The organism is Lentzea miocenica (genome assembly GCF_033949945.1).
Lineage (GTDB): Bacteria > Actinomycetota > Actinomycetes > Mycobacteriales > Pseudonocardiaceae > Lentzea > Lentzea miocenica.
In genome coordinates, this window is record NZ_JAXAVW010000041.1 from 1 (window position 1) to 57,026 (window position 57,026).

Genomic DNA, 57,026 nt, shown 5'->3' on the forward strand with positions numbered 1-57,026 from the left:
GCGATTGTTCCTCATCCAGGGCGACGGCAGCGAGGTCCTTCAGGATGTTCTCGTAGACGTCGACGGTCTCCTTGTCATCGAAGAACAAGCAGCACTTGAGACTCTCGATGTAGACGAGCGGCGGGAACTTCGGAAACTTCATCAAGCGGAAGTCGCCGGACGTGCCCGCATGCATGCCGATCGATCTGGGGACGATCCGGATGGTGATGTACTTCCGCACCGACAGCCGCAGCAGGTGGGCCAACTGCTCTCGCCACACCTCCTCACCGCCGACGGGAAGCCACAGCGCCTGTTCGTGCACGTAGAAGGTGAACGTCCGGGTGTACTCGAGAATCTCCGCGCGGGCGATCCGGGCGGCCGCAACCGTGGGGACGTCCTCGGCCTCAATGGGCGCTGCCTCGGTGACCGCGTTGACGTACTCAGGTATCTGGAGCAATCCGGGGACGAGGATCATCGACCAGCAGGTGATCTCGTTGGCGGCCTTCTCGTGCTCGATCAGCGTGCGAACCTGGTCGGGCAGGCCGTCCTCGGGCATCTGCAGGTAGACGTTCCCCGACTCGTGGAACAGCGCCATCAGGCGTTCGCGTTCCTCGAGTGGGACGCGGCAGTAGGCGAGGAGCGTGGCGACTTCCAGTTCGGTCACGCCGCCTTTGCCGGCCAGCAGGTCGGACATCTTGGCTTCCTGCCAGCCGAGCAGCTTGGCGAGCTGGCGCTGGGTCAGGCCGGTGCGCTCGATGGCTTTGCGGACGCCGTTGCCGAACTCGCGGCCCACCACACTGGACGATCTCTTGGGCATGCGGGGAAAGTAGGCCGCCCGGCCCCGCCGGCTCCATCGTTTCGCCTCAAATCTGCCTGAAGGTGGGAGTCTTGGAGAATCTCCAAGTCGTAGGCTGGTGGCGTGCTTTCTGACGAGGAATTCGAACTGCGGGCGCGGCTGCTTTCCGCGGCCGACCTCCACGGTCACACGAACATCGTCGTGAACCCGGACGCCGAGGGTGCCGGGTACGTGTTCTCGGTGGGGGCGTGGCGGCGGTTCGGGGTGGCCGAGGCGGTGGTGATCGGGCTGCCGCAGGGCATGGGCGAGAACCTGATCAACATGTACGTGCGGCGGGCCAGTGGCGGCGAGCGGTTCGTGATGGGGAAGCTCTACGACGACTTCTTCGAGGGTGTGCCGGTCACGTTCGAGCGGGTGTACAAGGGGTTCTACCCGGAGTTCTTCGGTAGTGCGTACCTGCTCTACGACGGGTCGGAGTTCGCGGCGGTGCAGATCATCGTGCCCACGCCGCAGGGGCAGTGGCCGTGGCAGCCCGACGCGCCGCAAGGGTTCCACGAGCACCAGCTGGTCCTGACGGAAAGCGGTCTGCCGGAGAGCTGGACGCCGGGGGTCACCGGGCCGTGAACGTCCACATCGGACCACTGCGACCGCGGCACGCCGGTGAGGTCATGACGATCCAGCGTGCCGCGTACCTCCAGGAGGCCCGCCGGTACGGGGCGTGGGATCTGCCGCCGCTCGTCGAGACGCTGGAGGAGATCAGGAACCACCTCGCGCAGGGCACGCCCGCGTTCGGGGCGTTCGACGGGGCTCGGCTCGTGGGGTCGGTGCGCAGCCGTGTGGACGGCGAACGCATGGAGGTCGCGCGGCTCGCGGTCGCGCCCGACGTGCAGGGCGGCGGAGTGGGCAGGCGTCTCCTCGAGGCGATCAGCACGCGGACCCCGGAGGAGGTAAGAGTCGTGTGGCTCTTCACCGGGGCCGGGAGTGACGAGAACCTGGGCTTCTACGAGAGCGCCGGGTTCGTCCGGGTCGGTGAGCACCTCGACGCGGTCGGTATCAGGTGCGTCACTCTGGAGCAGAAGGTCATCTGACGTTCAGGGACCGGTCACGGGCGCCTGGCAAGGTGCTGAAGCGGTCCACCCACGACCAACCACCGGTGCGGACGTCGATCACACGTCGGCTGATCCGTCCGGCACCCGTCGGCCCCGGCGCATCCTGCGTCGGGGCCGACGCTGTTGTGACGCCTTGGGGCGGGGAGACCAAAACGTTGTCCGGAGGTCGTTGTCCGGTGTTCGAGCCCCGACACCGGACAACGATCAACCTGTAGAAATGCGGTGCGGTCAGCCAGTCCGGGGGGATCAGGGTGACCGTGCTCGGGGGAGGAGCGCCCCGCCACGCAGGAGGCAGAGGGGGATGCGTGGCGGGGCGCTTCAAGACGGCGTCGACGACGACTAGTTCGCGTTGAGGAACTGCTGGGCCAGGGCCTCACCCTGGGACGTGGCCTTGCCGTGGTCCTCGATCGGGGACACCTTCGAGTTCTTGAAGTAGAGGTAGTGCACCGGGCCGTCGGTCCCGCCGTTCTCCGGGTTCGGATTGATGCCCAGGTTCACCGCGGCGGCGTAGGACGCCTCACCGATGATGGCCTTCGGGCCCGTGTCGCCGACCACGGCGTACTCGACCTTGTTGTTGTAGATGATGGCGACGACGCCACCGCCCTGGATGCCGAACTTGCGGTAGTCCCACGTGCCGCTCGCTGACGGCACGACGACGTACGGGAGCTTGTCCGCGACCAGCGGCTTGCCCTTCGAGTCGTGGAAGGCGGTGTCGGGTTGGAACCACGGGTCGGTGTTCTCGTTGCACTTCGACGTGCGCTGGCCGTCGCAGTCGATGTCCAGGTCGGCCTTGTACCAAACGGCGCCGTTCTTGCCGCAGACCGGGATGTTCGCGGCCGTCTCGGAGTCGGACCGGTACTTGCCGCTGGAGATCTGCTGGCACGACGTCAGCTTGGCGAGCAGTTGCGAGGCGCTGGGGCCGGCAGCCTGGGCGGCGGGGGATGCCAGGACGGAAGCCACGACCACGGACACCGCGAAAAGCCCTGGGGCGAGCTTGCGCATTGCCACCTCTTTCGACAGGGAAGTTTCCTGACTGAAAGCGGCGGTGGCATCACTCTGCGCAACCGGAGTTGCAGGTGTCAAGGGCCTAAGGCTTACGTCCCAACAGTCCTATCAGGCGCGTTTGGTCGTCCGCGTCCTTTGCGACCGGTACCGGTGAGTCGAACAACGGACTTTCGCTCCACTCCTCGATGTTTCGTTCGACGTAAGCCAAAACAGTCGAGGCGAGCTCAGGATCAATTCGTTCCTCGGCGCCGATCGAACGCGCCAGATCCCACGCGTGCACGGCCAGGTCCGTGGTCATCTGCCAGCAGTACTCCTCGGCGTCGAGCGTTCCGGACGACACGCTCACGGACTTCGTCAACGCGTCCGGCTCCAGCCACGCCTCGCGCGCCGCCGCGGCCGCGACCACCCACGACACCAGCGGGTCGCCGCCCAGGTTGTCGTGGTCGAAGCGGTCACCGACCTGGGCGACCGTGCAGCCGGCCAGCAGTTCCGGGGCCCAGAGCTGCTCGTAGACCAGGTGGCCGACCAGATCTCTGACGGACCACTCCCGGCAGGGGGTGCCGAGCACCCACTGGTCGGGCGCGATCTCCCGGACCCGCCGGTCGAACTCGGTCATCGCCACTCCGTGCGCCTGGATCAAGTCCATCCCAGCAGTGCATCAAACCTCACTCAAAAGCGCACCCCGGGATGAGAGTTGGACCACTTGGACGCAACCCGAATTTCCAACCGTACGAGCGTTCGGCGTAATGTGCACCGATCCGCCGTGACATCGTTGACACGAGAGGACGATGGCCTTGAGCGCCCCTAGCGCCAGCATCTCCGAGCAGGACAAAGGCTTCTTCGGGCACCCCCGGGGCCTGTCCACGCTCTTCTTCACCGAACTGTGGGAACGGTTCTCCTTCTACGGCATGAAGGCCATCCTCGGCCTCTACCTGTGGACAGCAGCTGCCGAGGGCGGTCTCGGCGTCGACAAGACGCTCGCGTTGTCCGTCGTGGCCATCTACGGCACCGCGGTCTACATGTCCGGTGTCGCGGGCGGCTGGCTCGCCGACCGGGTCTTCGGCGGCCAGCGGGCCGTGTTCTACGGCGGTGTGCTGATCATGCTCGGCCACATCTCGCTGGCCCTGCCGATCGGCCTCGCGGGCGTGTACCTCGGCCTGGTCCTCATCGTGCTCGGCACGGGCCTGCTCAAGCCGAACATCTCCACGGTCGTCGGCGGGCTCTACGAGCAGCACGACAACCGTCGCGACGCCGGCTTCACGATCTTCTACATGGCGATCAACATCGGCGGTTTCGTCTCGCCGCTGATCACCGGCGCGCTCGCGGACGGCATCGGCTTCCACGCCGGCTTCTCCGTCGCGGCGGTCGGCATGGCGCTCGGCCTGATCCAGTACCGCATCGGCCGCAAGAACCTGCGCGGTTCCGCCGCCGTGGCGCCGAACCCGTTGCCCTCGCAGGAGAAGGGCCGCGTCTACGGCCTCATCGGACTGATCGCGGTCGCGATCGTCGGCCTCGGCGTGGTGTCGTACTTCCTCGGTGGCGTCGAGGGCGTGATCCTGATGATCAGCATCATGTCCATCGTGCTGCCGGTCGGCTACTTCACCGTGATGCTGCGCAGCAAGAAGACGCTGCCGGAGGAGCGCCCGCGGGTCGTCGCGTACATCCCGCTGTTCATCGCGGCCGCCATGTTCTGGCTGATCTTCGAGCAGAGCGCCTCCGTCATCGCGGAGTTCGCCGACTCGCACGTCGACAACCACGTGTTCGGCTGGGAGTTCCCGGTCGCCTGGTTCCAGTCGATCAACCCGATCATGATCATCCTGCTGGCGCCGGTCTTCGCGCTGCTGTGGGTGAAGCTCGCGAACCGCGCGCCGTCCACGCCGCGCAAGTTCGCCGGTGCGCTGGTGCTCGTCGGTCTGTCGTTCGTGCTCATGTACTTCGCGAGCAACTCGGCGGCCGACGGCAAGGTGACGCCGCTCTGGCTGGTGCTGATGTTCCTGATCATGACCGCCGGTGAGCTCATGCTGTCGCCGGTCGGCCTGTCCGTCACGACCAAGCTGGCGCCCAGGGCGTTCGCGTCGCAGACGATGGGCCTGTGGTTCCTGGCGAGCTCGGCCGGTACCGGTGTGGCCGCGCAGCTCGTGAAGTTCTACACGACGAGCCCCTCGGCGTACTTCCTCACGCTCGGTGGCGCGGCCGTGGTCCTCGGCGGCGGTCTCGCGCTGGCGGCCCCGGCGATCCGGAAGCTGATGTCCGGGGTCGAGTAGGTCCTTGGACAAGGTGAGAGGGAGGCCCGTCGCGGCGGCGGTGCGGCGGGTCTCCCTCTCACTTACAAGGATGCACTACGCAGATGTGTCATTGGGGCACGAACATTGCTCCAGGCGGGTGAAGTCGAGCACGTGCTGCGACGAATTTCGCCCCATGTCAGGTCGACTTCACCGCCAGTGACCGTTCGGTTTCGTTCGCCCGCACCGGAAGTCGCAACGCGCCGCGGATCAGCTTCGACTTCCTGCGCGCCACGGGCCCGTCCGGCGCGAGGTTCGGGAAGCGCTTGAACAGCTCGTGCAACGCGACCGCGCCCTCGATGCGGCTCAGGCCCGCGCCGATGCAGTAGTGGATGCCCGCCGAGAACGCGAGGTGCTCACGCGCGTTGGACCGCGTCGGGTCGAACTTGAGCGGGTCGGCGAAAACACGCGGATCCCGGTTCGCCGCCGCCAGCATGAGCATCACCGGCATTCCCTTCGGGAGGGACACTCCGGCCAGCTCCAGGCGTTCCTTCGGCCAGCGGATCGTGTACTGCACAGGCGGGTCGAGCCGCAGCACCTCTTCCACGAACCCCTCGGCGTACTCGGGGCTCTGCGCGAGCGGCGCGACGGTGTGCGGGTTCTCGAACGCCTTCAGCACGCCGTTGCTGATCAGGTTGACCGTCGTCTCGAACCCGGCGAACAGCAACAACCCCGTGGTGGCAACGAGATCCTCGCGGCTGAGGTCGTCGTGCCGCGTCACGAGGTGGCTGACGATGTCGTCCTTCGGGTTGCGGCGGCGCTCGTCGATCAGCACGTCGATGAAGTCGTTGTACTCGATGATGGTGGCGTGCAGGTTCTTCAGCTGCTTGTGCGACCACACGCCGTCGAGCGTCTCGGCGAGCGAACTGCCCCAGCGGGCGAAGATCTCCTTGTGGTCGTCGGGCACGCCGAGCAGGTCCGCGATCACCTGGATCGGCACCTGTGAGGCGAACTCGCTGACGACGTCGAACCGGTCGTCGAGCCGGTCGAGGTAGTTCGTGACGATCCGCTTGATGGACTCGGTGCGGTCCTTCAAAGCGCGCGGCGTGAAGAACGGCTGGACGAGCTTGCGCAGCCGGGTGTGGGTGGGCGGGTTCATCATCAGGAACGAGTCCTGCACCGGGTTGACGATCTTCTCGCCATCCTTGACCAGCGTGATCGGCACCATCGACGCCTCGTCGAACGTGGCGGTGATGAACCTGTTGTCGCGCAGCACCGAGTCGCAGATCTCGCGGGACGGCGTGACGTACGCGCCCATGCGGCTGCGGACCATGTCGCCCTTCGCGCGCACCTTCTCGTACATCGGGTACGGATCGCGGTCCGGCGGCGAGGCCATGACACCCGCGTACGGGTCACCCAGGAGCGCGTAGCCGCGGACGAGTGTGCGCAGCGCGAAGAACTGTGTGGCGGTCTTCAGCGTGGACGGCATGTGTCCACATTGCGTGCTACGTGAAGAAGCTTCAAGAGCTGCGGCGGTGGCGGCGCACGGTTTCTTCGACCAGATCGAGCACCGGCTCCATGTCGTCCGCCGGGAGACCCATGGCGAGGTGCGACACGAGGCCTTCGAGGACGAGTTCCAGGAAGTTGGTCAGGACGGTGACGTCGACGTCGTCACGGAGGTTGCCGGCCTCGCGCTGGCGGATGAGCCGTTGCCTGGTGGCCGCGGTGAGCTGTTCGCTGCGCTCGGCCCACCGGGCACGGAAGTCCGGGTCGGTGCGGAGCCTGCGGGAGACCTCCAGGCGGGTGCCCAGCCAGTCCGCCGCGTGCGCTTCGTCCCGTTTCTCCGGTTCTTCCAGGAGGTCGCGCATGACCTGGACGAGGCCCTGTTCGGCCACCACGTCGGCCATCCGGAGCGCGTCGTCCTCCGCCAGTGCGAGGAAGAGCGATTCCTTGTCGCGGAAGTGGTGGAAGATCGCACCGCGGGAGAGCCCCGTCGCCTCTTCGAGACGGCGTACCGTGGCACCCTCGTAGCCGTGACGCGCGAAACAGGAACGCGCGCCGTCGAGGATCTGACGGCGGCGGGCGTCTAGGTGGTCCTGACTGACCCTGGGCACCGGTAGATGGTCGCAGGGCGAGGGTGGGAAATCCAATCCGTACGTACGGATTGGACACGTCCATCGGTGTGATCTTTCCTGGCGATCCCTTTCGTGTGGATCATCGGCCGGGCCTGCGCGAACGCGCGCGGCGGCACCAATATCCTCCACCGCCATGGACACGCAGGAGATCATCAAGCTGTCGACGCTCGCCGAGCGCCTGGGGTGGCAGCGGCGTGAGTCCACAGGCGTCCACGTGGTCGATCTGCTGCTCAGCCGCACGGTCTCGGATCTCATCGCCGCTCTGGCCGAGAACCGGGACAGGTAACGGACAGTGTCACGGGTTGGTGGTAAGCGCTTTCCAGCAGTTCCGGGAAGGGGTTGACTCCAGATGTCACGTGGTGGTGTGATCTGCGCGACAGTTAGGAAAGTTTCTATCCAATAACTGAATCCGCCGCCGCATGGAGTGATCCCCCTACCCGTCTTGTGGGAGGCACAACAGTGGCACCGAGCAGAGGCCGGGCGTTACGCGCGCTCGGCACAATGGGTGTTGCGTTCGCGACAACCATCGCAGTGATGTCGGTACCGGAGTCGGCCCTCGCGGCGCCGATCCGGTACGAAGCGGAGAACGCGACGATCTCGCAGGGCGTCGTGGAGTCGAACCACGCCGGGTTCTCCGGTGCCGGGTTCGTCAACGTCGACAACGTCGCGGGGAGCTCGGTCGAGTTCACCGTGACCGCGGCGCGGGCGGGCCAGGCGAAGCTGGTCGTCCGCTACGCCAACGGAACCGCGGACAACCGCCCGGTCGACGTGAGCGTCAACGGCGGCCTCGCGGTCGACGAGCGCGCCTTCGCGGGCACGGGTGCGTGGACGACGTGGGTGTCGGCCGAGAACACCGTGAACCTGAACGCGGGCGAGAACAAGATCCGGCTCACGTCCACGGGTGCCACCGGCGGGCCGAACCTCGACTACCTGGAGGTCGAGGAGATCAACGCCGTTCCCGCTCTCGAGCAGGAAGCGGAGAACGCCACGATCTCGCAGGGCGTCGTGGAGTCCAACCACGCGGGTTTCTCCGGCACGGGCTTCGTCAACTACAACAACGTGGTCGGCTCGTCCGTCGAGTACACGATCACGGCTGATCAGGGTGGCGAGCACGAACTGACCTTCCGCTACGCCAACGGGACGACGGCCGACCGGCCCGTCAGCGTGACCGTGGACGGCGCCGGCGCGCAGACCGTGTCGTTCCCCGGCACCGGCGCGTGGACGACGTGGCAGACGCGCACCGCCAAGGTGACGCTGAAGGTCGGTGCCAACAAGATCAAGGCGACCGCGACCACCGCGAACGGCGGCCCGAACGCCGACAAGCTGACCGCGGTTCTGGTGGGTCCGCCGGATACCGAGGCGCCAACGCCGCCGAAGAACCTGCAGTTCGTGTCGTCGACGCACAACTCGGTGACGCTCAAGTGGGAAGCGGCCACGGACAACGTCGGTGTCACCGGCTACGACATCTACCAGCACGGCCAGCTCGTCACGAGCGTCGGCAACGTGCTGGAGGGCACCGCGACCGGTCTGCAGGCCGACCGCGAGTACGACTGGACGGTGTTCGCGAAGGACCGTGCGGGCAACGTTTCCCAGGCCTCGAACAACGTTCCCGGCCGCACCCAGCCCGCGCCGCCGGACGGTCAGGCCCCGACGACGCCGGGCAACCTGCGTTCCACCGGCGCCACGACGACCAGTGTGTCCATCGCCTGGAACGCCTCTACCGACAACGTGGGCGTCACCGGGTACGAGATCCACTTCGACGGCGCGTTGAAGCAGACCGCGGACGGCAACGCCACCTCGGCGACCGTCGCCGGTCTGACCAACGGCCAGGAGTACCGGGCTCGTGTGCGGGCCAAGGACGCGGCGGGCAACCTCTCGGCGTTCTCCAACGAGATCGTGGTCAAGCCCGGCCAGGGTGGTGGCACCGGTGTGCCGAACCCCGGGACGGTGACGACGATCGCCAGCGGGGTCGACGTGGCGTGGGGCCTCGCGTTCCTGCCCGACGGGTCGGCGCTGGTGACCGAGCGCGAGTCGTTCAACATCCTGCGGGTGACCGAGGGCGGCACCAAGACGGTGCTGGGCAAGGTTCCCGGCGCTCAGGGCACCGGTGGTGAGGGCGGCGCGCTCGGCATCGAGGTGTCCCCGAACTGGGCCTCCGACCGGTTCATCTACGTCTATCACACGTATTCCGGCGGAAACAGGCTGGTGCGGGCGCAGTTCGACGGCGCGCAGCTGTCCAACTGGACGACGTTGCTCGACGGCGTGCCGAAGAACCGCTTCCACAACGGCGGCCGGCTGCGCTTCAGCCCGGACGGGCGTTACCTGTTCATCTCCACCGGTGACGCGCAGAACGGCAGCAACGCGCAGAACATGAACAACAACGCGGGCAAGATCCTGCGGGTCAACCCCGACGGCTCCATCCCGGCCGACAACCCGTTCTCGGGCAAGGCGATCTGGAGCTACGGCCACCGCAACGTGCAGGGTCTCGACTTCGACTCGCAGGGCCGTCTGTGGGCCTCGGAGTTCGGCAACTCGTCGCAGGACGAGGTCAACCTGATCACCAAGGGCGGCAACTACGGCTGGCCCGGCTGTGAAGGCACCTCCGGTTCCTGCTCGGGCACGATCCCGCCGAAGAAGACCTGGTCGACGTCCTCGGCGTCGCCGTCGGGCCTGACGATCATCAACGACCACGTGTTCGTGGCCACGACCGTCGGCTCGCGCATCTACCGGATGCGGATCGACTCCTCGTCCAACCTGGTGGAGCAGCAGATCTACTTCCAGGGCACCTACGGCCGGCTTCGCACGGTCGAGGTGGACCGGGACGGCGACATCTGGCTGACCACGTCGGCGGACAAGGACGGCAGCGCGGGCAACGACCGCATCCTGCACATCGACATCGTCTACGAAGGCGGTGGCGGCGGCGGGTTCGCGTTGAGCTCGTCGGCGTTCGCGGACAACGCGATGATCCCGGCCAAGTACACGTGCGCCGGTGACGGCTCACCCGGCCAGGACCCGTCGCCGCCGTTCGCGTGGGGTGCTTCCTCCGGTGCTCAGGCCTACGCCATCGTGTTCGCCGACCGGGTGAACAACGGCAACAAGCTGCACTGGGCGATCTGGGACATTCCTTCGAGTGCCAGTTCGCTGCCGGAGAATCTCGGTGCCGGTTTCAACGTGCCCGGCCAGGGTGCGGCGAAGCAGAAGGCGATGGGCTCCGGTGCGAATTCGCAGAAGTTCTTCGGGCCGTGTCCCGGTGGCTCCACCAACCCGTACACGTTCACGTTGTACGCGTTGAACACCGCCACGGTTCCCGGAATCACTTCCTCGTCCACGATGGCGCAGATCGAGACGGCCATCAAGAACGCGTCCACCGCCAACACCGTGTTGCGCGGGCGTTCGAACGCTTCCACCTGATCGTGAACTGAACGGGCGGGGCCTCCTTTCGGGGAGGCCCCGCCTTTCGCTTTACTTCTTGGGCAGGGTGATGGCCCAGCTGTCGAGAACCCCGGCGTCACCTTCCGAGCGGTCGCGGACGAGGAGCTGCCACGTGCCGTTCTTGGTCTCGCTGGACAGGTCGACGGTGTAGACGGGCTGGAATTTCGTGCCCGTGCCGTTCGCCTTCAGCAGGTACGTCCGGCCGCTCGGCCCGGCGAGCTCGATCCGCACGTCGCTCTGCGCGGAGTGGTTGATCTTCACCTCGATCCTCGCGGCCTTGGGGGCGTTGCCTTTGCAGCCCGCGTACCGGATCGCCGTGCCGACGTACTCGCCGGCGTCGGGGATCTCGACGTCGTTGTCGTTGGACTTGCGGCCACAACCGGGCATGGGCGCCGGCGGCTCGATGCCGTGGTCGGTGAAGAGGAGTTTGTTGGGGGAGTTGGGTCCTGGGTTGGTCACCTTGTCACGTGTCGCCGCGTTGACCAGAGCGTCGCGGACCTGCTGCGGGGTGGCCGCGGGGTTCTTCGCGAGGTACAGCGCGGCCGTGCCGGCGACGTGCGGTGAGGCCATCGACGTGCCGCCGGCGACCAGCGTCGCGGTGTCGGAGTCCTTCCAGCTGCTGAGGATTCCCAGTCCGGGCGCGAAGACGTCGACACACGTGCCGTAGTTCGAGAAGTACGCCCGGCTGTCGTCGCGTGCCGTCGCGCCGACCGTGATCGCGGCCGGCACACGGGCGGGCGAGTCCGCGCAGGCGTCGTCGTTGGAGTTGCCGGCGGCGATGGCGTAGGTGAGGCCGGAGGCGATCGACCTCTCGACCGCCGCGTCGAGCACGGCGTCCGCGTCGCCGCCCAGCGACATGTTGACCACGGCGGGTTTGACGGCGTTCCTGGTGACCCAGTCGATGCCTGCGACGACCTGCTCGGTGGTGCCGGAACCCTTGCAGTTGAGGACGCGCACGCCGTGCAGCGTCACCTTCTTGGCCACGCCGTGGTCCTTGCCGCCGACCGTGCCCGACACGTGCGTGCCGTGGCCGTGGCAGTCGTCCGGGTTGGTGTCGTTGTCGATGGCGTCGAAGCCTTCTTTGACGCGGCCCTCGAACTGTTGGTGCGTCGCGCGGACGCCGGTGTCGACGACGTATGCGTGCACGTTCGCCGCGTCCGTCGAGTAGTAGTAGGTCTGGTCGTACGGCAGCGTGCGCTGGTCGATCCGGTCCAGCCCCCACGCCTGTGGGTTGTTCTGCGCGTCGCTGACGCGGTGCGTCCGGTTGCGCTGGACGAGTTCGACGCCGGGGTCCTTCGCGAGATCCGCGGCCTTTCGCGCGGTCATCGTGGCGCTGAACCCGTTCAGTGCCGCTGAATACGTGTGACGAACACTCACCTCGTATTGGTCGACGACATTCGCGCTCAGGATGTGCTCCCTGAGGACCACGACGAACGTGTCCTCGTCGGCCTGCGCAGGTGTGCCGATGAATGTCAACGCCATCGCCGCGGTTAGTCCGAGCCGAAATTTCCGCATTGTTCTCCCTTGTGAACACGTGTCGAACGGATCGCGCGGCGGATACGCGAACGCATTGCGCACAGTAGTGCACCTGTGGTCGCATGGGATGGTGGGAAACCTCCGCCGCCCATTACCTGGAGGTTCTTTCGTGCGTAAATCAGCAATGGTCGCGCTCTCGTTCGCCGCGGCATTCGCACTCACGGCACCGGCTCTCGCCGCTCCGGCCCCGCTGGCACTGACCAGCACGGCGTACAAGAACAACGGCGCCATCCCGGACAAGTTCTCGTGCGCCCAGGACCACAAGCCCGGCAACGACATCTCCCCGCCCCTGGCCTGGACCGGCGGTGACGTCAAGGCCGAGTCCTACGCGCTGGTGTTCGTCGACACCGGCTCCGGCAGCGGGCACAAGATCCACTGGGTCGCCTGGGACATCCCGGCCGCGGCCACCGGCCTGCCAGAGGGGCTGAAGAAGGGCTACGACGTCGTCGAGCCCGAGTTGAAGGGCGCCCACCAACGCGCGATGGGTGACAAATCGGTCAACGAGATGTTCTTCGGACCGTGCCCGCGCTCCAAGCACAAGTACGAGTTCACGTTGTTCGCGGTGAAGGTGAAGAACCTGCCGGGACTCAACAAGAACTCGAAGCCCGCCGACGTCGAGGCGGCGGCGAAGAAGGCGGCCGTGGGCCAGGCGAAGCTCACCGGCTTCTCCACCGCAAAGCCTTAGAAGCTGCCAATTCACCGGCAAAACTGGTTGATCACCGTACACTCCGGACCGTCGTCCGGACGAGCGATCTGGGGTCGCGGTGAGCGGTAGCAAGGTGTTGGTGGCGGGGGCGAGCATCGCGGGGCCCGCGCTGGCCCACTGGTTGCACCGGCGGGGTGCCGAGGTGACCGTGGTCGAGCGGGCCCCTGGCTTGCGTCCCGGCGGTCAGGCGGTGGACGCGCGCGGGGTGGCCAAGGAGGTCATCAAGCGGATGGGGCTGGACGCGACCGTGCGCGCGGCCCGCACCGACACCGCCGGCGCGTACACCGTGGACGTCGACGGGAACGTGCTGGAGACCTACAGCGCCGAGGACGACGGCGGCGACGGGTACATCGCGGACATCGAGATCCTGCGAGGAGACCTGTCCCAGGTGCTCTACGACGACACCCGCGACGGTGCCGAGTACCTCTTCGGCGACCGGATCGCCGGGCTCACCCAGGACGCGGACGGGGTCGACGTCACCTTCGCGAGCGGCGGCCGGCGGCGGTTCGACCTGGTGGTCGGGGCCGACGGGCTGCACTCGTCGTTGCGCGGGACGGTCTTCGGGCCGCGCGAGCGGTACCTCCGCCACCTCGGGCTCGTGCTGGCCTTCTGCACCGTGCCCAACGAGTTCGGCGTGGACGGCTGGATGATCGACCACCAGGACCAGGTGTCCGGCCGCTCCGCCGGTCTGCGGCCGCTCAAGGACGCCTCGCGGGCCATGGCGATGTTCTCCTTCCCCGCGGCCGGCTTCGACGTCGACTTCCGCGACGTCGAGGGGCAGAAGCGCCTGTTGCGGGAGCAGATGGCCGGCCTGGGCTGGTTGACCCCGCGCATCCTCGAGCACGTGGACGACGCCCCGGACTTCTACCTCGACCAGGTCGCCCAGGTGGTGATGGACCGCTGGTCGGACGGACGGGTGGGGCTGATCGGCGACGCGGCGTTCAGCTCGTCGCCGATGTCCGGTGGCGGCACCGGGCTGGCCCTCGTCGGCGCCTACCTGCTGGCAGGGGAACTGGCCGCCGCCGACTGGGACCACGAGGCCGCGTTCACCGCCTACGAGGCGCGGATGCGCCCGTTCGTCGAGGCCAACCAGGAGATCGGCCGCCTGCACGTGGCCGGCCGCGTCCCGCGGCCCGACGCGGAGCCGAGCCCGGAGCCCGACGTGGACGCGCTCATGGCGGTGGTCGAGCGCGCGATCAACGGGGTCGAACTGCCCGGCTACGCCGGAGTGCCGGACTCTCGGGCCACCGCGTAGTCAACTGGTGAGAAATGTGCCCGTGTGCACGCGTGCGCACGGGCACATCACTTGATTCGTAAGGATTTGAGGGCTGCAACTGTCAGACCCCGCGTGTAGCGTCGAACGCGCCAGACGATCACGGGGAGTGTGGCAGCGTGACTGCGTTGCGTAATCAACCGGCGCCGGCGAGGTTCGCCGACCGCGCCGAGGCCGAGGCTTACGTGGCCTCGGTCTGTTTCAAACACGGCCCACCGAGGCTGTTCGGCGTGGAGCTCGAATGGACCGTGCACCACGCCGAAGACCCGGGTGAGACGCTAGACAGGAACCGGTTGGCCGCGGCTCTCGGAGAGCACGCGCCGCCCACGCTGGTTCCGGACAGCCCCCAGCGGCCGCTTCCCAGCGGCACCCCGCTGACCGTCGAACCGGGCGGGCAGGTCGAGATCTCCACTCCTCCCTGCACCAGCCTCCCGGACCTCTTCCAGACGGTCTCCCAGGACATCTCTTATCTGACCGCCATGCTGGCGGACCACGGTCTCGTGCTCGGCGATCGGGGCGCTGACCAGCATCGCAGCCCCACGCGCCTGCTGCAGGTGCCCCGGTACGCCGCGATGGAGCACGCGTTCAGCCCGCTCGGCGCCGACGGCATCTCGATGATGTGCAACACCGCCGGTCTGCAGGTGTGCCTCGACTTCGGTGAGGAGAAGCACCTCAGGGACAGATGGGCTGCCGTGCACCAACTCGGGCCGGTGCTCATCGCGTTGTTCGCGAACTCACCGAGCATCGGCGGTATGCACGAAGACTGGGCGTCGGCGCGCATGCGGACGCTCTACGGCACGGATCCCGTGCGCACCAGGCCAAGTGCTGTGTGCGCCGATCCGGCACAGGCTTATGCGCGCAGAGTCGTCGACACTCCGGTGATCGTCATGCGCGGGCCGAGTCCCAGTTGGATTCCGCCACGCAGACTGACGTTTGCCGACTGGATAGACGGGGCACTCGACCGCAGCCCCACCAGCGACGACCTCGACTACCACATGACGACCATGTTCCCGCCGGTGCGGCCGCGCGGGTACATCGAGATCAGATACCTCGACACACCCGCGCCCGGCGGGTGGATCGCGCCGAGTGCGCTGCTCGTCGCGCTGTTCAGCGACCCGTCCGTTGTGGACGGTGTGCTGGCGGCGACGGAACGGGCGGCCGGGCGATGGCTCATCGCCGCACGGCACGGGATGGCGGACGAACGCATTGCCAGAGCGGCGAAGGACGTCGTGGCTCTCGGCATCGAGTCGTTGCACCGCACCGGTCTCTCGTACGACCAGATCAGCGCTATCAGCCGAGAGCTTGAGGGGAAGCTGTGACAGAAGAACTCCGCGAGCACGTGGCGGAGGAACTGTTGCGTTCGCGCGCGCGTTCCACCGCCTTGACCGACGCCGTCGACGAGCACGACCTCGTCCGGCAGCACTCGAAGCTGATGTCGCCGCTGGTCTGGGACCTGGCGCACATCGGCAACCAGGAGGAGCTCTGGCTCGTTCGCGACGTCGGCGGACGCGAACCGGTCCGCAGCGACATCGACGAGTACTACGACGCGTTCAAGTTCTCCAGGAGCGTGCGGCCCGAGTTGCCGCTGCTCAACCCGCGTGAGGCCCGTCAGTACGTCGGTGACGTGCGCGGCAAGGTGTTCGACGTGCTGGAGAAGGTCCCGCTGGAGGGCCGCAGGCTCGTCGAGAACGCCTTCGCGTTCGGCATGATCGTGCAGCACGAGCAGCAGCACGACGAGACGATGCTCGCCACGCACCAGCTGCGCACCGGCGAACCGGTCCTGCACGCACCGCCACCGCCCACCGGAAACCTCGTTCCCGCAACGGAAGCGTTCATTCCGGGCGGACCGTTCGAAATGGGCACGTCGGACGAGCCGTGGGCGCTCGACAACGAACGTCCCGCGCACGCCGTCCACGTCGACTCGTTCTTCATCGACACCACCCCCGTCACGAACGCCGAGTACGCCGAGTTCGTGCTGGCCGGCGGCTACGACGACCGTCGTTTGTGGACCGAAGAGGGCTGGCGGCACCGGACGACGGCCAAGCTCTCCGGTCCGCGCTTCTGGCATCGCGAGGGCAACTCGTTCAGCCGCACGGCGTTCGGCGTGACTGAGCCGATCGTGCCGGACGAACCCGTTGTGCACGTGTGCTTCCACGAGGCCCAGGCGTACGCGACGTGGGCGGGCAAGCGGCTGCCGACCGAGCAGGAGTGGGAGAAGGCCGCCCGCTACGACGCCGAGACCGCGACGACCAGGCGTTATCCGTGGGGCGACGAGGAACCCGCCGAGATCCACGCGAACCTCGGTCAGCGGCACCTGCGCCCGGCGCCGGTCGGCGCGTATCCCAAGGGGGTCTCGGCCGCGGGCGTGCACCAGCTGATCGGTGACGTCTGGGAGTGGACCTCGTCGGACTTCCAGCCCTATCCGGGTTTCGAGGTCTTCCCGTACGCCGAGTACTCGCAGGTCTTCTTCGGGCCGGACTACAAGGTCCTGCGCGGTGGCTCGTTCGGCACCGACAAGTCCGCGATCCGGTCGACGTTCCGCAACTGGGACTACCCGATCAGAAGGCAGATCTTCGCCGGCTTCCGCTGCGCCAGGGACGCCTAGCCCGATGTGCCGCCACCTGGCTTACCTGGGCACCGCCATGCCCTTGGCGGGCCTGCTCTACGACGCACCGCACTCCCTGGAGCGCCAGGCATACGTGCCGCAGGACATGCGGGCCGGGGGAACCGTGAACGTCGACGGCTACGGCGTCGGCTGGTTCCCCGGCCCGGTGCGGTACCGGCGCGCCGGGACGTTGTGGAGCGACGCGAACCTGCGTCAGCTGGCGGCGGCCGAGTCGACGGCCTTCCTCGCCGCGGTCCGGTCGGCGACGGCCGGGATGCCCGTCGGCGACGCGGCCTGCGCGCCGTTCACCGACGGCACCTGGCTGTTCAGCCACAACGGGCGGGTCGACGGCTGGCCGCACACCGTGGCGGGGCTCGCGAAGACGCTGGACGTGACCGATCTGCTGACCATGGACGCGCCGACGGACTCGGCGCTGCTGTGGACGGTGCTGAGGCGTCGCCTGGAGACCGGGAAGAACCCGGCTCAGGCGCTTGTTGAACTCGTGCGGGAGGTAGCGGACGCGGCGCCCAAGTCGCGGCTGAACTTCTTGCTGACCAACGGAAAAGTGCTCGTGGGGACCACGTGGACACACGCCCTGTGGGTGCTGCAGAAAGGACAGAGCGTGACGCTCGCGTCCGAGAAGCTCGACGACGACCCCGGCTGGCGGGAGATCCCCGACCGGCACGTGGTCACCGCTGATCCATCCACTGTGGAGGTTCGACCGATATGACCGAGCCGGTGCTGGACGTTCATCTCAAACCGGAGGACGCCGCACACGCGCTACGTGCCGACGTGCGAGCCGGACTGACCGCGGACCCGAAGTGGGTCTCGCCGAAGTGGTTCTACGACGCGGTGGGCAGCGAGCTGTTCGAGGACATCACGCGGCTGCCCGAGTACTACCCGACGCGCGCCGAACGCGAGGTCCTCGCCGAGCGGGCCGGTGAGATCGCGGCGACGACCGGCGCGCACTCGCTGGTGGAGCTGGGTTCCGGGTCGTCGGAGAAGACGCGGTTGCTGCTCAGCGCGCTTCGCGAGCACGGCACTTTGCAGGAGTTCGTGCCGCAGGACGTGTCCGTGTCGGCGTTGACCGAGGCGGCGCACGCGATCATCGCGGACTACCCGGGCCTGCGGGTGCACGGTGTGGTCGGCGACTTCACCCAGCACCTGTCGTTGCTGCCCGGCGAGTCGCCGCGGGTGGTGGCGTTTCTGGGCGGCACGATCGGCAACCTCATCCCGGAGGAGCGGGAGAAGTTCCTCCGCACCGTCCGGGACGTGCTGGATCCGGGGGAGTGGCTGCTGCTCGGCACCGACCTCGTGAAGGACGAACAGACGCTGGTGCGCGCGTACGACGACGCGCAGGGCGTCACGGCGGAGTTCAACCGAAATGTGTTGAACGTCCTGAACCGCGAGGTCGGCGGGGACTTCGACGTCGAGGCGTTCGAGCACGTCGCGTTGTGGAACGCCGAGCAGGAGTGGATCGAGATGCGCCTGCGGGCCAGGCGGGCCATGCGGGTGACGATCGCGGAACTCGGCCTGACCGTCGACTTCCGCGAGGGCGAGGAGCTGCGCACCGAGGTGTCGGCCAAGTTCCGCGAGGAAGGTGTGCGCAAAGAGCTGGAAGACGGCGGGTTCGCGTTGCACCGGTGGTGGACCGATTCCGAGGGCCGGTTCGCGGTCTCGCTCGCCCAAGCGGTGTAACCGGGCGAACACCCTCCGATAGGCGGGTACTGGTGGTCCGCTGACAGTGGTGGGCTGCGTCGATGACTCCTGCATCAACGCGTGCCGTGCGCGTGGCGCTTGTCAGTGCGCTCGCGCTCGGCACGGTCATCACCGGCCTGGGCACTGCTTCTGCCCAGGCCGAAGCCACCTCAACCGTCAGACCCGCCGCGTGGGGGCCGTGCGCGGCCGACGTGCTCGCGGAGATCCCCGCCGCGCAGCGCGACAAGGTCAGCTGTGCCGTTCAGCAGGTGCCCGTCGACCACTCGCGGCCGCGCGGTGACTCGACGGGCGTCATCATGATGAAGCGCCCGGCGCTGGACCCGGCGAAGAAGATCGGCTCGTTGTTCATCAACCCCGGCGGCCCCGGTGGCGCCGGCCTGATCTACAGCGCGTACGGCTCCAGCTTCTTCACCCCGGAGATCCTCGAGAAGTTCGACCTCATCGGCTTCGACCCGCGCGGTGTGGGCCGCAGCGCGCCGCTGCGCTGCTTCCGCACCCAGGAGGAGGCCGAGGCGGTCAACGAGGGCTGGTTCGCGCTGCCGATCACCAAGGACGAGATCGCGAGCTCGATCCGGCAGTCCAAGGCCTACACGGACTACTGCGGGATCAACGCCGGTCCGTTGCTCAACCACATGTCGACCGAGGCCGTCGCCCGCGACCTCGACGTCATGCGTGAGGCCGTCGGCGACCGCCAGCTCACGTACGTCGGTTTCTCGTACGGCACGCTGCTCGGCGCGACCTACGCGAACATCTTCCCGCAGAAGTCGCGGGCACTGGTCCTCGACGGCAACGTCGACCCGCACCTGCGCCTGACCAACGGCGCGCAGTACGACCGCGAGCGCGCTCGGGGCTTCGAGATCGCGTTGGACGCGATGCTTCGTCGCTGCGACACGGTCGGTGTGGCGAAGTGCGCGTTCGCCGGTGACGCCCGCAAGAAGTTCGACAAGATCCGCGAGACGTTGCGCAAGGGCCCGACGACGTTGCCCGGTGGCACCCAGGTGACGCTGACCGGCGTGGTCGGCCGCACGTCGAGCAACCTGTACAGCCCGTCCACGTTCAAGGCGCTCACGACCTGGCTGCAGTCGATCCACGTCGCGCAGAACCCGTCGGCTGCCGCTTTGAGCGTTCAGTCCGTTGTGGACGTTCCGATGCTCAACAACCTCGGTGGCCGCGCAGACGTGCGCGTGCTGCCGGACACGCCGTACACCGCGGACGACTCGTACTTCGCGGTCAACTGCACGGACAAGCCGTTCTCCCGCTCGAACCGCAACTGGGCGACCACGGCGGCCAAGTGGGAGAAGGAGTCGCCGACGTTCGGCCGCTACCAGGCTGCCGCGGACCTGCTGACCTGCCCGACCTGGCCGACGCGCAACCCGGACCGCTGGATCGGCCCGTGGAACCGCCACACCAAGAACCCGGTCGTCGTGGTGGGCAACTACTACGACCCGGCGACGCAGTACCTGTTCTCGCAGCGCATGGCCAAGCAGCTCGGCAACGCGCGGCTGATCAGCGTCGACGCGTTCGGTCACTGCATCCTCGGTGACTCGGCCGGCGCCGACGCGGCGGTGACCCGCTACCTGGTCGACCTGACCGCACCCGTGAACGGTTCGGTGTACCAGCCGAACGTCCAGCCGTTCGCCTGATTCGTCCGGTAGGCGGAGGGTTGTGTCCCGCGATGTCGGGACACAACCCTCCGAACGACGGGTACAAACGGTGCACCGTCAGTGATGGGCTGCACGCGTGACGTCATCTTCCGCATCTCTGCGCGTCCTGATCACGAGCGCGCTCGTGTTCGGCACCGTCGTTTCCGGTCTGGGCACCGCATCCGCCCAGACCGAGGCATCCGCCGTCAGACCCGCTGCCTGGGGGCAGTGCGCGGCAGACGTACTGGCCTCGCTGCCCGCCAGCGTCACGCCCGAGGAGCGCGCGCGGCTCTCCTGCACCACCCAGGAAGTGCCCGTCGACCACTCGCGCCCGCGCGGTGAGAAGACCGGCATCGCCATGATGAAGCGCCCGGCGAACGACCCGTCCCGCAAGATCGGGTCGATCTTCCTCAACCCCGGTGGCCCCGGCGGCTCCGGCCTGATCCGCGGCGCCATCGCCAAGAACTACTTCCAGCCGCAGGTGCTGGACCGGTTCGACATCATCGGCTTCGACCCCCGCGGCGTGGCCCGCAGCGCGCCGCTGCGCTGCTTCCGCACCCAGGAGGAGTCCGACGCGGTGAACGGCGGCTGGTACAGCCTGCCCATCACCAAGGCGGAGATCTCCAGCTCGATCTCGTCCGCCAAGGCCTACACGGACTACTGCAAGATCAACGCAGGTCCGTTGCTCAACCACATGTCGACCGAGGCCGTCGTGCGCGACCTCGACATCATGCGCGAGTCCGTGGGCGACAAGCAGCTGAACTTCGTCGGCTTCTCCTACGGCACGCTGATCGGCTCGACGTACGCGAACATCTTCCCGTCCAAGGCGCGGGCGATCGTGATCGACGGCAACGTCGACCCGCAGCTGCGCCTGACCAACGGCGCCGAGTACGACCGCCAGCGCGCCCAGGGCTTCGAGATCGCGCTGGACGCGATGCTGAAGCGCTGTGACAGCGCGGGCGTCGCCAAGTGCGCCTTCGCCGGAGACGCGCGGGCCAAGTTCGAGGCCATGAAGAAGGCCCTGGCGGCCGGCCCCGCGACGTTGCCGAACGGCACCAAGGTCGCGCTCGCCGACGTGATCGGCCGCGTGGCCGGCGACCTGTACTCGGTGCCGCGCTTCGCCGCCCTGGTGGCGTGGCTGCAGTCGATCCACGTCGCGCTGAACCCCGGCCCCGCCGCGGCCTTCAGCGTTCAGTCCACTGTGGAGCTCGCCGCCCCGCTCAACAACGGCGGTGGCCGCTTCGACGTCGACCCGCTGCCGGAGACCCCGTACACGGCGGACGACTCGTACTTCGCGGTCAACTGCACCGACAAGCCGTTCGCCCGCACGAACCGCCTGTGGGAGCAGACGGCGGCGAAGTGGGAGAAGCAGTCGCCGACCTTCGGCCGCTACCAGGCCGCGTCCGACCTGCTCGCCTGCCCGACGTGGCCGACCCGCAACCCGGACCGCTGGATCGGCCCGTGGAACCGCAAGACCGCGAACCCGATCGTGGTGGTGGGCAACTACTACGACCCGGCGACGCAGTACCTGTTCTCGCAGCGCATGGCCAAGCAACTCGGCAACGCGCGGCTGATCAGCGTCGACTCGTTCGGCCACTGCATCCTGGGCCGGGCTGCCGGGGCTGACGCGGCCGTGGCGAAGTACCTGGTGGATCTCGTTGCGCCGGCCGACGGTCAGGTGTTCCAGCCGAACCTGCAGCCGTTCGCCTGATCACTGCGGATAGCAGCAGTACACCCGCACTGAGGAACGGCGTCAGCGGGGCCGAGGCCAGGGAAACCAGGGGCACGGCCGCGTTGACGCCGTTTTTCGTTGCGGCGGCCAACAGATCACAGCAGAGCGCTCCTCACGATCAACACCACCGCGCTCGCCCCCGCCACGATCAGCATCGGCCTCCGGATCCCACCGGCGTCGAACCGCTTGCGCAACGGCCCGGACAGCAGGAACCCGGCCACCAGGAACGGGATCAGCGCGAGCCCCGTCCACAGCTGGTGCGCGTGCACCTGCCCGGCCGCGAGCAGCCCGACGATCGAGGCGCCCGACCCGAGCACGAAGAACGCCGCGAGCGTCGCCCTGACCTGCGGGCCTGCCTGGTTCTGGTAGAGCAGCGCGACCATCGGGCCGCCCACCGCCGTCGCCGTGCCGAACGAGCCGCTCGCGAACCCGGCCGTGACCAGTGCCTTCGGCTCGGGTTGTGGGCGCCAGGCGGTGATGGACAGCAGCACGCACGCCAGCACCGAGCCGCCGACGACGAGGCCGAAGCCCTTCGGGTCGAGGGCGTCGACGATCAGGATGCCCACGACGGTGCCCGGCAGCCTGCCCAGCATCGCCCAGCCGACGCCGCGCCAGTCGACGTGGGTGAACTCGCGCGCCAATGACATCGACGCGTGCGCGGTGGCGACCATGAGGACGGGCACCGGCAGCAGCGCGGGATCGAGCAGCGCGAGGATCGGCACGACGATGAGCGCCAGGCCGAAGCCGATCAGTCCTTGCAGCAGACCTCCGAGCGCTACGACCACGCCCGCGATCGCGAGCAACCCCCAGGACATGGTTAGCAAGGCTACAGATTGGTGCCACCAGGTTTCTCCCGCCGTTCGCCTGGCGTTGGCCGGGCACACCTACGCTCCGCGCCATGACTGCGTCCCGCCGTTCCTTCCTGCTCGGCACCGGTGCGACCGCCGCTGCTGCCGCCCTGGTCACGCCCGGTGTCGCCGATGCTGACATCGTTGTCGGCAGTGGCCGTCCCGACCCGGAGGCGCGGCGGTTCACGCTCGCGGTGATTCCGGACACGCAGTACATGTTCGATCTCGACCGGGGCGACTCGGCGCCGTTGAAGGCGACGCTGCAGTACCTGATCGACCACCAGAGGTCCGAGAACATCGTCTTCGTCAGCCACCTCGGCGACCTAGTCGAGAACGGGCGGAAGAGCGAGATCGACGACATCAGCGAGCGGTTCGAGGTGCTCGACCGGCGCCGGGTCGGGTACAGCGTGCTCGCGGGCAACCACGACCTGCCGGACTCGCGCACCGACGACCAGCGCGGCCGCACGCCGTACCTCGACAGGTTCGGGCCGCGGCGGTTCCGGAACTCGCCGACGTACCGGGCTTCCAGTGCCGACGGGTACAACTCGTTCCACGTGTTCCAGGCCGCGGGCAAGGAGTGGCTGGTCCTCGCGCTCGACTGGCGCATGTCCGCCAAGGGGTTCGAGTGGGCGCGCTCGGTGCTGAAGCAGCACGCGAAGCTGCCGGTCATCCTCACCACGCATGAGCTGGTGTACGACGGCAACGACGGTGTCGCGCAGATGTCCGACTACGGCCGCAAACTGTGGGACGAGCTGATCAAGGACAACGACCAGATCTTCCTCACGCTCAACGGTCACTTCTGGCCGCCGGCGCGGGCGACCATGCGGAACGCCGCCGGCAACGACGTGCACGTGCACATCACGAACTACCAGGACCGCTACTACGGCGGCGGCGCGATGATCCGGCTGTACCACTTCGACCTGGACCGCAGGACGATCGACGTGCGCACGCTGTCGCCGTGGCTGCTCGGCAAACGCGCGCTCAACCCGTTGGAGCGCAAGGAGATCGAGCTGACCGGGCCGGCCGACAGGTTCAGCGTGCCGATCGACTTCGAGCAGCGGTTCGCCCGGTTCGACCCGCCGGTGCTGCCTCCCGCGCAGGCCGCGAAGGACGTGCTGGTGCGCGGAACCGTCGCGTACTGGCGGCTCGGTGAGGGGCTGAAGGACCTGTCGGGCAACGGGAACGACCTCAAGCAGACGGGTGAGCTGACCGCGGGGGACGACCACCACCGGTTCGCGCCGTCGCACCGTTCGCTGTACTTCGGCAAGAACGGGTACCTGTCCACTGTGGATGCCGCGCCGATCAACCGCGACACGTTCGAGCGCGGGTACACGATCGAGCTGTTCCTCAAGCTGCCCAAGGACTTCAACCACCCGTGGTGCGGCCTGTTCACCAAGCTCGCGCCCGGCTCGGCGGCGGGCAAGACCGGTGACGACCCGAGCGAGCCGATCGCGACGCTGAACCTCGCGGGCGGCGGCGTGCTGCAGTGGGCGGTGTTCCCGCGCGACCTGCCGGGGCTGTCCACGAACTGGGGCCACGAGATGGACTTCGACACGTGGTGGCACGTCGCCGTGGTCAACGACGGCGCGCACACCACGATGTACGTCGACGGATCTCCCTTGCTGCGCAACCCGTCCACGCCCGCGCGCGGCATCTCGACCGCCGGTGACCCGTGGCTGGTCGGCGCCTACGCGTACAACAAGATCGTCGAGAAGTCGTTGCACGGCTGGATCGGTGACATGCGGGTGGTGAGCCGGCCGCTGGACCGCTCCGAGTTCATGCGGTCGAAGGCAGCCCGAACCGCGGGAACAGACTGAGGTCGAAGAACGACGAGACGCGCGTGATCCGGTCGTCGCGCACCTCCAGCACCTGGAGGTTGAACGGCCGGAACACGCCGTCCTCTTCTCGCAGGTACAGCCCGTAAGCAGGCTGGCCGTTCGCTTCCACGGCGATCATGCGCGCGCCGTGCGGTACCGCGGGACATTGGTTCGTGAGGTGCCACGCGACCATCTCCGGCCCCTGGTACCACTGCGGGAACGGCGGCATCTCCCAGACGACGTCCTCGGCGAACATCCCGATGATCGCCGGGATGTCCTTGGCCTCGAACGCCTTCACCCACCGGTCGAGCAGCGGCTTGGCCTCCGCGGGCTCGGTGATCTGCTCCTCGGTGAGGTCCTTGAGCTGCGCGTGGGCCCGTTGCAGAGCGCTGTTGACGGCCGCCACGGTCATGTCGAGCTCGTCGGCGGTCTCCGCGGCGGTCATCCTGAGGACGTCGCGCAGGATCAGCACCGCGCGTTGCCGTGGCGGCAGGTGCTGGAGCGCCGCGACGAAGGCCAGCCTGGTGGACTCGCGTTCGGTGACGATGGCGGCGGGGTCGGTCGGGAACGGCTCCAGCCACGGGACCTCGTGGTCCTGGGTCAGCGAGTCCGTTTCCGTCGCACTCGTGGACAGGCCGAACGGCAACGGTCGTTTGGTGCGGGTGTCGAGCGCGGTGAGACAGACGTTCGTCGCGATCCGGTACAGCCACGTGCGCACCGACGACCGGCCCTCGAACTTGCCGTACGCCTTCCACGCGCGCAGGTACGTCTCCTGCACCAGGTCCTCGGCGTCGTGCACCGAGCCGAGCATCCGGTAGCAGTGTGCGAGCAGTTCCCGCCGGAACGGGTCCGCGGCGGTCGCGAAGTCCGCTGTCACTTCCACTGTCACTCTTGCACTGTAATCGCGTTCCGCAGCCTGGTGACGAGCATTCCGATGTGGTCTTTGAGCTCCTGCGGCTCCCGCACCTCGAAGTCGAGCCCGATGAACAGCAGGTAGAACACGATCCGGTCGAGCGACTCGGCACCCGTGCGCATCAGGCAGGAGCTGTCGTCGATCGGCTCCAGCGACACCGACATGGGGGAGGTGCGTTCCGCGACTTCCCGAAGCGGCGCCTTGATCGTCAGCACCGCCTGATAGGTGTAGACGCTCGACGCGACCTGGCGCGACACGAACTCGCCCAACGATTCCGCGGGTGGTTCGCGGGGCGTGAACCGGGCGGCGAGCGTCGGTTCGGTGCTGACGCGGTCGACCCGGAACGTCCGCCAGTCCTGTTTGGACACGTCCCAGGCGACGAGGTACCACCTGCGGCCCGTGTGCACGAGGCCTTGCGGTTCCACGAGCCGTTTCGCGGGCTCGCCGTGCGTCGAGGCGTAGGTGAACCGCAGCTGCGCGTGGTCGCGGCAGGCGGCGGCGATGATCGTGAGCGTCTCCGGGTCGACGGTCGGGCCCGCGGCGATCAGCGGAGTGGTGTGCGCCTGCAACGCCTGGACGCGCCGGCGCAGCCTGGTCGGCAGCACCTGTTCCAGCTTGGTGAGCGCGCGGACCGACGTCTCCTCGATGCCCGCGATCGTGCCGTTGGCGGCGGTGCGCAGGCCTACCGCGACGGCGACCGCTTCGTCGTCGTCGAGCAGCAACGGCGGGAGTTCCGCGCCGGCACCGAGCTGGTACCCGCCGGTCGCCCCTGGCAGCGACGTGACGGGGTAGCCGAGGCTGCGGAGCTTGTCCACGTCGCGGCGGATCGTGCGGACGTCGACGCTGAGCCGGTCCGCGAGCTCCGGGCCCGTCCAGTCGCGTCGCACCTGCAGCAGGGACAGGAGCTTCAGCAACCGTGCGGACGTCTCCAGCATGTGAGGGATCTTAGATTCCGTTGCGAACAACGGCCTGTGGTGGTTAGGGTTTGCGCCATGACTGCCGGGTCGGCCTTGTGCCGTGAGCGGAACGGTTGCCCGGCCCTGACTTGATCAGGGCCCCTCCATCCCCGCGCCTGTCCACACATCGGGATACGCGCACAGGGAGAGGAGGTGATGCGCAATGCTTCCCAACGTTGGTGATGTCTTTTCGGGGAAGGTCGTCTCGACCGTTCCCTTCGGATCGTTCGTCGAGCACCCCGCCGGTGCACACGGGCTCCTGCACGGCCGCCAGGCCGAGGTGGGTTCCTCGGTTCAGGTGAAGGTGCTGTCGGTGGACGCCGAGCAGCAGCGATTCAGCCTGGAGCTGGCGTGATGTGAGTGCTCGGGCAGAGGCGCCCTGCCCGAGTTTCCTCACGTCCTTCACGGCGCGCGTTTTTCAAGGCTTGCGGTATTCAGCGCACTCCACGATCAACCGGTCGTGGAGCGTTCTGCGGTGCCCTTGTTCCTGGGGCGCCGTGCCGAGCGCGTCCGCCGGGCTCGTGACGTCGTGCAGCAGCCGGTACAACACGACATCCGTTGCGGTGTAAAGCCAATCGTCCGCCTTGCCGGGCGGCGCGGCCGGTCCGAGCATGTTCTCGAACCACGCCGGGAACAGCAGATCCCTCGCGACCGCGTCCTCGATGCGGGTGCGGATCTTCTGGCGCACCTCCGCGACGGCTTCGTTGCCCGCCGACTTGGCAGCGGTGTCCCTGGCATGCGTGTTTTCGTCCGGTGCGACAGGACGTTCCTGCGTGGTGATCGCTCGCCATTGCTTGTACTTCTTGCGCCACAACGCTTCCGCGTTCGGGGGCAGGTGGGTCAGGGCTTCGGCCGCGTCGATCGCCTCGTGGGCCGCCCGGTCGTACTCCGCGATGGACTTGCGGGTGCTCTTGGCTTCCTGCGGGGTGAAGGTCTTGCGGGCGTAGGCTTCCTGGCCGGCCAGGATCCTGGCGATCAGGGCTTTGGGGACTTCCGGCCAGATGTCGAAGTCGGCTTTCTGGGTTTCGCCTGCGCGAACTTTCCGGTTCAGCGCCACCAGGAGTCGTTCGAGGCGGTGGACGCTCTCCGCCAGTTCGGTGATCCGGTCGTTGGTCTTGGTGACCTTGCGGGTGGTGTCCCTGAACTGGTTGGTGGTGCTCAGTTGTTGTTGTGCTGCCTCGGTTTGGGCGTTGTCCATCCTGGTGGTGAGCGAGTTGAGGTCCTTTTTGAGGCGCTCGATCTTGTCGTCCAGCGCCTTGACCGGGTCGATGTTCATCGCAGCGTCCTCCACGCCCACCAGGCGACTCCCGCCAGCACGACCAGTGCCGCCCAGCCGTTGGCCAGCGGGGTGAGGAGGGTGGCCGCCAGTGCCGCGGTGATGGCCGCGGTCCTGGCTCGTGGTTCCCAGATCTTGCGGCCGGTCGGGTCGACCAGGACGGCTGCGGCGACGGCCACGGACAGGAGGAGGGAGAGCAGGGACCAGGCGTCGAACCAGCCGACGGCGACGATCAGGGCGGCGACGGTGGTGGCTGCGGCTATGGCTCGGTTCGGGTTGGTCAGGCGGGCTGCTTCCACGTCCCTGCGGGCTTGCATCACGGCTTCGACTTCCTTGTCGGTGTCCGCCAGCAAGGACGGGAAGTCGGGGCTGCCGGGGCCTGCGGCTTGGAGGGCTCGTAGGGCTGTTCGCAGCGCGTTCTGGCGGTCGGCCAAGCGGGCGAACGGTTCGGCTGCCATGCCCCGAAATCGTGATCAACGGGGGTGGGTGGGGCTAGGGCTGGGGGCGGAGTTGGTCCGGTTGCCGACGAACTTCCCTCTAGTGGAGCAGTGGCCGGGTTGCGGGCGGCCGGTCCTGTCGCGTGCTCCCCCGCGTCAGGACTTGCGGCGGGCCTCCTCGGGCCAGACGACCTCGATGCGCACGCCGCTTGCTCGTGCCTGTTCCACGACGTCCGCGGTGCCGCCCTTGCCCTGGGACGGCACGCCGTCCCACACCGCCACGAGCATCTCGACTGAGGCGAGCATGCGTTCGTTCGCGGCTACGTAGGCCAGGCGTCCGCTCGACATGAGCGGAAGCACGCTGACCACGGTGGCGGCCGCGCGCAGTTCGTCGTACTCGGCCACCTGGTGTGGCTTGAGGCGGTCGCGGTAGTCGAGTGCCGGGAGGACCACCTCGACCTGGCCGCCGAGGTCCAGGACGGCTCTGGCGAACACCTGGTCGGCGCCAGGGGCCAGGCAGGTGACGCCGACCAGGGGACGGTCCAGTCGGTCCAGGACGCCGGCGATCGCGGCCTGGACGGCTGGGACGCACTCGGGTACCAGGTTGGTGTGCCCAGTGATGCCGATGCGCATCAAGCCGTCCGGATCGCTCTGATCGCGTCGCGGGTGTCCTGCACGGCGGGGATGTGGCGGTGCCGTGCCGCTTCCTTGGCGAAATCCTCCAGTTTGCGCAGGACGCGCCCCGAGGAGAGCTTCGCCGCTGTCGGCAGGACCTCGTTGATCAACCCGCACGCTGCCTCCGGGTCTCCCGCGACCATCTTGGTGCGCGCCAGTCCGATCACGTCGAACGCGCGGTTGCGCACCTTCGACGGGTCCCGCAGTTCCAGGGCTCGCCGGATGTGTTGTTCGGCGAACACGGCTTGAGCTGGGTCGTGCATGGCGAGGTCGCGGCATCGGGCGCCGATCACGCCTTCCAGTTCGGCCTCGTCGAAGCTGTGCAGGTAGCGCGGTTCCACGTCCGCGTCACGTTGCGCGAAGCTGTCCTGGGCCATGCCCACGGCCTGGTGGAACTCGCGGGTCTTGCCCATTTGCGCGTAGGCCCAGGCCTCGCGCGTCAGGAGCAGGGCCTTCAGCGTCGGCGTGCCGGTGCGGCGGGTGCCGTACTGGCCCAGCTGGACGAGTTCCAGGCCGTCCTCCGGGCGGCCCAGGTCGAACATCTGCCTCGCCATGGCGGCCAGGCAGAGGGCCGCGAAGCCGTCGTTGTGGCCGGCCTTGGCCATGCGGATGGCCAGCACGTAGTAGCGCTGGGCCGCGTTGTGCAGGCCCGCGTCGAACGACATGCTCGCCGCCACCTTGGACAGTTCGGCGCCGATGAAGAACGCGCGCTCTGTCGTCGGTCCGGAGGGAGCGCGTCCCAGTCGTTCGGCCAGCTCGTCGAGCTGACCCAGGACGGCCTTGCGGGCCAGTCCGTAGCCGCCCCGGCCGCCCCAGCCGCGCAGGCCGTCGGCCACGCGTTGCAGGGCGAAGAGCTCCTCCTCGCTGATCGCCGAGTGCGACGACCACTTCGACAGGTTCTGCAGGGGGTGCAACCACCGCTGCAGCGGCTCGACCAGTGCGGATCCCACCGTCACCGCGGCAGCCCCGGTGAGCGCCGCTCGTCTGCTGATCGCCAAGTCGCTCCTCGCCGTCTCCTCGACCGAACGGGCAATGCTCGTCGCCTCCCAGGGGGCTGCGAGCACATCTGGTGGGCCGTTTTCAGTGGGGCCCACCTGAGCTGGGATGACGACTCGGTCGAACCACAGTCGTTCGCCAGGTACTCCGAGCACGAGCGCGAAGTGGCGCAACCGGTCGAGCCGGTCGATCTGGTTCTCGCCCGACTCGTAACGTGAGAGTTGCGCCTGGCTGATGCCGAGCCACGCCGCCATGCGGTCCTGCGTGACCCGGCTCAGGTGCTGGGGGTGGTGGCGGTACGCGGAGATCAGCGCACCCATGTCGCGGTCCGCGCAGGCCGCCGCGATCGCGGGGTGGTCCCAGAAGTCGTTCGGGACCTCGGGTGGGCCGTGCACGCCGGAACGAGCGTTGCGGCGGCACCGGTGACACAGCCGATCGGCGTTGTCGGCGGCGATGAACGCCCCACACGGGCAAGCGCGCCTGGATTTGGGTCTCGCGGTATCCATCGGCATCGCTCCCGTCACTGAGCGTTCACCCAGTGTACGGAGACGTGATCGTCAGTCCATCCATCTCATGCATAAGACGTAATGAGTTCGCGTGTCGCAGTCCCGGTACCCCCGTGCGGCGGATGAGCTTCATACGTCCGCTGCATGAGGCTCATGCAGCCGGCGAGTGGTGTTGGCGTGATGTGGGACGCACCCTGCACTTCGCAGGTGACGGGCCGATCCCCGTGGCCTTGCCAGTGCCTGACCCACCACCGGGGAGGACAACGCCGATGAGCATCACGACCGCGGAGACCGGCACAGGGAGTGCCGGGATCCCACAGAACAGGGGACACGGACGGGCGATCGGCGAGGCGGTCGCCGGCTACCGGTTGCTCGGCTGGCAGGTGACAGTCACCGAGCAGGGCGTCTTCCTCCCTCTGGGACCCGCTACCACCGCGCTGGCGATGCCCGCGCGGATCGGTTCGCGAGTCCTGGCGGATCTGAAGTCGCGCATGCTCGCCGGGCCCGTCACCGTCATCCCCGGCCCCCGCGAGCACTGGATCTTCCTGGCCGAGCTGGTGGCGTTGCTGCCGACTCATCTCAAGGCGCCGCCGGAGGTCCAGTTCGTGCGCTCTCCACACCGGATAGCGCTACCACCCACGATGACCAGGTACGGATCGCTGCGCTGGGCGAACCCGCCGTCGCACTCCCGGCACTGGTTCCCGCCGTTCACCGCCGTGCTGGCACTGGCCCGGACGGCCGCCGCGGAGGACCAGCGCCGATAATCGGTGCTCGTGGATCGTCGTTCAGTTCTGTTGTGCGGGCTCGTCGCTGCTGCTGCCGCCGCGTGTGGCGAGCCTGTTCCTCGCAAGACGGGTGGTGTCGGGACCGCCCGCGCCGGGGATCGCGTGAGTGCTGTTTCCGCGGTCCCGGTCGGCTCCGGCGTGCTGGTGGACATGCCCGGCAACGCCCAGCTGCTGGTCGTGCAGCCTCAATCGGGTGAATTCCGTGCTTTCAACCCCGCCTGCCCTCACGTGGGCTCCTTGGTTAACCCTCCTGCCGGCGGTGTCATCACCTGCCCGCTTCACGGGAGCGCTTTCGACCCGTCGACCGGCGCGGTCCGCAAAGGACCTGCGACTTCGGGGTTGACGGAGGTTGCCATCACGCTTTCGGGTGAGAATTTGGTGCTCGCATAGGACCTGTGCATTTGCTGTGCATTGGCGTTCGCGCTGAACTTCCGGTGACCCGTTCGCGTAATGCTGTGGTGTGAACCCGGACACCCACCACCACGGAGGAACGGTCGTGAACACCGAAAGCCTGGTCAACAGGCGAGCGGCGCTGTGCGGAATCGCGGTGGCTCTCGCCGTGCCCAGTGGCCTCGTGACCGCGTGCAGCTCCACCACCCCGTCCACCGGCACCGGATCCACACCCGCACAGGGCGGTTCGACGCCCACGGGATCCACGGGTTCCGCCGGCTCCACAGGTACCGCTCTCGTTGCCCTGGCTGACGTTCCCGAAGGCGGCGGCGCCGTCGTGGACGCCCCTGGCGGCAAGAAGATCGTCGTCGCGCGGATCTCCGCGACCGAGGTGAAGGCTTACGACGCGACCTGCCCGCACCAGGGTTCGATCGTCGCGGAGCCTTCCGGCAGCACCATCACGTGTCCTTCGCACGGCAGCCAGTTCGGCACTTCGGACGGCGCGGTGAAGAAGGGGCCGGCGACGTCCGGTCTGCGCGCGGTCGCGGTGAAGGTGGACGGCGATCAGATCGTCCTGACCTGACCGTTTCTGTTTTTGTCAGACCTCGTCGATAGTCTTGACGGCGTGGCAGATCCCTCGACGTACCGGCCCGCTGTGGGCACGATTCCTGAGGCTCCCGGCGTCTACAAGTTCCGCGACGCCGGTGGCCGGGTCGTGTACGTCGGCAAGGCGAAGAGCTTGCGCGGCAGGCTGAACTCCTACTTCGCCGATCTCTCCGGGCTGCACCCGCGCACGCGCCAGATGGTGACCACGGCGGCCTCCGTCGAGTGGACCGTGGTCACCACCGAGGTCGAGGCGCTGCAGCTCGAATACAACTGGATCAAGGAGTTCGACCCGCGGTTCAACGTCCGGTACCGCGACGACAAGTCGTATCCCGTGCTGGCCGTGACGCTGTTCGAGGACTACCCGCGGCTGCACGTGTACCGCGGTCCGCGCAAGAAGGGCGTGCGGTACTTCGGGCCGTTCGCACACGCGTGGGCCATCCGCGAGACGCTGGACCTGCTGCTGCGCGTGTTCCCCGCGCGCACGTGCTCGGCGGGCGTTTTCAAGCGGCACAGCCAGATCGGGCGTCCCTGCCTGCTCGGGTACATCGACAAGTGCTCGGCGCCGTGCGTCGGCAAGGTGTCGGCGGACGAGCACCGCGAGATCGTCGAGGACTTCTGCGACTTCCTGGCGGGCAAGACGGATCACATGATCCGCCGCCTGGAACGCGAGATGTCCGCGGCCGCCGAGGAACTGGAGTTCGAGCGCGCGGCGCGGCTGCGTGACGACCTGGGCGCGCTGCGGCGCGCGATGGAGAAGCAGGCGGTCGTCCTCGGCGACGGCACGGACGCGGACGTGATGGCGTTCGCGCAGGACGAGCTGGAGGTCTCGGTCCAGGTCTTCCACGTGCGCGGCGGCCGGGTGCGCGGCCAGCGCGGCTGGGTGCTGGACAAGGTGGAGGCGCTCGACGACGGCGGCCTGGTCGACCAGTTCATCATGCAGTTCTACGGCGACAACACCGAGAACACCCCGCGCGAGGTGCTCGTCCCGGTGCTGCCGGACGACGCCCCGGCCTTGGAAGACCTGCTCTCCGAACAACGCGGCTCGCGGGTGGTTTTGAGGGTGCCGCAGCGCGGCGACAAGCGCGCTCTGATGGAAACGGTCGCCCGCAACGCCGCCGAAGCCTTCGCCCAGCACAAACTCCGCCGCGCCGGCGACCTGACCGCCCGCTCGGCCGCCCTGCAGGAACTGCAGGACGCCCTGGCCCTCGACACCGCGCCGCTGCGCATCGAGTGCATCGACATCAGCCACGTCCAGGGCACCGACGTGGTGGCCTCCCTGGTCGTCTTCGAGGACGGCCTGGCCCGCAAGTCGGAGTACCGCCGCTTCGCCATCCGCGAGGCCGCCACGGAAGGCGACGTCGCCTCGATCGCCGAGGTCGTCCGCCGCCGCTTCCAGGCGATGCTGCGCGAAACCGCGTCCGGCGGCCCCAACCCCGGCATCGACCCGGACACCGGCAAACCCCGCAAGTTCGCCTACCCGCCCAACCTCCTGGTCGTCGACGGCGCCGGCCCCCAAGCCGCCGCGGCATCCGACGTCCTGGCCGAACTGGGCATCACCGACGTGGCGATCGTCGGCCTGGCCAAGCGCCTCGAAGAGGTCTGGGTCCCCGGCGAGCCCGACCCGGTGATCCTGCCCCGCACCAGCGACGCACTGTACCTGCTGCAACGAGTCCGCGACGAGGCCCACCGCTTCGCCATCGCCTACCACCGCCAAAAGCGCTCGAAGCGCATGACGGTCTCGGAGCTGGACGACGTGCCAGGCCTCGGCGAAACCCGCAAAGCCGCACTGCTCAAGCACTTCGGCTCGGTCCGCAAACTCAAGCAGGCCACAGTGGACGAAGTCAGCGAGGTCCCCGGCGTGGGCCGCCGCACCGCCGAAGCCGTGGTGGCCACCCTGGCCGGGGCGAGCGTGGCCACGACCGCTCCGGTGGCCGAGGGGAAGCCGGTGCCGTGACGGCCTTCTGGCGCGTCCGCGTGGCCGGGCCGGGCCTCGCCGCGCTTGCTCCAGCGGGGCCGCGCTTGTGGCCGTCGCACGGCGGAAGCGGTGGTGGCCAGGTCTTGCGGGTCGAGCGTCGCCGTCACGGCGTCGGTGGTCGATGGGAAGCCGGTGTCGTGGCGGTCTTCCGGCCTGCCCGCGCGTTCACCACGGAGGCGAAGTGGTGTAGCCGGTGTCCGCCGCCGCCCGCCTCTTCCTCCTGCGGGAGGTGGACGATCATGTTTTCAGGACATCTACTGGACGGCGGCAGGCGTGGATCCGGACGAGGTTCACCCGTCCGGGTCGGGCTTCGCCGCGCTTGCTCCCGCCGCTCGCCCGCACAGCCAGGGTGGGCCTCGCTACGCCTGCTCCAGCCCGGCCGCGCTTCAGGCCGCCGGTCACGTCCCGCCGGCCTCACGTGCCGCAGCTGTCACGTCCTTCCCACCCGGCCTGCGCGCGGCCCGCGAACCGGGCGAGGATCGTGACCGCGGCCACGGCACGCCCGTCGCACTGCCGAATCTGCCGCGCCCGAGGGCGATTCCAGTGGAGACTCACACCGGGCGCGCCGGGTCGTGGCGTGGCCCGCAACACCGAGCTTGTCCAACACCCGAGCTCGTCCAACACCGGGCTCGTCCAACGCAGAGCTCGTGCAACACCGGGCTCGTCCAACGCAGAGCTCGTGCAACACCGGGCTCGTCCAACGCAGAGCTCGTGCAACACCGGGCTCGTCCAACAACGAGCTCGCCCACACGAGAGCGCCAGTGCGCTCATGAACAGGTAACGGAGTCGTAGTCGTGAACGCGGAGAAGTCCGGCATCGAAGTCGCCGTGGTGACCGGGCTGTCCGGTGCGGGCCGCAGCACCGCGGCCAAGTGCCTGGAGGACCTCGGCTGGTTCGTCGTGGACAACCTGCCCCCGGAACTCATCGCCACCATGGTCGAGCTCGGCGCGCAGGCGCGTGGGGCGATCACCAGGGTCGCTGTCGTCATGGACGTGCGCAGCCGCGCGTTCACCGAGGACCTGGCCGCCATCATCAAGGATCTCGACGCGCGTGGGTACAAGCCGCGCGTGCTCTTTCTCGAGGCCACCGACGACGTGTTGATCCGCCGGTTCGAGGCGGTGCGGCGCGGACACCCGATGCAGGGTGACGGGCGGCTGCAGGACGGGATCGAGGCCGAGCGGATCCTGCTCACGCCGCTCAAGCAAGAGGCCGACCTGGTGCTCGACACGAGTGCGCTGAGCATTCACCAGCTCAGGGCGAAGATCGAGGACACGTTCGGAACTGAGGCCGCCAGCAGGACTCGGGTCACGGTGCTGAGCTTCGGGTACAAGTACGGGCTGCCGATGGACGCCGACCTCGTCATGGACGTGCGGTTCCTGCCGAACCCGTTCTGGATTCCGGAGCTGCGCGAGCAGACCGGGCTCGATGGTGAGGTGCGCAACTACGTGCTGTCCCAGGAGGGGGCGGACGAGTTCCTTGATCGGTACCACGAACTCCTCAGGCTCATCGGGGCCGGGTACCGGCGTGAGGGCAAGCGCTACCTGACGCTCGCGATCGGTTGCACGGGTGGCAAGCACCGCAGTGTTGCCTTGAGCGAAGAGCTGGCCGCGCGGCTGGCCAGCGAGGACGGCATGGCCGTGAAGGTCGTGCACAGGGATCTGGGACGCGAGTGACGAAGTTGAAAGCTGTTGCTCTTGGTGGTGGGCACGGGTTGCACGCGACGCTGACGGCGTTGCGGCGGGTGACCGAGGACGTGACGGCCGTGGTGACCGTCGCGGACGACGGGGGCTCGTCGGGACGGCTCAGGCGCGAGCTCTCGGACCTGCTGCCGCCGGGTGACCTGCGCAAGGCCATGGCGGCGCTGGCGGGGGAGGACGAGGCCAGCAGGCTCTGGACGTCCCTGTTCAAGCACCGGTTCGGTGGCACGGGTGCCCTTGCCGGTCACGCGGTCGGGAATCTGGTGATCGCCGGGCTGCTCGAGCAGCTCGGCGACCCGGTCGCGGTGCTCGACCTCACCAGCAGGCTGCTCGGCGTCACCGGGCGGGTGCTGCCCATGTCGAACGACCCGCTCGACATCGAGGCCGACGTCACCGGGCTGGACGAGGACGAGAAGGTCGTCCGCCGCATCCGGGGCCAGGTCGCCATCGCGACCACGCCGGGGCTGGTGCAGCGCATCCGTCTGACCGCCCCGAACGGGCGACCTGTCGGCTGTCCGGAAGCAGTACAGGCTGTACTTGACGCCGATCTTGTGTTACTCGGCCCTGGATCATGGTTCACCAGCGTGTTGCCGCATCTGCTCGTGCCCGAACTGCACGACGCGTTGGTACGCACGCGTGCCAAAAAGGTCCTCGTGCTCAATCTCGTCCCCCAACCGGGTGAAACCGCCGGTTTCTCTCCGGAGCGCCATTTGGACGTAGTCTGCGAACACGCACCCGAGCTGAAGGTGGACGCGGTGATCGCGGACGTCGACTCGGTCCCCACCCCGGACCGGCTGACGCGCGCCGCCTCGGCACTGGGAGCGCAGACGCATCTGGCCAAGATCGCCGCACCGGACGCCGCCGAGCGGCATGATCCGGAGGCACTGGCCGGTTGCCTGAGGCAAGTGGTCGATGAGACCGGAGTGGGAGGGACACGCCCGTGGCGATGACGTCGGCGGTCAAGGACGAGCTGAGCAGGCTCGCGGTATCCAAGACCTGTTGCCGCCGCGCGGAGGTGTCCTCCCTGCTCAGGTTCGCCGGCGGCCTGCACATCGTGTCCGGCCGGGTGGTCGTCGAAGCCGAGCTCGATCTCGGTTCCGCCGCCCGCAGGCTCCTCAAGGAGATCCAGGCGCTCTACGGCCACCACGCCGAGGTGTTCACGATCCAGTCGAACGGCCTGCGCAAGGGCACCCGCTACGTCGTGCGCGTGGTGAAGGACGGCGAGGGCCTGGCCCGCCAGACGGGTCTGCTCGACCCGCGCGGCCGCCCGGTGCGCGGCCTGCCCGCGCCGGTCGTGTCCGGTGGCGTGTGCGACGCGGAAGCCGCGTGGCGTGGTGCTTTCCTCGCGCACGGCTCGCTGACCGAACCCGGTCGCAGCTCGTCGCTCGAGATCACCTGCCCCGGTCCGGAGGCGGCACTGGCCCTGGTCGGTGCGGCGCGCAGGATGGGGATCGCGTCCAAGTCCCGCGAGGTGCGCGGGGCCGAGCGCGTGGTGATAAGGGATGGCGACGCCATCGGGGCGATGCTGACCAAACTCGGCGCGCACGATTCCGTGCTGGCCTGGGAAGAGCGCCGGATGCGGCGTGAGGTCCGGGCGACGGCGAACCGGCTGGCGAACTTCGACGACGCCAACCTGCGGCGGTCCGCGCGGGCCGCTGTCGCCGCTGCCGCACGGGTTGCGCGGGCGTTGGAGATTCTCGGGCCGGAGGCGCCTGATCACCTGGCTGCCGCGGGGCAGCTGCGGCTGGCGCACCGGCAGGCTTCGCTGGAGGAGCTCGGGCAGCTGTCCGATCCGCAGATGACGAAGGACGCGGTGGCCGGTCGTATAAGGCGTCTGCTGGCCATGGCGGACAAGCGGGCCAAGGACCTGGGGCTGCCGGACACGGAGTCCGCCGTCACGGCGGAGATGCTCGAAGCCGAGGTCTGACCGGCCTCACGGCGTGTGGCGTCCTGCCCACACCGCCAGTTGAGCACGCGACCGCAGTCCCAGCTTGGATCGTGCGTGTGTCACGTGACGGGCAACGGTGTGAGGTGAGATCCCCAGCCGTTGCCCGATCTGACGATTCGTCAGGCCCTCAGCCACCAACGTCGCCACGTGCAGTTCGCGCGCCGAGATCGGGCTGTCGTCGTCCCCGGCCAGCGGCTGGGCGGTCAGGGCGTAGGAAATGGCCTGCGCCAACGACATTCGCTCGCCGGTCGACTCGGCGGCGCGCAGCCGGCCCGCGGTGATGCGGTCGCGGCAGAGAGCGCGGGCCTCGTCCAGCTGCGCCTGCCAGTAGGGCTCGGCGCGGAACTCGTAGCGGGTGCGGACGACAGAGGCCGCGGTCAGCAGGGACAGAGCGCGCTCGTCGTCCGAGCCGACGCCGACCAGGCCGAGGGCCAGCCCTTCCAGGTCGTAGAACTGGTCCATGGGGTGCTCGGAGCCCACCTCGAGGCTCTCGCGGAACAGGTCCACGGCTTCGGGATAACTCCTGCGGGCCAACGCGATGGCGCCCGCGCTGTGCAGGACCGGGTTCAGCATGTGCGGCAGGCCCAGGAGGCGGACCAGCGTCAGGGCCTCGCGGACCAGCGGCGCGGCCTGGTCCGGTTCGCCGTGTTGCAGCAGGGTCCAGCCGTAGGAGTTCAGCAGGACAGCGCGCGCGAGCTTGTCGCCCGAATCCCGCAGCAGTTCCACGGCTTCGTCGTAGAGCTGCCAGGCCATGGCCGGGTTGCCGGTGTGGGCTTCGGCGGAGGCCAGGACCTCCAGCGCACGGGCGAGGGTGCCGGGGCGGCCGGCGTCGGCGCGTTCGATCGCCAGCGACTCCTGGGCGAACGTGCGGGTCACGTGCCAGCCGCCGCGCACGCGGTGGTGCATGGCGGCCAGGACCGTGAGAACGCTGCGGTGCGCCGGGGGCATGGGCTGGGCCAGCGCGTGGTGCAGGAGTTCGGTGGGGGCGCCGCGGGGGCCACGCGGGGTGGAGGTCCAGGCCGTGGCGATGATGGTGAGGACGTGCCGGGGCCAGTCGCCTGTCTCGGCGGTGCGGGCCACGGCCAGCTCCAGCAGTCCCACGTTGCGGTCGAGGCGGAGCACCACGGACGGCGCCGGGAAGAAGGACGAGATCTCCGGTTCCACCACGGAGCACACCCAGTCCACCACGCGGTCGGCCACCAGTGAGAGGTCGCCGGACTCGACGGCCCGTTCGCGGCAGTAGAGGCGGATCGACTCCAGCTGGCGGAACGTGGTGTGGCCGCCCATGCGGTCGACGACCAGCAGCGACTTCTGCTCGAGGCTGGTCAGGAGTTCCAGAGCGTCGTCGACGCCGCAGACGGCGCTCGCCACGCCCAGGTCGAACGGGACGCCCAGCACGGCCAGGTGGCGGCAGGCGGCCTGCTCGGCGGCGGACAGGAGGTCGTAGCTCCAGCCGATCGCGGCGCGCAGGGTGCGGTGGCGGTCGTCGGCGGTACGGGGGCCACCGGTCAGCAACGCCAGCCGGTCGCCCAGCCGGGCGAGGACGTCCGCGGGGGACAGGACGGTGACGCGGCGCGCGGCCAGTTCGATGGCCAGCGGCATGCCGTCCAGGGAGCGGCAGACGGCGACGACGTCCGAGACGTTCGAGGAATCGACCTCGAACGAGCGGTCTACCGAGACGGCACGATCGCGGAAAAGCACCACCGCGTCGTAACGCAGGGCTTCCGCGGCATCGGAATCCGCGGGCGGCAGGTCGAGCTCGCCGAGCGCGAAAACCTGCTCGCCGGCCAGCCGGAGAGGCTCGCGTGAAGTGACCAGAACGCGTAGGCGGGGGCAGCACGCGAGGAGTTCGGAAACCACGTCGGCGACATCGGCGAGGACGTGCTCGCAGTTGTCCAGCACGAGCAACGGGCGGCGGTGCTGGTCGACCTCGGCGATCACCGCGTCGCGCACCGAGCGGTTCGGCAGCGGGTGGGCGCCGACGGCGTGGTAGATCGCCTGGACGACGTCGGACACCGGCGCCAGCGCGGTCCACCACGCCTGATCCGCGCGTTTGCTGACGTGCTGGACGGCCAGCCTGGTCTTGCCCGCTCCCGCGGGGCCGACCAGGGAGAGGAGCCGGTGCTCCGAACCGAGCCGCGCCAGCGAGGCGAGCTCCTCGCGGCGGCCCACGAAAGTGTCCAAAGGGGCGGGAAACGCCGAGTCGTTCGGGGAGTCGTCGCGGGCCGAAGTGCGTTCGCGGTACGCGCGTTGACGGCATGCGTTGGAGCAGTAGCGTCGGCCCGCGACCGCTTCGGTGAGCGGGTTTCCACATGTCACGCAGGCGGCATTGGCCGTCATGAGGATTGACCGTACCGGCGCGTAACGGTCCGTAACACCCGCTGTTTCGGGGTATTGAAGGGTCCTTCGAAGCGTGGACAGGATTCCCGTCATGACTGCGCAGACCAGATCGGGAAGCACACCGTCGCTCGTGCCGCCGCAGGACCGGCAGGTGGTCGACGAATGGCTCGCGCGGATCTCGGCCGTCGTCAGCAGGGACGCGAGGGAGGACAGCCCGGAGGCGTGCCGGACCGCCGCGGAGGCCGCGGAGGAGCTGAGCGCGTACCTCTGGATGCTCCGCGCGCTGCGCCGCCGAACGGCCTAATCAGGGCAGGTTTTTCTGGCTCGATCAAGAGATACGCACTATCCCTGTGACCAGGGACGTAGTTCGGCAGATAGGGTGGGCTTGTTCCTACCAAGCTGAACGCAAGGAGTCAGTCGTGACGGTTCGTGTAGGTGTCAACGGTTTCGGTCGCATCGGGCGCAACTTCTTCCGCGCCGTGAGGGCCGGAGGCCACGACATCGAAATCGTCGCGTTCAACGACCTCGGTGACGTCGCCACCATGGCGCACCTGCTGAAGTACGACAGCATCCTCGGTCGTCTGGACGCCGACGTGCAGGTCACCGACGAAGGCATCTCCGTCGACGGCAAGGTCATCAAGGCCCTCGCCGAGCGCAACCCCGGCGCTCTGCCCTGGAAGGACCTCGGTGTCGACGTCGTGGTCGAGTCGACCGGCTTCTTCGCCGACGCCACCAAGGCCCGCGCCCACGTCGACGAGGGCGGCGCCAAGAAGGTCATCATCTCCGCGCCGGCCAAGAACGAGGACCTCACCGTCGTCATCGGCGCGAACGAGGACAAGTTCGACGGTTCGCAGACGATCATCTCGAACGCGTCCTGCACCACGAACTGCCTCGCGCCGCTGGCCAAGGTCCTCAACGACAGCTTCGGCGTCGAGCAGGGCCTCATGACCACGATCCACGCGTACACGCAGGACCAGAACCTGCAGGACGCGCCGCACAGCGACCTCCGCCGTGCCCGCGCCGCCGCGCTGAACATCGTCCCGACCTCCACGGGCGCCGCGAAGGCCATCGGCCTGGTGCTGCCGGAGCTCAAGGGCAAGCTCGACGGCTACGCGCTGCGCGTGCCGATCCCCACCGGCTCGGCCACCGACCTGACCGTCACGCTCAAGCGCGAGGTCACCGTGGACGAGGTCAACGCCGCGTACAAGGCCGCCGCCGAGGGCCCGCTGGCCGGCATCCTCAAGTACTCGACGGACCCGATCGTGTCGGCCGACATCGTCACCGACCCGCACTCGTGCATCTACGACGCGCCGCTGACCAAGGTCATCGGCAACCAGGTCAAGGTCGTCGGCTGGTACGACAACGAGTGGGGCTACTCCAACCGCCTCGCGGACCTGGTCAAGCTCGTCGCCTCGAAGATCTGAGCAGGGGCGGGAAGTCAGTGAAGACTCTCAGCGACCTGCTCGCCGAGGGTGTCGCAGGTCGGCGCGTCCTGGTGCGCGCCGACCTGAACGTCCCCCTCGACGGAGGCAAGATCACCGATGACGGCCGCGTGCGCGCGTCGGTGCCGACGATCAAGGCGCTCGCCGACGCGGGCGCCCGCGTGATCGTCACCGCTCATCTCGGCCGCCCCAAGGGCGAGCCGGACCCCAAGTTCTCGCTGGCCCCGGCCGCCGCTCGCCTCGGTGAGCTGCTCGGCGCCGAGGTCGCGCTCGCGAAGGACCTGGTCGGCCCGTCCGCCACGTCCGTGGTCGGCGCGCTCACCGACGGTGGCGTCGTGATGCTGGAGAACGTCCGCTTCGACGCCCGCGAGACCTCCAAGGACGACGCGGAGCGCGCGGAGCTGGCCGACGAGCTGGCGTCGTTCGCGGACGCGTTCGTCTCCGACGGCTTCGGTGTCGTGCACCGCAAGCAGGCCTCGGTCTACGACGTGGCGAAGAAGCTGCCCGCGTACGTCGGCGGTCTCGTCGAGACCGAGCTGGGCGTGCTGCGCAAGCTCACCGACGACCTGGAGCGCCCGTACGTCGTGGTGCTCGGCGGCGCGAAGGTGTCCGACAAGCTCGGCGTCATCGCGAACCTGCTGGCCAAGGTCGACCGGCTGCTCATCGGCGGCGGCATGGCGTACACGTTCCTCAAGGCCCAGGGCCACGAGGTCGGCACGTCGCTGCTCCAGTCCGACCAGCTCGACCAGGTGAAGGGCTTCCTCGCCGAGGCCGAGAAGCGCGGCGTCGAGCTCGTGCTGCCGGTCGACGTGCTGGTCACGGCCGAGTTCGGCAACGTCGACCACGACGTCGTGGGCACCGACGCGATCCCCGCCGACAAGATGGGCCTCGACATCGGCCCGAAGTCGCGCGAGCTGTTCGCCTCGAAGCTCGCCGACGCCAAGACCGTGTTCTGGAACGGCCCGATGGGCGTGTTCGAGATCGAGACCTACGCCGGCGGCACCCGTGCCGTCGCGGAGGCTCTGGTCAAGTCCGACGCGTTCACCGTCGTCGGTGGCGGCGACTCCGCCGCGGCCGTGCGCGCGCTGGGCCTGCCGGAAGACGGTTTCTCGCACATCTCCACCGGTGGTGGCGCGTCTCTGGAGTTCCTTGAAGGCAAGGAACTCCCCGGCATCAGCGTTTTGGAGTCCTGATGGCAGCCCGTCTCCCGCTCATCGCGGGCAACTGGAAGATGAACCTCAACCACCTCGAGGCGATCGGCCTCGTGCAGAAGATCGCCTTCTCCCTCCCGGAGAAGTACTTCGCCAAGGTCGAGGTGGCCGTTCTCCCGCCGTTCGTCGACATCCGCAGCATCCAGACGCTGGTCGACGGCGACAAGCTGCTGCTGAAGTACGGCGCGCAGGACATCTCGCAGCACGATTCCGGCGCCTACACCGGCGAGGTGTCCGGCGCGATGCTGAAGAAGCTGGCCTGCCACTACGTCGTGGTCGGTCACTCCGAGCGCCGCGAGTACCACGGCGAGACGGACGCGATCGTCAACGCGAAGGTCAAGGCCGCGCTCAAGCACGAGGTCACGCCGATCTTCTGCTTCGGCGAGAAGCTCGACGTCCGCGAGGCCAAGGGGCACCTGGAGCTGGTTCGCCAGCAGCTGGAGGACGGGCTCAAGGGCTTCACGGCCGAGCAGGTCGCCAAGATCGTGTTCGCCTACGAGCCGGTCTGGGCCATCGGCACGGGTCGCACGGCGTCCTCGGCCGACGCGCAGGAGGTGTGCTCGCTGGTCCGCTCGTTCGTGGCGGAGAAGTACGGCGAGGAGACCGCGGCCGTCGTTCGCGTGCTTTACGGCGGTTCGGTGAAGTCCTCGAACATCGGTGAGCTGATCCAGCAGAAGGACATCGACGGCGCGCTGGTCGGCGGTGCGAGCCTTCAGGCTGACGAATTCACCAAGCTGTGTGCGCTCGCCGCGGGTGGACCTCTACCCTAAGTCGATCAGATGCGGTGGCCACCGGCCTTGACCCGGAGACGGTTAAGGTCGGTGGTCACCGCACGTCAATCCCTTTCCCCAACTGGTTGCACACGTTCGGCAGTCGAACAGGTACTCTATGGCGTCGACTGCCTGACAGCGAGGAAGAAATGATCCTGTTCCTGCAGATCCTGTTGATCGTCTCCAGCGTGCTGCTGGTGCTGCTGGTGCTGCTGCACCGCGGCCGTGGTGGCGGCCTTTCCTCGCTGTTCGGCGGCGGCATGCAGTCGAGTTTGTCCGGTTCCTCCGTCGTGGAGAAGAACCTCGACCGCCTGACGCTGTTCGTCGGCGCGGTCTGGGTCATCGCCATCGTGGGCATCGGACTGTTGATCAAGCTGCCTCCGTCAGCCTGATCAACCGTTCAGCGGCAGAAGCCCTTCGGGGCTTGGGGTAACCACTTGGTGGGGGTGTAACGGTCGATGTCTGGTGGTAACGCGATTCGCGGTACCCGCGTCGGCGCAGGCCCGATGGGCGAATCGGAGCGCGGCGAGTCCGCGCCCCGCCGTCGGGTGTCGTACTGGTGCGCGAACGGTCACGAGTCCCGGCCTTCCTTCGCGGTCGAAGCGGATGTTCCGGAGAACTGGGACTGCCCGCGCTGCGGCCTGCCGGCAGGTCGTGACGAGCAGACGCCACCCGCGCCTCCGCGCAACGAGCCGTACAAGACGCACCTTGCGTACGTGAAGGAGCGGCGCTCCGACGCGGACGGCGAGGCGATCCTCGAAGAGGCTCTCGCCAAGCTGCGCCGTCAGCGCGAAGAGCCGTAGGCTCACAGAAGGTCGATACAGCTTCAACGTGAAAGGCCCCCTCACCTGCGGAGACGGCGAGGGGGCCTTTCACGTGCCCGGGGAACCTACCGGCGCAGGCCGGTGAACTGGCGGCGCAGCATCGCGGCACCGACGAGCAGGAAGAACAGCAGCACCACGAGCGTGCTGGTCGTGCCGCCGGACGAGCTCGACAGCGTCACGTCGACGTTGCCGACCAGCGTGATGCCGCACTCGGCGCGCACCTTGTGCCGGCCAGGCTCGATGCTCGCGAACTTCACCGGTGACTTGAACTCGCCCTTGTCGTCGGCGGTCGTCTTGCCGACGTCCTGACCGAGCGACTTCAGCGTCACGTTCGCGCCCTTGGGGCAGCCCGTGCCCGTCGCGGTCAGGTCCTCGCCGGGCTGGATGTACTCCTTGTCCAGGACCAGCACGCCGTCGTCGGGGTTGGTCAGCGCGTCGGTGGACGAGGACGGGGTCTGCGAGGACGACGAGGGCGTGTCCGTGGTCGTGGTGGTGACCGGGGGAGTCGTGGTCGTCGTGACGACCGGGGGACGCGTCACGGGCGGGTTGGTCACCGGGGGGTTCGTGACCGGGGGATTGGTCACGGGCGGCTTGGTCGTGGTCGGTGGAGGCGTCGTCGTGGTCGTCGGCGGGATGCGGACGGTGAACGTCGTGGACGCCGAACCGGCGGGGCAGGACGTCGCCTGGACTGTCACGCGGTGGCTACCGGCCGTGGCGTTCGCGGGAACCGTTGCCGAACCGGAACCAGTACCGCGACCCGTACCCGTGCCGCTGCCCACTACGGTCTTGCCGTCCCACAGAACGCGCATCGCGTAGCTCGTGCAGTCCGGGTCGTAGAAGATGCCGGTCCACGCGACCTTGAAGGCCGTTCCCGGGGCGCCGACGTTCGGGTTCGCCGAAAGCGCCGGCGGCTGCTGGGCGGCCGCCGGTGTGGTGCTGAGCACCGTAACACCGGCCGCTAAAGCCACGAGTAAGCCTAAAGACCGCATTCCAACTCCCCGGATCGAACCTAAGGTGTGCTAGTGAGACGTCGCATGGCCGGTGCAGGTTTACTGCTGTGGTGCGGAATTATGCTGCTTCCCTCGGCGGCCTCCGCACAGGACGGGTCGGTTGTGCTCGAGGCCGATGTGGACGGTAGGCCGGTTGGAGTAGGGAACCTGGTGCTGGACCCCTCCGACACCGCGCGGGTCTCTGTCACGGTGCGCAACAACACGAACACCCTGCAGCGCGTGAAGACCGTCCGGATCAGCGGCACCGCGCTCGCGTTGACCTTCTTCGCCTACGACACAACGGTTCCGTTCGACGTGCCGGCGAAGTCCTCGGAGACTCGGTCGTTCCCGCTGGAGCCCACGGATCTCGGCTCGCAGGCGATTGGTCTCCTTCCGGTCACGGTTGAGGTCATCGACGTCCAGCGCGACACGATCGCGTCCGTGGAGACGACCGGGGACGTGCGCGGGTCGCTGTGGTCCGTGTACGGGGCGTTCGGGCTGGGCGTGCTGGTGCTGACGGGGTTGTCGTGGGCTGGCGCGCTGATCGCGCTGGCTCGGCGGCGGCTGCCCGCGAACCGCTGGCAGCGGGCGATGCGGTTCCTGCCCGCCGGGATCGGGACCGGGCTCGTGGCGGTGATCTCGTTGTCAGTGCTGCGATTGGTGGCGCCGTCGCCGACGGCCGAGATCCCGTTCATCCTGGGGGCCGCGGCCGCCGCGTTTGTTCTTGGCTATGTGACACCGCATCCCGGTGAACAACGGCCACCGTCCGAAGTGGATACCGTGAGGATTCAACGGTGACTCTGTCCAGTGTGGTCGCCGCCCTGCCGCAGTACGCCGTCGGCGAGCAGATCGGCGAGGGCGGGATGGGGGTCGTCTACGGCGGCATGCACCGTCAGCTCGGCCGGCCTGTCGCGATCAAACGGCTGCCGCACGCGGTCGCGGAAGACCCGCGGATGAGCGAGCGGTTCGAGCACGAGGCGAGACTTCTCGCCCGCCTTGATCATCCGCACATCGTGCCGGTGTACGACTACGTGCGGCAGCAGGGCGAGCACCTGCTGGTGATGGAACGCCTCGACGGGGGCACCGTCTGGTCGCGGTTCGCGACGGACGGCCTGACCGCGCAGCAGTCGTGCGGGATCGTGCTGGCGGCGTTGTCGGGTCTGCACGCGGCGCACGAGGCCGGCGTGCTGCACCTCGACGTGAAGCCCAAGAACCTGCTCTTCACCTCGAACGGTGTGGTGAAGGTGGCGGACTTCGGCATCTCACAGGTCGTGTCGGAGGGTGCGACGCTCGTGACGCACGGCGGTGCGGTGCTCGGCACGCCCGCGTACATCGCGCCGGAACAGGCGATGGGCAACGCACTGACGCCCGCCGCCGACGTCTACGCGACCGGCACGGTGCTCTACGAACTGTTGTGCGGCGATCTGCCGTTCGAACGCGGTGGCGGGCCCATCGCGATGATCCAGAAGCGGGTCTACCAGGACCCGCGGCCGTTGCCGAACGTGCCGGAACCCCTCGCGGGCGTGGTGATGCGCAGCATCGCGCGGGAGCCGGACGCGCGGTACCGCAACGCGGAGACGTTCGCGATCGACCTGTCGGCCGCGGCGGGCCACCTGTTCGGGCCGGACTGGTTGACGCGCCTGGGCATCCCCGTGCACCTCGCACCGCAGGTGTCGGCGTCGTCCACGCGTCCGTCGTTGCGACCGGTCGACCGCGACACGGTCTCGCTCTCGCAGCAGCCGATCCGGGCGACGCTGGTGGACCCGATCCCGGCGGCGCGGCTCAGCGGCAGCAGCACGCTGGTGCCGGCCGCGTCGGTGATCAGGCCGCCGTCGACGCCGTGGGCGCTGTGGCTGGTGGCGGCGGTGGCCCTGATCGCGATGGTCGTCCTGCCGTTCGTGGTGTCCGGCCGGCAGCTGACCGAGGTCAGCCAGAGCCTCGCGGATCCGGTGAAGGAGCAGGGAACCCAGCTCGTGGTGAGCCTCGCGGGGCTCGAGCTGGCGAACGTCCAGGGTGGACCGGAGGGGTTCGTGCTGCCCGGCGCCACGCGGTGGATCGTCGGCGGGGCGGTGACGGCGTCCGTGGACGGGCGGGAGTTCCTGCTCGTCTCGAACCAGACGCCGTGGCTGAGCCTGATGGGCACGGGTTCGGCGCTGTTGCTGCTCTTCACGCTGGCGTACCTGGAGTCGAACCTGCGGGCGTTGCGAAAGCGGCAGACCGGGGTGGCGGCCGTGATCGCGTCGGTGCCGCTCGGGTTCGGGCTCGGTCTGGCCGTGTGGCTGCTTGCGTCCGTGTTGCTGACGCACGAGCCGACGCTGCCGATCGCGCTCACCTGCGGTGTGCTCGGGGCGGCGACGGCCATCAGCGCGTCACTGGCCTCTAGGCGCGCCTGACCGCCAGTTCGAACAGGTCCGCGAGCTCCTTCGCGTATTGGGTGACGTCGGTGTCCGGACGGGCCCACAGCTCGGCCGGCGTGGCCTCCATCGCGGCGATCACCGACACCGCCATCACCCGTGGCGCGAAGTCCCTGAACTCCCCGAGTTCCTGGCCCTCGCGGAACATGTCCTCCAGCTCGGTCAGCGTGCTCGCGTTCTGCTCCTCCGACCACGCCCGCGCGGCTTCGGCGTCCCGTGCGGCCGCCGCGATCTGACTGATCGCGACCAGTTCGGCCGGATGCTCGGCGCAGTAGTGCACGAACCCCTCGATCAGGCCGCGCAACGCGCCGCGGTAGCTCTCGGAGCCCTCGGCGCGTGAGCTCAGCGCCTGCTCCATCGAGTCGTGCACGGTCAGCATGACCTGCTTCATCAGCTCCTCGCGCTTGGCGAAGTGGTACGTGATCAGCCCGGGGCTGATGCCCGCCCGCCGCGCGATCTGGACGAACGACGCCTTCGCGTACCCGATCTCGGCAATGGTCTCGATCGTGGCCGCCACGATCTGCCCGCGGCGGGCTTGTTCGATGAAGCTTCGCCTCCCCTGGCCGCTCGACTCATTTTCTGGTTGCATGACCAGTAGCCTAGTTGAGCGACTAGTCAGGGGGAACGATGTTCAGTCGAAAGGTGTTCCTGAAGTCCGCCTTAGGTGCTGCGGCGCTGGTAGGACTGGGTGGAGGTACCGCGTCAGCGGCGGGGAGGCCGCGCGGCGGTGTCTGCTACGACACCGGCGTCCTGCACGCGGCGGGGGACCCGTTGAGCCGCGTGCGGTGGAGCCGTCAGCAGCTGGAACGCGAGATCGCCATGATCGCGAACGAGCTGCGCTGCCCGTCCATCACCGCGTTCGGCACCGACCTCGGCCGCCTCGCCGAGACGACGGACGCGGCCCTGCGCCGGGGCATGCAGGTGTTCGTCCAGCCCAGGCTCTACGACCACCCTCAGGAGGAGATCCTCACCCACCTGGCGGAGGCCGCGCGCACCGCCGAGCGGAAGCGGCGCGGTGACAACGTCAAGTTCGTCACCGGCTGCGAGCACTTCCTGTTCACGCCGGGCATCATCCCCGGCGCCACGTTCCTGGAGCGGATCGAGAACATGGCCTCGATCCCGGCATCCGAGTGGCCCGCCATCGTCCGGCGGTTCCGCGAGTTCATGGGACGCGCGGTCGAGGTGACCCGCCGCGAGTTCCACGGCCGCATCACCTACGGCGCGGCCGCGGGCGCCGACGCGAAGTGGAACGACTGGTCGTTGTTCGACATCGTCGGCCTCGACTACTACCGGTACTTCGCGACCGACGACGAGTACACGAAGGACCTCGACCAGTACCGGCGCTGGAACAAGCCGCTGATGGTCCTGGAGTTCGGCTGCTGCACCTTCACCGGCGCGGCCGAGGCCGGCGGCATGGGCTGGGACATCGTCGACTACGAGGTGGACCCGCCGGTGGTCAAGCCGGGCTACGTGCGCAACGAACGCGAACAGGCCGACCACATCGCACGCATGCTGCGCGTGTTCGGCGCCCAACGCGACGTGGAGGGCGCACACCTGTACTCGGTCATCACGCCTGACTCACCGCACCACCCGACGTGCCGCGACCGCGACTACGACATGGCTTCGTACGGACTGCTCAGGCCGATCCGTGAGCGGTTCGACGACGACAACTCGCCGTACCGGTTGGAGCCCAAGCAGTCCTTCCACGCGTTCAGACAGCACAACCGTTAATCAGTGACCGTTCGCTGCTTCGGGAACGACGCCGTGACCAGGAAGCCGCCCTCGTCGGTCGGTCCCGCCGAGAACTCGCCGCCGAGCAGCGTGGCGCGTTCACGGAGACCGACGAGGCCGTGGCCGCCGCTGGGCAGCAGCGACGACTCAGCCGAAGGGTCGGACGCGGCCGTGTTGCGGACCTCGACCAGCACGTCTTCCTCGTGCGCGTCGATCAGCACGGTCGCGCTCGCCCCGACGGCGTGCTTGCGGATGTTGGTCAGGGCCTCCTGCACCGTCCGGTAGACGGCGCCGGCCACCGGTGCGTCGAGGTCCTCGATCGGGCCCTTGACCTGCACGGACACCTCGAAGCCCGCGTCGGCGGCCAGTTCGGGCAGCTCGTCGAGGCTCGGTTGGGTGTCCTCAGTGGTGCGCAGGACCGACACGAGCTGACGGAGTTCGTCGAGAGTGCGGGTCGACAACGTGCGGATGGTGCCCGCGACCTGTTTGTGCTCGGCGTCGACCACGGCCATGCGCAGTGCACCCGCCTGCATGGCGATGAGGCTGACTTGGTGCGACACGACGTCGTGCATCTCGCGGGCGAGCTTTGCCCGTTCGTCCGCTCGGATGGCGTGCGCGTGCAGCACACGCTCTCTCTCGCGCGACTCGGCCAGCTCGGAGATGCGGTCCGACAGTTCCACCCGTGCGTGGGCCAGCAGGCCGATCGCGATCGGCAGGCCTGCCACCAGGAAGCCGTAGATGGCCGAGTGGAAGTGGCCGGACGCGGGCCGCTCGATCAGTTCCTGAGGTGGCCAGGCGACGAACCGGCAGAGCCACACCAGTGCGGCCGCGAGTCCCGTCTGCCAGCCGCCGACGTACCGGCGGGCCACCGAGTACAGGGCGATCATCGCGGCGAGCTGGGCCCAGCCGACGAAGAAGCCAGGGATGGTCAGCACGAGGGTGATGAACGGGAAGCGCCGTCGCAGCAGCAGCGCGCCGACCGCGACCCAGTTCAGCCAGACCTGGTAGTTCTCGACCGCGGGGAAACCGGGGACCGGATCGGCCTCCAGCCACAGCCCGTACAGCCAGACGTCGAGCACGGCGAAGAAGATCAACGCCACGTCGACCAGAATCAGCCGGAAGTCACCGACGCGCGGCCAGCGCGAACCGGCCGCGGTCTCCTCCGGCCGTCTCGCCGGAAGCAGCGTCGTGGTCAGGATCCGACCTCCCCTGTGAGCCGTTCGATCCTCACCGTACTGCGCATATGCGGCGGTTGGCATTGGCTGCCCCTTTACCCCGACCTGCCCCGTCAAGGGGTAAGACGTCCTCGCACGCGAATCTGTACGGCTGCCGGCTCACATATGTGCTACCGCACACGCCACGGTGGGCGCGCGCGGTAGTCACAGCACTACCTGGCGACTGCTAGGGGCACGTCTTCCAGGCGAAATGGTAGGTCGTCTCGAGGTTGCCGTCCGTCGAGTCCATGGTCATGAAGCTCGTCGTCGTGGCCGTGTTGGACGAGCCGGCGTAGACCCGGAGCTCCGTGTTGATGTTGAAGTTCCGCTTCTCGCCGCACGGGGAGTAGACGATCGCGGCCACTTCGGTGGTGTCGGTGGCCTGCCAGTCGTCGCTGACGGGGCCGTTGTACCGGTGGGAGATGGACTCCGTCTGCGACATGCCCTGGAAGTAGTAGTTGGCCTTCTCGATCGCATAGGCGCCGCGCTCCAGATGAGCGAAGCCTCTGTAGTCGGCTTGAGCGATGCCGTAGGTGAAGCCCTGCGGCACGTTGACTCGCAGGTTGAGCTGGCAGTTCTTGCGCAGGTCCGTCGGTCGCGCGCCGACGCCGACCTGGGCGAGGTAGTCGCTGTAGGTGACGGTGAACGCCTTGTTGTCCTCGGAGACCGCGACCGCCGCGGTGCCCGCGGGGCAGCCAGAGCCGTTGATCGTGACGACGTCGATCGTGATGTGGTTGGGCGGCGGCGTCTCGTTGGGGGCGCCGGGCGGGATGATGATGGACGAGGCCAGCAGGGCAGCGGCAACCGCGTTGAGCATGGGGGTACCTTTCCGACGCGTCTCGCAGGGTGGGGCTGGCGGCGGTGGTGGAGAAGGTGGCGGCGGCCTTTGAAAAAATCAGCAGCGCTTCCACGAGAAGTGATGCAGGGTGCGCACTTCTCCGCGCTGGTAGTCCATCGTCATGAAACTGTTTGTATTGGCGTCCGAGGTACCCTTGTCAACGCGCAGCGCGCTGTTGACGTTGAGATTCCGCTTCTCGCCGCACGGCGCCCAGACGATCTCTGAGAACTCGGTCTTGTGGGTGATCGACCAGTTGTCGTCGAACGGCCCGTTGAAGGAGTGCTTCCACGTGGTGGTGGCCGATTGACCCTGGAAGTAGTAATTCACCGCCTGGTACCCGATGGCGCCGCGCTCGACGTGCCCGTAGCCCCCGTAGGTCGCTTCCGCGATGCCGTACGTGAAGCCCTGCGGCACGTTGATCTGCAGGTTGAGCTGGCAGTTCTTCCGGAAGTCGGTACCGCCGGCACCCTTGCCCGCCTGGGCGAGGTAGTCGCTGTAGATCACCCAGAACGAGGTGTTGTCCGGTGAGACGATCACTTCCGCGGTGCCCTGCTTGCACCCGGAACCGTTCACCGTCACCACGTCGATCGTCACGCGCTCCGAAGGAACCGTCGCTGCGTGTGCGGGTGTGGACGACAATGTGAACAGCACGGCCAGAGCGGCTGCTGCCGTCGCTTTACGCATGAAGTTGGCCTTTCCTGGTGCCTCTTTCTCGGCGTGGCGCGGCGGCGGTGCCGCGAAGATTAGCGCAGACCCTCAACCATTGGTGTGATCCAAATGGCCCATGTCATCCTGATGGAGCAGTTCGTGAAGAATTACCAGAAATAGATGGTGACCTGGTGCTGAGGGAACGAATAGTTTCCGGCATACTGACGCGCATGTCGCATGCCGGACTGGTGCTCGTGGTCGAGGACGAGGACCCCGTGCGGAGGTACACCGTCAGCCTGCTCGAGGAGCTCGGCTTCGCCGTTGTGCAGGCGAGCGACGGCGTCGAGGCGATCGCGATCCTGCGCGAACGCAGCGCGGAGATCAGCGCGATGCTGCTCGACCACAGCATGCCCGGGCTGTCCGGGGAAGAGGTGCTGGCCCAGGTGGAGCGCGAGGACCTGCTCGTGCCGGTCGTGCTGACCAGTGGCTACGACCGCACGTCGCTGGAGCGCCGGTTCGCGGGCCACGAGATCGCCGGGTACCTGCAGAAGCCGTTCCGCATCGAGGCGCTCGACGAGGCGGTCCGTCTCGCGGTGGCGAAGCGCGCCCAGGCGTCCTGACCCAGGTGTTCTGGCTCAGGCGTCCTGGTTCAGGAGCTCTCGGACGCGTTCGAGCAGGTCGCTCTCCACGTACGGCTTGGTGATCAGCACCTCGTCGTCGAGGACCTCGTCGGTCGTGTAGCCGGACATGTAGATCACCGCGGGTGCCGCGCCGGTCGAGCGCAGCAGCCGGACGAGTTCCGGGCCGCCCATCTTCGGCATCACGACGTCGGTGAGCACCAGGTCGATCGTGCTGCGGTGCGCCGTGGCGAGCTGCAGCGCCTCCTGGCCGTCGCTCGCCTCGATCACCGCGTAGCCCGCGGTCTCCAGCGACCGGCGGGTCATGATCCGCACCTGCGCGTCGTCCTCCACCAGGAGCACAGTGCCCGCGCCCTGGTGTGAGGTGGTGCGGCGCGTGCACGGTGCTTCGGGCGTGCCGTCGCGTTTGTGCGGCACGGGCAGATAGACCTCAACGGTCGTGCCGCTGCCGAGCGCGCTGATCACCTCGATCTGCCCGCCGGACTGCTGCACGATGCCGAACACCGTGGACAGGCCGAGCCCGGTGCCCTTGCCGACCGGTTTGGTGGTGAAGTACGGCTCGAACACCTGCGCCCGCACGTCCGGTGCCATGCCGGCGCCGGTGTCCTGGACGCGCATCAGGACGTACTCGCCCGGCCGCACGCCCACGATCCGGCCGGTGTCGCCGGCACCGAGCGTGGCGTCCTCGATCGACACGACGAGCGTGCCGCCGTCGGGCATCGCGTCCCGTGAGTTGACCGCGAGGTTGAACAGGATCTGCTCGACCTGGCCCGCGTCCGCCCACACCCGTGCGACGTCCTCTGGCAGGTGCATCTCCAACTCGATGTGGTCGCCCACGAGCGTGCGCAGCATCGAGTGCACCTTGGTGAGGTTCTGCTTGAGGTCCAACGACTCCGGGTGCAGCACCTGTTGGCGTGTGAACGCGAGCAGCTGCCTCGTGAGGTTCGCGGCCCGTTCGCCCGCGTGCCGTATGTCCTCGATCGCCGCGCGGCGCGGGTCGTCCTGAAGGGTGCGTCGCAGCAGCATCTCGCTGTTGCCGTTCACGACCGTGAGGATGTTGTTGAAGTCGTGCGCGATGCCACCGGTCAACCTGCCGATGGCTTCCATCTTCTGCGCGTGCCGCAGTTGTGCTTCGGTCTCGCCAACGCGCTCTTCCAGCCGTGCGCGCGCGTCCTTCAGCTCCTGCATCAGACGGATCGTGCGCAGCGCACTGCTGAGCTGCTGCTGCACGGCCTCGTAGATCCAGCCCGGCTCCGGGCCCTCCTCGAAGATCACGTACCCGAGGTGGTCCTCGTCGGTGTAGAGCGGCGCGACCAGCGCGCTGAACGGAGTGTTGCGGCGGAACGGGTACGGCGTGAGGTTGATGGTGGGGAACGGGGTGTCCGGTGTCGGCTTGAGCTCGTTGCCCTCGAACCGGACGAGCGCGCGCGCCGTGCCTGGCGTGTCGTACGCCATGACGTGACAGCCGGGGATGCCGAGCCGGGGGAGTTCCTCGCTGAGGGCGTTGGTCAGCTCATCCACGTCCCGTGACGCTATGAGTCGTTGCCCTGCTTCACGCACCGTCTGGTCGTGGCGCTCGTGCGAGAGATACTTGAAGCGTGCGTCGGTGGCGAACGCATCGCCCAGAAGCAACTGCACGCGCAGCCACAGGTCGTTGATGATCGTCGCGTCACTGATCCGTGCCGTCACGAACCGATGCAGGTCGAACAGCGGTGGCCACCACTGCGCCGCTTCGCATCCGGCGCGCGCGCTCGTGCGGATGTACTCCGCGAGCAGCTCGAGGAACTCCGCGCCCTTGACCTCGCCGCGACCTGCCGCCATCAGCTCCACGACCAGCTGCTCGGCCCAGCCCTCCGGCAACTTGGCCGACGGTGGCCCGAGCGAGTCGCGCAGGTGGTCGGCGACGGTGGACGCGGTCGCGGACTCGTTGATGTTCAACCGGTCGTGCGCGGGGGCGTGGTCGCCCAGCCCGGACGGCAGGCAGCCGCACGACCTCCGCACGATCAACTCGGTCGGCATGATCTGGTGCTGGCGGGTGGGCTCGCCCCGCACCAGCGCCACCGCCAGTTCGGCGGCCCGGAAGCCCATCTCCAGGAACGGCGCCCGCACCGTCGTGAACGCGGGCGTCGCCGCGTCGATGTTCACCTCGCGCTGCACCCTCGACACCGGATTGCCGTAACCGAGGTCGTGCGTGCGGACGTTGGTGTGGTTGTCGTAGCCGACCACGGCGATGTCTTCCGGCGTGCGGAAGCCCAGCTCCTCCAACGCGGACACGACCCCGATCGCGTAGTCGTCGTTCGCGGCGGCGATGGCGTCCGGCGGTTGTTTGATGTGCGCGAACATCTTCCGCACGGACTCGGCCGCGCCGTTCGGTTCCCAGATGAACGAGCCCGGCATCGTGACGAGCGACGGATCGAACGGGATCCCGTGGTTGCGCAACGAATCGGCGTATCCCAGGAACCGGTCCCTGGCGCCCGCATGGGTTCGCGGCCCCCGGACGAACGCGATCCGGCGTTTGCCGTGCACCTCGATGAGGTGATCAACGGCCTGCTTCATGCCGTCGCGGTTGTCCATCAGGATGGTCGGCCACTCGGCAAGACTCGTCTCGACGCTCACGATCGGCATGGGCGCGTACTGCTTGACGAACTCCTCCATGCCGTCGGACCCGATGAGCTGCCCCACGCGTGTAGTCCACACGACGAGCGCGTCAATCCTGTTCGACGAGATCAGGTCGTAGACGGTGTTCGCCCGGCGCTTGTGCAGCGCGGGATGGTTGAGCTCGCTGCCCACGAAGCACACGAGGTTGCAGCCGAGGTGCTGAGCGCCGTTGCTGACACCACGCCACTGCTCGCCCGCGAGCTCGATGAGCGGACCCGCGGTGATCATCCCGATGGTGGGACGTCGCTTCGCACTGCCGTCTGCCACAAAACCCCCGCTACTCAACGCGATTCGGGATGATACGCGTTGTCGAGGGGAATGCTGAGCTCGTTACTTGGGGGCGCTTCAATGGATTCGGCATCATCACAGGCCTTGGACGGCTGCGGAACAGCTCAGCTCCACCACTTGACGAGGTTGGTCTGCTCCTTGCGCACCTCGTACCCGTTGGCCGCGTAGAACTCCCGCGCCCGCACCCGGTTCAGCCCGGTCACCAGCCGCACGCCGGAAGCACCATCCGCGCGCGCCCACGACTTACCGGCCTCCAGCAGGAGCCGGCCGACGCCACGGCGCTGGTGCCGGGGCGAGGTGGCCAGGGTGATCAGGTTCTTCAACGGCCGGTGGTAGGTGTTCTCGTAGTCGCTGAGCTGGATGTACCCCAGCACCTCCGCTTCGTCGACGGCGACGAACAGCACGACGTTGGTGGCCTTGATGATCCGCTCCAGCTGGGCCCTCGTGTCCTCGACCGGGAACGAGTAACCCAGGGCCTCGCGGTTGATCTCGCTGATCGCGGGTGCGTCCTCGGCCAGGACGTCTCGGATGCGCATGAGGCCATCGCATCACATGGGCCAACTGAAAAAGCCCCCGGCGTGAACCGGGGGCTTTGATCACGCCAGTGGCGGTTTGAACAGCGCCGGCACCTTCGACGCGGCCGCCGTGTCCAGCAGCCACAACGTCCGGCGCTTACCGGTGGCGCCGGCCGCCGGCAGTTGCACCTCGCCCGCACCGCTCAACGCCATGGCCACCGCGGCGGCCTTGGCCTCGCCGGTGGTCATCAGCCACACCTCCTGGGCGCGGCGCACCGACGACAACGTCAGCGACACGCGGGTGGGCGGTGGCTTCGGGCAGTTGCGGACGGCGACCACGGTCCGCTCCTTCTCATACACAGCAGGAGAGGCGGGGAAGACCGACGCCACGTGGCCCTCTTCGCCGACGCCCAGCATGCAGACGTCGAACGTGGGCACGTCGCCGTGGTCCTCCGGCCGGGCCAGGGACGCCAGCAGTGAGGCGTAGGCCTCGGCGGCGGCCTCGGGGTCGTCGCCGAACTTGCCGTCCGACGGCTCCATCACGTGCACGCGCGAGGGATCCAGCGGCACGTGGTCCAGCAGAGCCGCGCGGGCCTGCGTTTCGTTGCGGTCCGCGTGACCGGACGGCAGGAAACGCTCGTCGCCCCAGTACAGGTCCACGCGGGACCAGTCCACGGCGTCGCGGGCGGCGTTGCGGTTCAGGTGTTCCAGGACGGCGGTGCCGGTGCGGCCGCCGGTCAGCACGACGGACGCGTAGCCGCGGGCGGCCTGGGCGTCGACCATGCGGGT

General features: G+C 68.3%; 54 protein-coding genes (1 of these 54 running past the window's edge). 32 read left to right on the forward strand and 22 right to left on the reverse strand.

What is annotated here, in order from left to right:
* On the reverse strand, positions 1–796 hold a 796-nt coding region (locus tag SK803_RS38165; protein WP_319971069.1), incomplete at its 3' end, for a helix-turn-helix domain-containing protein.
* Positions 797–898: 102 nt separating this feature from the next.
* On the opposite strand from SK803_RS38165, the gene SK803_RS38170 reads away from it, so the two are divergent.
* Together SK803_RS38170 and SK803_RS38175 are read left to right on the forward strand one after the other, a co-directional pair.
* Positions 899–1,399, forward strand: a complete 501-nt coding sequence (locus tag SK803_RS38170; RefSeq protein WP_319971070.1) for a DUF4262 domain-containing protein — start codon at positions 899–901, stop codon at positions 1,397–1,399.
* 44 nt (positions 1,400–1,443) lie between these two features.
* Positions 1,444–1,863 (forward strand): GNAT family N-acetyltransferase, encoded by a 420-nt coding sequence (locus SK803_RS38175; RefSeq protein WP_319971071.1) that lies wholly within the window; start codon positions 1,444–1,446, stop codon positions 1,861–1,863.
* 360 nt (positions 1,864–2,223) lie between these two features.
* Here the strand turns inward: SK803_RS38175 and SK803_RS38180 are convergent, their stop codons facing one another.
* Both SK803_RS38180 and SK803_RS38185 read right to left on the reverse strand, forming a co-directional pair.
* On the reverse strand, positions 2,224–2,886 hold the full coding sequence (locus tag SK803_RS38180; RefSeq protein ID WP_319971072.1) for a glycoside hydrolase family 75 protein: 663 nt from the start codon (positions 2,884–2,886) through the stop codon (positions 2,224–2,226).
* 85 nt (positions 2,887–2,971) lie between these two features.
* Complete coding sequence (locus tag SK803_RS38185) at positions 2,972–3,535, reverse strand: TIGR03086 family metal-binding protein (RefSeq protein ID WP_319971073.1); 564 nt, start codon at positions 3,533–3,535, stop codon at positions 2,972–2,974.
* A gap of 142 nt (positions 3,536–3,677) precedes the next feature.
* Here SK803_RS38185 and SK803_RS38190 point away from each other — a divergent pair, with 142 nt between their 5' ends.
* Positions 3,678–5,153 (forward strand): peptide MFS transporter, encoded by a 1,476-nt coding sequence (locus SK803_RS38190; RefSeq protein ID WP_406601645.1) that lies wholly within the window; start codon positions 3,678–3,680, stop codon positions 5,151–5,153.
* Positions 5,154–5,310: 157 nt separating this feature from the next.
* Here SK803_RS38190 and SK803_RS38195 read toward each other — a convergent pair whose 3' ends face one another.
* Together SK803_RS38195 and SK803_RS38200 are read right to left on the reverse strand one after the other, a co-directional pair.
* Entirely contained in the window at positions 5,311–6,600 is a 1,290-nt protein-coding gene (locus SK803_RS38195) for a cytochrome P450 (RefSeq protein ID WP_319971076.1), read from the reverse strand.
* A 31-nt stretch (positions 6,601–6,631) separates the two neighbouring features.
* The gene (locus SK803_RS38200) at positions 6,632–7,225 is read right to left on the reverse strand and encodes a TetR/AcrR family transcriptional regulator (RefSeq protein WP_319971077.1); all 594 of its coding nucleotides are present in this window, start codon (positions 7,223–7,225) and stop codon (positions 6,632–6,634) included.
* A gap of 154 nt (positions 7,226–7,379) precedes the next feature.
* Between SK803_RS38200 and SK803_RS38205 the strand changes: the two genes are divergently transcribed.
* Positions 7,380–7,532, forward strand: coding sequence for a hypothetical protein (locus SK803_RS38205; RefSeq protein WP_319971078.1), 153 nt, complete (start codon positions 7,380–7,382; stop codon positions 7,530–7,532).
* A gap of 248 nt (positions 7,533–7,780) precedes the next feature.
* Positions 7,781–10,657: a PQQ-dependent sugar dehydrogenase gene (locus tag SK803_RS38210; RefSeq protein WP_319971079.1), complete on the forward strand. Its 2,877-nt coding sequence runs from the start codon at positions 7,781–7,783 to the stop codon at positions 10,655–10,657.
* 51 nt (positions 10,658–10,708) lie between these two features.
* On the opposite strand, the gene SK803_RS38215 is transcribed toward SK803_RS38210, so the two are convergent.
* A complete protein-coding gene (locus SK803_RS38215; RefSeq protein ID WP_319971080.1) occupies positions 10,709–12,193 on the reverse strand; it encodes a S8 family peptidase in 1,485 nt (494 codons plus the stop codon).
* A 130-nt stretch (positions 12,194–12,323) separates the two neighbouring features.
* On the opposite strand from SK803_RS38215, the gene SK803_RS38220 reads away from it, so the two are divergent.
* From SK803_RS38220 to SK803_RS38255, 8 genes are all read left to right on the forward strand, one after another.
* A complete protein-coding gene (locus SK803_RS38220; RefSeq protein ID WP_319971081.1) occupies positions 12,324–12,899 on the forward strand; it encodes a YbhB/YbcL family Raf kinase inhibitor-like protein in 576 nt (191 codons plus the stop codon).
* A gap of 79 nt (positions 12,900–12,978) precedes the next feature.
* Positions 12,979–14,175 (forward strand): FAD-dependent monooxygenase, encoded by a 1,197-nt coding sequence (locus SK803_RS38225; protein WP_319971082.1) that lies wholly within the window; start codon positions 12,979–12,981, stop codon positions 14,173–14,175.
* Between the two features lie 137 nt (positions 14,176–14,312).
* Positions 14,313–15,512 carry a glutamate-cysteine ligase family protein gene (locus SK803_RS38230; protein ID WP_319971083.1) on the forward strand — a complete coding sequence of 400 codons (1,200 nt, stop codon included), beginning with the start codon at positions 14,313–14,315 and terminating at the stop codon, positions 15,510–15,512.
* Positions 15,509–16,798: an ergothioneine biosynthesis protein EgtB gene (egtB, locus tag SK803_RS38235; RefSeq protein WP_319971084.1), complete on the forward strand. Its 1,290-nt coding sequence runs from the start codon at positions 15,509–15,511 to the stop codon at positions 16,796–16,798. The genes SK803_RS38230 and egtB overlap by 4 nt, the downstream gene beginning before the upstream one ends.
* Before the next feature lie 4 nt (positions 16,799–16,802).
* Positions 16,803–17,528, forward strand: coding sequence for an ergothioneine biosynthesis protein EgtC (egtC, locus tag SK803_RS38240; RefSeq protein WP_319971085.1), 726 nt, complete (start codon positions 16,803–16,805; stop codon positions 17,526–17,528).
* Positions 17,525–18,496 carry an L-histidine N(alpha)-methyltransferase gene (gene egtD, locus SK803_RS38245; protein ID WP_319971086.1) on the forward strand — a complete coding sequence of 324 codons (972 nt, stop codon included), beginning with the start codon at positions 17,525–17,527 and terminating at the stop codon, positions 18,494–18,496. The genes egtC and egtD overlap by 4 nt, the downstream gene beginning before the upstream one ends.
* A gap of 62 nt (positions 18,497–18,558) precedes the next feature.
* Positions 18,559–20,160 (forward strand): alpha/beta hydrolase, encoded by a 1,602-nt coding sequence (locus SK803_RS38250; RefSeq protein ID WP_319971087.1) that lies wholly within the window; start codon positions 18,559–18,561, stop codon positions 20,158–20,160.
* Between the two features lie 97 nt (positions 20,161–20,257).
* Positions 20,258–21,871, forward strand: a complete 1,614-nt coding sequence (locus SK803_RS38255) for an alpha/beta hydrolase (RefSeq protein WP_319971088.1) — start codon at positions 20,258–20,260, stop codon at positions 21,869–21,871.
* Between the two features lie 116 nt (positions 21,872–21,987).
* Here SK803_RS38255 and SK803_RS38260 read toward each other — a convergent pair whose 3' ends face one another.
* Positions 21,988–22,707, reverse strand: a complete 720-nt coding sequence (locus SK803_RS38260) for a sulfite exporter TauE/SafE family protein (RefSeq protein WP_319971089.1) — start codon at positions 22,705–22,707, stop codon at positions 21,988–21,990.
* An 83-nt stretch (positions 22,708–22,790) separates the two neighbouring features.
* Between SK803_RS38260 and SK803_RS38265 the strand changes: the two genes are divergently transcribed.
* Positions 22,791–24,557, forward strand: a complete 1,767-nt coding sequence (locus SK803_RS38265; RefSeq protein WP_319971090.1) for a LamG-like jellyroll fold domain-containing protein — start codon at positions 22,791–22,793, stop codon at positions 24,555–24,557.
* On the opposite strand, the gene SK803_RS38270 is transcribed toward SK803_RS38265, so the two are convergent.
* Positions 24,517–25,446 carry a sigma-70 family RNA polymerase sigma factor gene (locus tag SK803_RS38270; RefSeq protein WP_319971091.1) on the reverse strand — a complete coding sequence of 310 codons (930 nt, stop codon included), beginning with the start codon at positions 25,444–25,446 and terminating at the stop codon, positions 24,517–24,519. The genes SK803_RS38265 and SK803_RS38270 overlap by 41 nt on opposite strands.
* Positions 25,443–26,405 carry a helix-turn-helix transcriptional regulator gene (locus SK803_RS38275; protein WP_319971092.1) on the reverse strand — a complete coding sequence of 321 codons (963 nt, stop codon included), beginning with the start codon at positions 26,403–26,405 and terminating at the stop codon, positions 25,443–25,445. The genes SK803_RS38270 and SK803_RS38275 overlap by 4 nt, the downstream gene beginning before the upstream one ends.
* Positions 26,406–26,589: 184 nt before the next feature.
* Between SK803_RS38275 and SK803_RS38280 the strand changes: the two genes are divergently transcribed.
* Positions 26,590–26,781 (forward strand): S1 RNA-binding domain-containing protein, encoded by a 192-nt coding sequence (locus SK803_RS38280; protein ID WP_319971093.1) that lies wholly within the window; start codon positions 26,590–26,592, stop codon positions 26,779–26,781.
* Positions 26,782–26,844: 63 nt separating this feature from the next.
* On the opposite strand, the gene SK803_RS38285 is transcribed toward SK803_RS38280, so the two are convergent.
* The 4 genes from SK803_RS38285 to SK803_RS38300 all read right to left on the reverse strand — a co-directional run bounded on the left by SK803_RS38285 (position 26,845) and on the right by SK803_RS38300 (position 30,205).
* Entirely contained in the window at positions 26,845–27,702 is an 858-nt protein-coding gene (locus SK803_RS38285; RefSeq protein WP_319971094.1) for a hypothetical protein, read from the reverse strand.
* Entirely contained in the window at positions 27,699–28,160 is a 462-nt protein-coding gene (locus tag SK803_RS38290; protein WP_319971095.1) for a hypothetical protein, read from the reverse strand. The genes SK803_RS38285 and SK803_RS38290 overlap by 4 nt, the downstream gene beginning before the upstream one ends.
* Positions 28,161–28,295: 135 nt before the next feature.
* The gene (locus SK803_RS38295) at positions 28,296–28,772 is read right to left on the reverse strand and encodes a hypothetical protein (RefSeq protein WP_319971096.1); all 477 of its coding nucleotides are present in this window, start codon (positions 28,770–28,772) and stop codon (positions 28,296–28,298) included.
* A complete protein-coding gene (locus tag SK803_RS38300; protein WP_319971097.1) occupies positions 28,772–30,205 on the reverse strand; it encodes a helix-turn-helix domain-containing protein in 1,434 nt (477 codons plus the stop codon). Before SK803_RS38300 ends, SK803_RS38295 begins: the two co-directional genes overlap by 1 nt.
* 380 nt (positions 30,206–30,585) lie before the next feature.
* Here SK803_RS38300 and SK803_RS38305 point away from each other — a divergent pair, with 380 nt between their 5' ends.
* From SK803_RS38305 to whiA, 7 genes are all read left to right on the forward strand, one after another.
* Positions 30,586–31,080 (forward strand): hypothetical protein, encoded by a 495-nt coding sequence (locus SK803_RS38305; protein ID WP_319971098.1) that lies wholly within the window; start codon positions 30,586–30,588, stop codon positions 31,078–31,080.
* A 171-nt stretch (positions 31,081–31,251) separates the two neighbouring features.
* The gene (locus SK803_RS38310) at positions 31,252–31,491 is read left to right on the forward strand and encodes a Rieske (2Fe-2S) protein (RefSeq protein ID WP_406601647.1); all 240 of its coding nucleotides are present in this window, start codon (positions 31,252–31,254) and stop codon (positions 31,489–31,491) included.
* Positions 31,492–31,597: 106 nt separating this feature from the next.
* Positions 31,598–32,074 (forward strand): Rieske (2Fe-2S) protein, encoded by a 477-nt coding sequence (locus SK803_RS38315; RefSeq protein WP_319971099.1) that lies wholly within the window; start codon positions 31,598–31,600, stop codon positions 32,072–32,074.
* A gap of 42 nt (positions 32,075–32,116) precedes the next feature.
* On the forward strand, positions 32,117–34,051 hold the full coding sequence (uvrC, locus tag SK803_RS38320; RefSeq protein ID WP_319971100.1) for an excinuclease ABC subunit UvrC: 1,935 nt from the start codon (positions 32,117–32,119) through the stop codon (positions 34,049–34,051).
* 836 nt (positions 34,052–34,887) lie between these two features.
* Positions 34,888–35,745 carry an RNase adapter RapZ gene (rapZ, locus tag SK803_RS38325; RefSeq protein WP_169731025.1) on the forward strand — a complete coding sequence of 286 codons (858 nt, stop codon included), beginning with the start codon at positions 34,888–34,890 and terminating at the stop codon, positions 35,743–35,745.
* Positions 35,746–35,750: 5 nt separating this feature from the next.
* On the forward strand, positions 35,751–36,719 hold the full coding sequence (locus SK803_RS38330; protein WP_319971172.1) for a gluconeogenesis factor YvcK family protein: 969 nt from the start codon (positions 35,751–35,753) through the stop codon (positions 36,717–36,719).
* Positions 36,710–37,696 (forward strand): DNA-binding protein WhiA, encoded by a 987-nt coding sequence (gene whiA, locus SK803_RS38335; protein ID WP_089958262.1) that lies wholly within the window; start codon positions 36,710–36,712, stop codon positions 37,694–37,696. The genes SK803_RS38330 and whiA overlap by 10 nt, the downstream gene beginning before the upstream one ends.
* A gap of 6 nt (positions 37,697–37,702) precedes the next feature.
* On the opposite strand, the gene SK803_RS38340 is transcribed toward whiA, so the two are convergent.
* Positions 37,703–40,057, reverse strand: a complete 2,355-nt coding sequence (locus SK803_RS38340; RefSeq protein WP_319971101.1) for an ATP-binding protein — start codon at positions 40,055–40,057, stop codon at positions 37,703–37,705.
* A 91-nt stretch (positions 40,058–40,148) separates the two neighbouring features.
* Here SK803_RS38340 and SK803_RS38345 point away from each other — a divergent pair, with 91 nt between their 5' ends.
* From SK803_RS38345 to SK803_RS38370, 6 genes are all read left to right on the forward strand, one after another.
* Complete coding sequence (locus SK803_RS38345; protein WP_319971102.1) at positions 40,149–40,361, forward strand: hypothetical protein; 213 nt, start codon at positions 40,149–40,151, stop codon at positions 40,359–40,361.
* A 115-nt stretch (positions 40,362–40,476) separates the two neighbouring features.
* Complete coding sequence (gap, locus tag SK803_RS38350) at positions 40,477–41,481, forward strand: type I glyceraldehyde-3-phosphate dehydrogenase (RefSeq protein WP_319971103.1); 1,005 nt, start codon at positions 40,477–40,479, stop codon at positions 41,479–41,481.
* 17 nt (positions 41,482–41,498) lie between these two features.
* The gene (locus SK803_RS38355) at positions 41,499–42,692 is read left to right on the forward strand and encodes a phosphoglycerate kinase (protein ID WP_319971104.1); all 1,194 of its coding nucleotides are present in this window, start codon (positions 41,499–41,501) and stop codon (positions 42,690–42,692) included.
* Complete coding sequence (gene tpiA / locus SK803_RS38360) at positions 42,692–43,480, forward strand: triose-phosphate isomerase (protein WP_319971105.1); 789 nt, start codon at positions 42,692–42,694, stop codon at positions 43,478–43,480. Before SK803_RS38355 ends, tpiA begins: the two co-directional genes overlap by 1 nt.
* Positions 43,481–43,629: 149 nt before the next feature.
* Positions 43,630–43,872, forward strand: a complete 243-nt coding sequence (gene secG / locus SK803_RS38365; RefSeq protein ID WP_086667353.1) for a preprotein translocase subunit SecG — start codon at positions 43,630–43,632, stop codon at positions 43,870–43,872.
* A gap of 66 nt (positions 43,873–43,938) precedes the next feature.
* Positions 43,939–44,283: an RNA polymerase-binding protein RbpA gene (locus tag SK803_RS38370; RefSeq protein WP_319971106.1), complete on the forward strand. Its 345-nt coding sequence runs from the start codon at positions 43,939–43,941 to the stop codon at positions 44,281–44,283.
* Positions 44,284–44,369: 86 nt separating this feature from the next.
* Here the strand turns inward: SK803_RS38370 and SK803_RS38375 are convergent, their stop codons facing one another.
* On the reverse strand, positions 44,370–45,248 hold the full coding sequence (locus tag SK803_RS38375; RefSeq protein ID WP_319971107.1) for a hypothetical protein: 879 nt from the start codon (positions 45,246–45,248) through the stop codon (positions 44,370–44,372).
* A 216-nt stretch (positions 45,249–45,464) separates the two neighbouring features.
* Between SK803_RS38375 and SK803_RS38380 the strand changes: the two genes are divergently transcribed.
* Positions 45,465–46,091: a hypothetical protein gene (locus SK803_RS38380; RefSeq protein WP_319971108.1), complete on the forward strand. Its 627-nt coding sequence runs from the start codon at positions 45,465–45,467 to the stop codon at positions 46,089–46,091.
* On the forward strand, positions 46,088–47,686 hold the full coding sequence (locus SK803_RS38385; protein WP_319971109.1) for a serine/threonine-protein kinase: 1,599 nt from the start codon (positions 46,088–46,090) through the stop codon (positions 47,684–47,686). The genes SK803_RS38380 and SK803_RS38385 overlap by 4 nt, the downstream gene beginning before the upstream one ends.
* On the opposite strand, the gene SK803_RS38390 is transcribed toward SK803_RS38385, so the two are convergent.
* The gene (locus SK803_RS38390; protein WP_319971110.1) at positions 47,673–48,296 is read right to left on the reverse strand and encodes a TetR/AcrR family transcriptional regulator; all 624 of its coding nucleotides are present in this window, start codon (positions 48,294–48,296) and stop codon (positions 47,673–47,675) included. The genes SK803_RS38385 and SK803_RS38390 overlap by 14 nt on opposite strands.
* A gap of 38 nt (positions 48,297–48,334) precedes the next feature.
* Between SK803_RS38390 and SK803_RS38395 the strand changes: the two genes are divergently transcribed.
* On the forward strand, positions 48,335–49,438 hold the full coding sequence (locus tag SK803_RS38395; RefSeq protein ID WP_319971111.1) for an abortive phage infection protein: 1,104 nt from the start codon (positions 48,335–48,337) through the stop codon (positions 49,436–49,438).
* On the opposite strand, the gene SK803_RS38400 is transcribed toward SK803_RS38395, so the two are convergent.
* The 3 genes from SK803_RS38400 to SK803_RS38410 all read right to left on the reverse strand — a co-directional run bounded on the left by SK803_RS38400 (position 49,435) and on the right by SK803_RS38410 (position 52,174).
* Positions 49,435–50,697 carry a sensor histidine kinase gene (locus SK803_RS38400; protein ID WP_319971112.1) on the reverse strand — a complete coding sequence of 421 codons (1,263 nt, stop codon included), beginning with the start codon at positions 50,695–50,697 and terminating at the stop codon, positions 49,435–49,437. The two genes, SK803_RS38395 and SK803_RS38400, sit on opposite strands and share 4 nt — an antisense overlap.
* 142 nt (positions 50,698–50,839) lie before the next feature.
* Positions 50,840–51,469 carry a DUF4360 domain-containing protein gene (locus SK803_RS38405; RefSeq protein ID WP_319971113.1) on the reverse strand — a complete coding sequence of 210 codons (630 nt, stop codon included), beginning with the start codon at positions 51,467–51,469 and terminating at the stop codon, positions 50,840–50,842.
* Between the two features lie 78 nt (positions 51,470–51,547).
* The gene (locus SK803_RS38410; protein WP_319971114.1) at positions 51,548–52,174 is read right to left on the reverse strand and encodes a DUF4360 domain-containing protein; all 627 of its coding nucleotides are present in this window, start codon (positions 52,172–52,174) and stop codon (positions 51,548–51,550) included.
* A 194-nt stretch (positions 52,175–52,368) separates the two neighbouring features.
* Between SK803_RS38410 and SK803_RS38415 the strand changes: the two genes are divergently transcribed.
* On the forward strand, positions 52,369–52,758 hold the full coding sequence (locus SK803_RS38415; RefSeq protein ID WP_319971115.1) for a response regulator: 390 nt from the start codon (positions 52,369–52,371) through the stop codon (positions 52,756–52,758).
* Between the two features lie 15 nt (positions 52,759–52,773).
* Here SK803_RS38415 and SK803_RS38420 read toward each other — a convergent pair whose 3' ends face one another.
* From SK803_RS38420 to pgl, 3 genes are all read right to left on the reverse strand, one after another.
* On the reverse strand, positions 52,774–55,701 hold the full coding sequence (locus SK803_RS38420; RefSeq protein WP_319971116.1) for a substrate-binding domain-containing protein: 2,928 nt from the start codon (positions 55,699–55,701) through the stop codon (positions 52,774–52,776).
* A gap of 125 nt (positions 55,702–55,826) precedes the next feature.
* Positions 55,827–56,258 carry a GNAT family N-acetyltransferase gene (locus SK803_RS38425; protein ID WP_319971117.1) on the reverse strand — a complete coding sequence of 144 codons (432 nt, stop codon included), beginning with the start codon at positions 56,256–56,258 and terminating at the stop codon, positions 55,827–55,829.
* A 60-nt stretch (positions 56,259–56,318) separates the two neighbouring features.
* Positions 56,319–57,026 carry the 3' portion of a 6-phosphogluconolactonase gene (pgl, locus tag SK803_RS38430; protein WP_319971118.1) on the reverse strand. 72 nt of this gene lie beyond the right edge of the window, so only the last 708 of its 780 coding nucleotides appear in the window; its start codon lies beyond the right edge, outside the window — the gene reads right to left on this strand; its stop codon occupies positions 56,319–56,321.

Coding starts and splice junctions, on each gene's coding strand:
- SK803_RS38405 (WP_319971113.1), bottom strand. CDS start 51,469: ATGCTCAACGCGGTTGCCGCTGCCCTGCTGGCCTCGTCCATCATCATC.
- egtC (WP_319971085.1), top strand. CDS start 16,803: ATGTGCCGCCACCTGGCTTACCTGGGCACCGCCATGCCCTTGGCGGGC.
- SK803_RS38415 (WP_319971115.1), top strand. CDS start 52,369: ATGTCGCATGCCGGACTGGTGCTCGTGGTCGAGGACGAGGACCCCGTG.
- SK803_RS38180 (WP_319971072.1), bottom strand. CDS start 2,886: ATGCGCAAGCTCGCCCCAGGGCTTTTCGCGGTGTCCGTGGTCGTGGCT.
- SK803_RS38340 (WP_319971101.1), bottom strand. CDS start 40,057: ATGACGGCCAATGCCGCCTGCGTGACATGTGGAAACCCGCTCACCGAA.
- SK803_RS38370 (WP_319971106.1), top strand. CDS start 43,939: ATGTCTGGTGGTAACGCGATTCGCGGTACCCGCGTCGGCGCAGGCCCG.
- SK803_RS38195 (WP_319971076.1), bottom strand. CDS start 6,600: ATGCCGTCCACGCTGAAGACCGCCACACAGTTCTTCGCGCTGCGCACA.
- SK803_RS38275 (WP_319971092.1), bottom strand. CDS start 26,405: ATGCTGGAGACGTCCGCACGGTTGCTGAAGCTCCTGTCCCTGCTGCAG.
- SK803_RS38425 (WP_319971117.1), bottom strand. CDS start 56,258: ATGCGCATCCGAGACGTCCTGGCCGAGGACGCACCCGCGATCAGCGAG.
- SK803_RS38390 (WP_319971110.1), bottom strand. CDS start 48,296: ATGCAACCAGAAAATGAGTCGAGCGGCCAGGGGAGGCGAAGCTTCATC.
- SK803_RS38215 (WP_319971080.1), bottom strand. CDS start 12,193: ATGCGGAAATTTCGGCTCGGACTAACCGCGGCGATGGCGTTGACATTC.
- SK803_RS38280 (WP_319971093.1), top strand. CDS start 26,590: ATGCTTCCCAACGTTGGTGATGTCTTTTCGGGGAAGGTCGTCTCGACC.
- SK803_RS38310 (WP_406601647.1), top strand. CDS start 31,252: ATGCCCGGCAACGCCCAGCTGCTGGTCGTGCAGCCTCAATCGGGTGAA.
- SK803_RS38205 (WP_319971078.1), top strand. CDS start 7,380: ATGGACACGCAGGAGATCATCAAGCTGTCGACGCTCGCCGAGCGCCTG.
- tpiA (WP_319971105.1), top strand. CDS start 42,692: ATGGCAGCCCGTCTCCCGCTCATCGCGGGCAACTGGAAGATGAACCTC.
- SK803_RS38260 (WP_319971089.1), bottom strand. CDS start 22,707: ATGTCCTGGGGGTTGCTCGCGATCGCGGGCGTGGTCGTAGCGCTCGGA.
- SK803_RS38265 (WP_319971090.1), top strand. CDS start 22,791: ATGACTGCGTCCCGCCGTTCCTTCCTGCTCGGCACCGGTGCGACCGCC.
- SK803_RS38295 (WP_319971096.1), bottom strand. CDS start 28,772: ATGCGCATCGGCATCACTGGGCACACCAACCTGGTACCCGAGTGCGTC.
- SK803_RS38395 (WP_319971111.1), top strand. CDS start 48,335: ATGTTCAGTCGAAAGGTGTTCCTGAAGTCCGCCTTAGGTGCTGCGGCG.
- egtD (WP_319971086.1), top strand. CDS start 17,525: ATGACCGAGCCGGTGCTGGACGTTCATCTCAAACCGGAGGACGCCGCA.
- SK803_RS38210 (WP_319971079.1), top strand. CDS start 7,781: ATGTCGGTACCGGAGTCGGCCCTCGCGGCGCCGATCCGGTACGAAGCG.
- SK803_RS38285 (WP_319971094.1), bottom strand. CDS start 27,702: ATGAACATCGACCCGGTCAAGGCGCTGGACGACAAGATCGAGCGCCTC.
- SK803_RS38400 (WP_319971112.1), bottom strand. CDS start 50,697: ATGCCAACCGCCGCATATGCGCAGTACGGTGAGGATCGAACGGCTCAC.
- SK803_RS38290 (WP_319971095.1), bottom strand. CDS start 28,160: ATGGCAGCCGAACCGTTCGCCCGCTTGGCCGACCGCCAGAACGCGCTG.
- SK803_RS38410 (WP_319971114.1), bottom strand. CDS start 52,174: ATGCGTAAAGCGACGGCAGCAGCCGCTCTGGCCGTGCTGTTCACATTG.
- SK803_RS38305 (WP_319971098.1), top strand. CDS start 30,586: ATGAGCATCACGACCGCGGAGACCGGCACAGGGAGTGCCGGGATCCCA.
- SK803_RS38185 (WP_319971073.1), bottom strand. CDS start 3,535: ATGGACTTGATCCAGGCGCACGGAGTGGCGATGACCGAGTTCGACCGG.
- SK803_RS38190 (WP_406601645.1), top strand. CDS start 3,678: ATGGCCTTGAGCGCCCCTAGCGCCAGCATCTCCGAGCAGGACAAAGGC.
- SK803_RS38250 (WP_319971087.1), top strand. CDS start 18,559: ATGACTCCTGCATCAACGCGTGCCGTGCGCGTGGCGCTTGTCAGTGCG.
- SK803_RS38345 (WP_319971102.1), top strand. CDS start 40,149: ATGACTGCGCAGACCAGATCGGGAAGCACACCGTCGCTCGTGCCGCCG.
- secG (WP_086667353.1), top strand. CDS start 43,630: ATGATCCTGTTCCTGCAGATCCTGTTGATCGTCTCCAGCGTGCTGCTG.
- SK803_RS38175 (WP_319971071.1), top strand. CDS start 1,444: ATGACGATCCAGCGTGCCGCGTACCTCCAGGAGGCCCGCCGGTACGGG.